General features: G+C 33.9%; 48 protein-coding genes and 1 pseudogene (1 of these 49 running past the window's edge). 27 read left to right on the top strand and 22 right to left on the bottom strand.

All coding sequences use genetic code 11. The features are described 5' to 3' along the window. Positions 1-385 precede the first annotated feature (385 nt). Positions 386-2554 (top strand): annotated as a pseudogene (locus tag GQ594_RS08430) (Tex family protein); the annotation flags it as partial. A 297-nt stretch (positions 2555-2851) separates the two neighbouring features. Further along, positions 2852-4396: a hypothetical protein gene (locus GQ594_RS08435; protein ID WP_160412129.1), complete on the top strand. Its 1545-nt coding sequence runs from the start codon at positions 2852-2854 to the stop codon at positions 4394-4396. 304 nt (positions 4397-4700) lie between these two features. On the opposite strand, the gene GQ594_RS08440 is transcribed toward GQ594_RS08435, so the two are convergent. The 10 genes from GQ594_RS08440 to GQ594_RS08485 form a co-directional block, all read right to left on the bottom strand. Next, complete coding sequence (locus tag GQ594_RS08440) at positions 4701-5567, bottom strand: YjjW family glycine radical enzyme activase (RefSeq protein ID WP_160400090.1); 867 nt, start codon at positions 5565-5567, stop codon at positions 4701-4703. Next, positions 5542-7089, bottom strand: coding sequence for a YjjI family glycine radical enzyme (locus GQ594_RS08445; protein WP_202112531.1), 1548 nt, complete (start codon positions 7087-7089; stop codon positions 5542-5544). Before GQ594_RS08445 ends, GQ594_RS08440 begins: the two co-directional genes overlap by 26 nt. Before the next feature lie 14 nt (positions 7090-7103). Next, positions 7104-8789, bottom strand: a complete 1686-nt coding sequence (gene ushA, locus GQ594_RS08450) for a bifunctional UDP-sugar hydrolase/5'-nucleotidase UshA (RefSeq protein WP_160412126.1) — start codon at positions 8787-8789, stop codon at positions 7104-7106. A gap of 30 nt (positions 8790-8819) precedes the next feature. Continuing rightward, entirely contained in the window at positions 8820-10121 is a 1302-nt protein-coding gene (locus GQ594_RS08455) for a pyrimidine-nucleoside phosphorylase (RefSeq protein ID WP_160412125.1), read from the bottom strand. A gap of 147 nt (positions 10122-10268) precedes the next feature. Continuing rightward, on the bottom strand, positions 10269-10664 hold the full coding sequence (locus GQ594_RS08460) for a cytidine deaminase (RefSeq protein WP_160400087.1): 396 nt from the start codon (positions 10662-10664) through the stop codon (positions 10269-10271). Between the two features lie 27 nt (positions 10665-10691). Next, positions 10692-12650, bottom strand: a complete 1959-nt coding sequence (locus GQ594_RS08465) for a bifunctional 2',3'-cyclic-nucleotide 2'-phosphodiesterase/3'-nucleotidase (protein WP_160412123.1) — start codon at positions 12648-12650, stop codon at positions 10692-10694. Positions 12651-12679: 29 nt separating this feature from the next. Then, complete coding sequence (gene add / locus GQ594_RS08470) at positions 12680-13852, bottom strand: adenosine deaminase (RefSeq protein WP_160412120.1); 1173 nt, start codon at positions 13850-13852, stop codon at positions 12680-12682. 295 nt (positions 13853-14147) lie between these two features. Then, the gene (locus tag GQ594_RS08475; RefSeq protein ID WP_160400084.1) at positions 14148-15419 is read right to left on the bottom strand and encodes a nucleoside permease; all 1272 of its coding nucleotides are present in this window, start codon (positions 15417-15419) and stop codon (positions 14148-14150) included. Between the two features lie 120 nt (positions 15420-15539). Further along, on the bottom strand, positions 15540-16256 hold the full coding sequence (gene deoD / locus GQ594_RS08480) for a purine-nucleoside phosphorylase (RefSeq protein ID WP_160400083.1): 717 nt from the start codon (positions 16254-16256) through the stop codon (positions 15540-15542). A 42-nt stretch (positions 16257-16298) separates the two neighbouring features. Beyond that, positions 16299-17531 (bottom strand): phosphopentomutase, encoded by a 1233-nt coding sequence (locus GQ594_RS08485; RefSeq protein ID WP_160412118.1) that lies wholly within the window; start codon positions 17529-17531, stop codon positions 16299-16301. A gap of 439 nt (positions 17532-17970) precedes the next feature. On the opposite strand from GQ594_RS08485, the gene murB reads away from it, so the two are divergent. Genes murB through birA form a run of 3 tightly spaced genes read left to right on the top strand, consistent with a single transcriptional unit; the run spans position 17971 to position 21111 of the window. Continuing rightward, the gene (gene murB / locus GQ594_RS08490; protein WP_160412116.1) at positions 17971-18981 is read left to right on the top strand and encodes a UDP-N-acetylmuramate dehydrogenase; all 1011 of its coding nucleotides are present in this window, start codon (positions 17971-17973) and stop codon (positions 18979-18981) included. A 59-nt stretch (positions 18982-19040) separates the two neighbouring features. After that, positions 19041-20183, top strand: a complete 1143-nt coding sequence (locus tag GQ594_RS08495) for an MFS transporter (RefSeq protein ID WP_160412114.1) — start codon at positions 19041-19043, stop codon at positions 20181-20183. After that, on the top strand, positions 20158-21111 hold the full coding sequence (gene birA, locus GQ594_RS08500; RefSeq protein WP_160400079.1) for a bifunctional biotin--[acetyl-CoA-carboxylase] ligase/biotin operon repressor BirA: 954 nt from the start codon (positions 20158-20160) through the stop codon (positions 21109-21111). Before GQ594_RS08495 ends, birA begins: the two co-directional genes overlap by 26 nt. A gap of 52 nt (positions 21112-21163) precedes the next feature. Here the strand turns inward: birA and GQ594_RS08505 are convergent, their stop codons facing one another. Together GQ594_RS08505 and GQ594_RS08510 are read right to left on the bottom strand one after the other, a co-directional pair. Further along, positions 21164-23506 (bottom strand): zinc/cadmium/mercury/lead-transporting ATPase, encoded by a 2343-nt coding sequence (locus GQ594_RS08505; RefSeq protein ID WP_160412112.1) that lies wholly within the window; start codon positions 23504-23506, stop codon positions 21164-21166. A gap of 262 nt (positions 23507-23768) precedes the next feature. After that, entirely contained in the window at positions 23769-24674 is a 906-nt protein-coding gene (locus GQ594_RS08510; protein WP_237398341.1) for a substrate-binding domain-containing protein, read from the bottom strand. Positions 24675-25081: 407 nt separating this feature from the next. Here GQ594_RS08510 and GQ594_RS08515 point away from each other — a divergent pair, with 407 nt between their 5' ends. The 4 genes from GQ594_RS08515 to dnaB all read left to right on the top strand — a co-directional run bounded on the left by GQ594_RS08515 (position 25082) and on the right by dnaB (position 29596). After that, complete coding sequence (locus tag GQ594_RS08515; protein ID WP_160412110.1) at positions 25082-26092, top strand: hypothetical protein; 1011 nt, start codon at positions 25082-25084, stop codon at positions 26090-26092. Positions 26093-26295: 203 nt separating this feature from the next. Beyond that, complete coding sequence (locus GQ594_RS08520) at positions 26296-27315, top strand: aspartate-semialdehyde dehydrogenase (protein ID WP_160412109.1); 1020 nt, start codon at positions 26296-26298, stop codon at positions 27313-27315. After that, positions 27302-28093, top strand: coding sequence for a tRNA pseudouridine(38-40) synthase TruA (truA, locus tag GQ594_RS08525; protein WP_160400075.1), 792 nt, complete (start codon positions 27302-27304; stop codon positions 28091-28093). The genes GQ594_RS08520 and truA overlap by 14 nt, the downstream gene beginning before the upstream one ends. A 78-nt stretch (positions 28094-28171) precedes the next feature. After that, on the top strand, positions 28172-29596 hold the full coding sequence (dnaB, locus tag GQ594_RS08530; RefSeq protein WP_160400074.1) for a replicative DNA helicase: 1425 nt from the start codon (positions 28172-28174) through the stop codon (positions 29594-29596). Between the two features lie 60 nt (positions 29597-29656). On the opposite strand, the gene GQ594_RS08535 is transcribed toward dnaB, so the two are convergent. From GQ594_RS08535 to GQ594_RS08550, 4 genes are read right to left on the bottom strand one after another with little or no spacing between them, the layout of a single operon-like run. Then, on the bottom strand, positions 29657-30505 hold the full coding sequence (locus tag GQ594_RS08535; protein ID WP_160412107.1) for a metal ABC transporter permease: 849 nt from the start codon (positions 30503-30505) through the stop codon (positions 29657-29659). Further along, positions 30502-31368, bottom strand: coding sequence for a metal ABC transporter permease (locus GQ594_RS08540; protein WP_160400072.1), 867 nt, complete (start codon positions 31366-31368; stop codon positions 30502-30504). The genes GQ594_RS08535 and GQ594_RS08540 overlap by 4 nt, the downstream gene beginning before the upstream one ends. Then, positions 31369-32265: a manganese/iron ABC transporter ATP-binding protein gene (locus GQ594_RS08545; RefSeq protein ID WP_160400071.1), complete on the bottom strand. Its 897-nt coding sequence runs from the start codon at positions 32263-32265 to the stop codon at positions 31369-31371. It abuts the gene before it with no gap. After that, on the bottom strand, positions 32265-33185 hold the full coding sequence (locus GQ594_RS08550; protein WP_202112530.1) for a metal ABC transporter substrate-binding protein: 921 nt from the start codon (positions 33183-33185) through the stop codon (positions 32265-32267). Before GQ594_RS08550 ends, GQ594_RS08545 begins: the two co-directional genes overlap by 1 nt. Positions 33186-33600: 415 nt before the next feature. Between GQ594_RS08550 and GQ594_RS08555 the strand changes: the two genes are divergently transcribed. After that, the gene (locus GQ594_RS08555) at positions 33601-34527 is read left to right on the top strand and encodes an L-lactate dehydrogenase (protein ID WP_160412106.1); all 927 of its coding nucleotides are present in this window, start codon (positions 33601-33603) and stop codon (positions 34525-34527) included. 126 nt (positions 34528-34653) lie between these two features. Here the strand turns inward: GQ594_RS08555 and GQ594_RS08560 are convergent, their stop codons facing one another. Continuing rightward, on the bottom strand, positions 34654-35523 hold the full coding sequence (locus GQ594_RS08560) for a hypothetical protein (protein WP_160412105.1): 870 nt from the start codon (positions 35521-35523) through the stop codon (positions 34654-34656). Between the two features lie 596 nt (positions 35524-36119). Here GQ594_RS08560 and GQ594_RS08565 point away from each other — a divergent pair. From GQ594_RS08565 to ggt, 7 genes are all read left to right on the top strand, one after another. Next, entirely contained in the window at positions 36120-37556 is a 1437-nt protein-coding gene (locus GQ594_RS08565) for a 6-phospho-beta-glucosidase (protein WP_160412104.1), read from the top strand. Positions 37557-37586: 30 nt separating this feature from the next. Next, positions 37587-37904, top strand: a complete 318-nt coding sequence (locus GQ594_RS08570) for a PTS cellobiose transporter subunit IIB (RefSeq protein WP_160412103.1) — start codon at positions 37587-37589, stop codon at positions 37902-37904. 158 nt (positions 37905-38062) lie between these two features. Continuing rightward, positions 38063-40078, top strand: coding sequence for a BglG family transcription antiterminator (locus GQ594_RS08575; protein ID WP_202112529.1), 2016 nt, complete (start codon positions 38063-38065; stop codon positions 40076-40078). A gap of 14 nt (positions 40079-40092) precedes the next feature. Then, the gene (locus tag GQ594_RS08580; RefSeq protein WP_160412136.1) at positions 40093-40431 is read left to right on the top strand and encodes a PTS cellobiose transporter subunit IIA; all 339 of its coding nucleotides are present in this window, start codon (positions 40093-40095) and stop codon (positions 40429-40431) included. A gap of 15 nt (positions 40432-40446) precedes the next feature. Beyond that, positions 40447-40932 (top strand): hypothetical protein, encoded by a 486-nt coding sequence (locus GQ594_RS08585; RefSeq protein ID WP_160412102.1) that lies wholly within the window; start codon positions 40447-40449, stop codon positions 40930-40932. A gap of 14 nt (positions 40933-40946) precedes the next feature. After that, entirely contained in the window at positions 40947-42296 is a 1350-nt protein-coding gene (gene celB, locus GQ594_RS08590) for a PTS cellobiose transporter subunit IIC (protein WP_160412101.1), read from the top strand. A 266-nt stretch (positions 42297-42562) separates the two neighbouring features. Then, positions 42563-44266, top strand: coding sequence for a gamma-glutamyltransferase (ggt, locus tag GQ594_RS08595; protein ID WP_160412100.1), 1704 nt, complete (start codon positions 42563-42565; stop codon positions 44264-44266). A 303-nt stretch (positions 44267-44569) separates the two neighbouring features. Here ggt and GQ594_RS08600 read toward each other — a convergent pair whose 3' ends face one another. Continuing rightward, the gene (locus GQ594_RS08600; RefSeq protein WP_160412099.1) at positions 44570-45559 is read right to left on the bottom strand and encodes an alpha/beta hydrolase family protein; all 990 of its coding nucleotides are present in this window, start codon (positions 45557-45559) and stop codon (positions 44570-44572) included. Positions 45560-45749: 190 nt separating this feature from the next. Between GQ594_RS08600 and GQ594_RS08605 the strand changes: the two genes are divergently transcribed. Beyond that, the gene (locus GQ594_RS08605) at positions 45750-45977 is read left to right on the top strand and encodes a ChaB family protein (protein WP_160412098.1); all 228 of its coding nucleotides are present in this window, start codon (positions 45750-45752) and stop codon (positions 45975-45977) included. Between the two features lie 109 nt (positions 45978-46086). Next, positions 46087-46371, top strand: coding sequence for a YciI family protein (locus GQ594_RS08610; RefSeq protein ID WP_160412097.1), 285 nt, complete (start codon positions 46087-46089; stop codon positions 46369-46371). Positions 46372-46598: 227 nt separating this feature from the next. On the opposite strand, the gene rplI is transcribed toward GQ594_RS08610, so the two are convergent. Genes rplI through rpsF form a run of 4 tightly spaced genes read right to left on the bottom strand, consistent with a single transcriptional unit; the run spans position 46599 to position 47978 of the window. Beyond that, entirely contained in the window at positions 46599-47048 is a 450-nt protein-coding gene (gene rplI, locus GQ594_RS08615; protein ID WP_160400066.1) for a 50S ribosomal protein L9, read from the bottom strand. A 22-nt stretch (positions 47049-47070) separates the two neighbouring features. Beyond that, positions 47071-47298: a 30S ribosomal protein S18 gene (gene rpsR / locus GQ594_RS08620; protein WP_025314965.1), complete on the bottom strand. Its 228-nt coding sequence runs from the start codon at positions 47296-47298 to the stop codon at positions 47071-47073. Between the two features lie 4 nt (positions 47299-47302). After that, positions 47303-47611: a primosomal replication protein N gene (priB, locus tag GQ594_RS08625; protein ID WP_160400065.1), complete on the bottom strand. Its 309-nt coding sequence runs from the start codon at positions 47609-47611 to the stop codon at positions 47303-47305. After that, complete coding sequence (gene rpsF / locus GQ594_RS08630) at positions 47595-47978, bottom strand: 30S ribosomal protein S6 (protein WP_160400064.1); 384 nt, start codon at positions 47976-47978, stop codon at positions 47595-47597. Before rpsF ends, priB begins: the two co-directional genes overlap by 17 nt. Before the next feature lie 386 nt (positions 47979-48364). Between rpsF and GQ594_RS08635 the strand changes: the two genes are divergently transcribed. The 8 genes from GQ594_RS08635 to GQ594_RS08670 form a co-directional block, all read left to right on the top strand. Beyond that, positions 48365-48712, top strand: a complete 348-nt coding sequence (locus tag GQ594_RS08635; RefSeq protein WP_065626141.1) for an HIT domain-containing protein — start codon at positions 48365-48367, stop codon at positions 48710-48712. A gap of 7 nt (positions 48713-48719) precedes the next feature. Beyond that, a complete protein-coding gene (locus GQ594_RS08640; protein WP_160412096.1) occupies positions 48720-49370 on the top strand; it encodes a hypothetical protein in 651 nt (216 codons plus the stop codon). Next, positions 49370-50413, top strand: coding sequence for a beta-N-acetylhexosaminidase (gene nagZ, locus GQ594_RS08645; RefSeq protein WP_160412095.1), 1044 nt, complete (start codon positions 49370-49372; stop codon positions 50411-50413). The genes GQ594_RS08640 and nagZ overlap by 1 nt, the downstream gene beginning before the upstream one ends. Then, positions 50394-51635 carry a sigma 54-interacting transcriptional regulator gene (locus GQ594_RS08650; RefSeq protein ID WP_202112603.1) on the top strand — a complete coding sequence of 414 codons (1242 nt, stop codon included), beginning with the start codon at positions 50394-50396 and terminating at the stop codon, positions 51633-51635. Before nagZ ends, GQ594_RS08650 begins: the two co-directional genes overlap by 20 nt. Before the next feature lie 201 nt (positions 51636-51836). Then, positions 51837-53930 carry an HAD-IA family hydrolase gene (locus tag GQ594_RS08655; protein ID WP_160412093.1) on the top strand — a complete coding sequence of 698 codons (2094 nt, stop codon included), beginning with the start codon at positions 51837-51839 and terminating at the stop codon, positions 53928-53930. A 6-nt stretch (positions 53931-53936) separates the two neighbouring features. Further along, entirely contained in the window at positions 53937-54983 is a 1047-nt protein-coding gene (locus GQ594_RS08660) for a glycosyltransferase family 2 protein (protein WP_160412092.1), read from the top strand. A 23-nt stretch (positions 54984-55006) separates the two neighbouring features. Continuing rightward, on the top strand, positions 55007-55864 hold the full coding sequence (locus GQ594_RS08665; RefSeq protein WP_160412091.1) for a polysaccharide pyruvyl transferase family protein: 858 nt from the start codon (positions 55007-55009) through the stop codon (positions 55862-55864). A gap of 171 nt (positions 55865-56035) precedes the next feature. Beyond that, positions 56036-57671, top strand: the 5' portion of a protein-coding gene (locus GQ594_RS08670; RefSeq protein WP_160412090.1) for a rhamnan synthesis F family protein. The gene runs 1148 nt beyond the window's last position; only the first 1636 of its 2784 coding nucleotides appear in the window; the start codon lies at positions 56036-56038; its stop codon lies off the right edge, out of view.

Consider the following 57671-nt stretch of genomic DNA (forward strand, 5'->3'; position numbering starts at 1 on the left):
GTCGTTGCCAACTATACATTGATCCAATACCATCTCTAAGGTAAAGTTGGTAAATATTATTAAAGAATTTAAACCGTTCAGTAATATAGTCTTCATCACTGGAATCATTTGGTTCAAATTAAAACACTAAAATGCTCAGTATAATTTTCTACGAGAGTTGTGTACTAAAAATGGGGTATTTACATATACTCATTACAGTCGTTTCTCAAATTACTTTAAACAACGTGGGGAATTTTTGCATTTTATTTAATATCATTTTAATCAACAAATATCACTACAAAAAATAGTGATATTTTTTTAGGTAGGTATTCAAAGGTTCGGAATTGCAACAGAAACAAAGATGGGTATATAATCACTACTTTGCTTAAAAGTTGTTAAAAACACCATGATAAACAATCAAATTAGCCATATTATAGCTGGTGAGCTTACTGTAAAACCCGAACAAGTGTTAGCTGCCATTCAATTATTAGACGAAGGTAGCACAGTTCCCTTTATTGCTCGTTATCGAAAAGAGGTAACAGGAGGGCTTGATGATACTCAATTACGAACACTTGATAGTCGATTGAGTTATTTACGTGAACTTGAAGATCGTAAGCAAACCATTTTAAAATCAATAGAAGAACAAGGCAAATTAACGCCTGAATTAAGTAAAAGTATTGCCTCAACGCTTAGTAAAACAGAACTTGAAGATTTATATTTACCGTATAAACCCAAACGCCGTACTCGAGGCCAAATTGCAATTGAAGCAGGTCTTGAAGCTCTTGCTGATGATTTATGGCAAAATCCTTCATTAAATCCAGAAAACGAAGCAGAAAAATATTTTAATACAGATAAAGGTATTACCGATACTAAATCTGCCTTGGATGGGGCTCGTTATATTTTGATGGAACGATTTGCTGAAGAGGCTAACTTATTAGCAAAAGTACGTCATTATCTTTGGAATAATGCTCATTTGGTTTCTCGAGTAGTCAGTGGAAAGGAAGATGAGGGTGTAAAATTTCGAGACTATTTTTCTCAAAGTGAACTTATTTCAAAAGTACCTTCACACCGAGCATTGGCTATGTTCCGTGGGAGAAACGAGGGTTTTTTACAACTTTCCTTAAATGCTGATCCGCAATTTGAAGAAGCACCAAAAGAGAGTTATTGTGAACAAATTATCACTGAGTATTTAGGTGTTCATTTTAATGATCAACCAGCAGATAAATGGCGAAAAGCAGTGATTAATTGGACGTGGCGCATAAAAATTTTAATGCACATGGAAACCGAGCTGATGACGACGCTTCGAGAACAAGCCGAAGAAGAAGCAATTAATGTTTTTGCTGCCAACTTGCATGATATGTTAATGGCCGCACCAGCAGGTATGAAAGTCACCATGGGTATGGATCCGGGGTTAAGAACTGGAGTAAAAATAGCGGTTGTTGATGCAACAGGTAAATTAGTTGCGACTGAAACTATCTATCCGCATACGGGGCAAGCTGATAAAGCGGCAATGGTTATTGCTGCGCTTTGTATTAAATATCAAGTTGAATTGGTGGCAATTGGTAATGGTACGGCTTCGCGCGAGACAGAACGTTTTTATTTGGACGTTCAAAAAAAATACCCAGAAGTGAAAGCGCAAAAAGTGATTGTCAGTGAAGCTGGCGCTTCGGTTTATTCCGCATCAGAACTAGCCGCACAAGAGTTTCCTGATCTTGATGTATCTATTCGTGGTGCTGTTTCTATTGCACGTCGTTTACAAGATCCATTAGCTGAACTTGTTAAAATTGATCCTAAATCTATTGGAGTAGGTCAATATCAGCATGATGTAAGCCAAACTCAGTTAGCTAAAAAACTTGATGCCGTGGTTGAAGACGGTGTCAATGCGGTTGGTGTAAATTTAAATACTGCCTCAATGATGTTACTCGCACGTATTGCTGGTCTAAATAAAGTTATTGCGCAAAATATTATTGATTGGCGTAATGAAAATGGACAATTTACGGATCGCAAACAACTATTAAAAGTTTCGCGTCTTGGGCCTAAAGCATTTGAACAATGTGCAGGTTTTTTAAGAATTATGGATGGTAAAAATCCACTTGATGCCTCTGCAGTTCACCCAGAAGCTTATCCTATTGTTGAGCGTATTTTAGAGAAAAATGGAAAATCTTTAAAAGACATTTTAGGTGATAGCAATTATTTAAAATCACTTAAAGCAATTGATTATGTGGATGAAAACTTTGGTGTGCCAACAGTAACTGATATTATTAAAGAACTTGATAAACCAGGACGAGATCCAAGACCTGAATTTAAAACTGCTCAGTTTGCTGATGATATTGAAACTATGGAAGATTTAAAACTCGGCATGATTATGGAAGGTTCTGTTACCAATGTGACCAATTTTGGTGCCTTTGTTGATATTGGTGTTCATCAAGATGGTTTAGTGCATATTTCGGCCTTATCAGATAAGTTTGTTGATGATCCAAGAACAGTAGTAAAAGCGGGGGATATTGTTAAAGTTAAAGTGGTAGAGGTTGATATTCCTCGTAAACGTATTGCGTTAACCATGCGTCTTGATGATCCTGCGTCATTGACTAAGCAAGATGCTAATCGCATTTCAAAAAAACATACTCAGGCCAACAAACAAAATAATTATAATTCATTGCCGAATAACAGTGCGATGGGAAATGCGTTTGCTGCTGCATTAAAGAAAACTAAATAAAAATATTTACAAATTATGGGACAGTTGTCCCTATTTTGTATTCAGTGCGTTGAAATATGGTCATTTTTATATTGGATATCATCAATGTGCTTTTTAGCTATTTTTTATTAAGTTATAAAATAAAATTAAATTAATAGAAAGGGAATATCAAAAACAATGAAAAAATATTTTAATGTTGTTTGGTTGGCATTAATTGTTATCCTCTCAGGATGTGATAAAAACCAAGTAAAATTAACGGAAGAAGTTAAATCTGAATTGGAAGATCAAGACAAACCGATTTGTTTTTATTTAGGTAAAGTAACATTTCCTTATCTTAAAAAAGATCTTAGCTATCCTGCAAATGAACGAGCAGAGGTTTGGGTAAATAATGAATTAAATCGACGGTTAGAGATTTTTTCAAATTTAGGTTTACTAGAGCGTTCATCAGATGCTAACAATCAAACAACCACCTATCAATTAGCTAAATTAAACAGCGATACTATATTTAAAAAAGGTAGTTTTTGTTTTGGGCAAGTGAGTTTAGATCATCTTTTTGTTGACAATTATAGAAATAGTGTAAACCCTTTTGCAACGGTAACTTATACTATTGAGCAAATTCCTTCTTGGGTTAATAATGATATCTTCAAACAATATTTTTATTCTCGTGAATTAGATAAAAATAAACAAAGTTATTACTATAGTTATCCTAGTTTAATTGATGGGCAATTTCCTAACCAAATATCGTCCACAATTAAGTTAGCTAAATTGGAGAATGGTGAATTGATTTTTGATAACGAAGATTCGATAAAGCATTCATATTTTAATAGTAAAAAAGATGATAACTGGGATCGTGAGCATTTCACTTATGCATATTATGATACGGCAAAAGCAACCGAAATCAGATATGATTTTGTTAAGTATAATCAAATGAATAATGATTGGGGGATAGAGCCAGATTCTGTATTATTTTCAAAAGAAAAACCAAAACCATCAGTAAATTTAGCTCGTTCAACTAACTTAGTTGTAATGTATTACTATTTTGATCATGCGCTTACTCAAAATCGTATTAAGTCGGCAAAAGGATATATAAAAGATAAGTTATTAGCTCAGTACTCAAAATTGCTTAGTGAAAAAAACGATTTTGCTTTTGAAATGAATTTTGATGAAAATGGGGTAGTTTCTTATTTCGTTGATAAAATTGAAAGTTATAATTATAAACAGAAACGTATTATTTCATCTTCTGACGATATGAAAACAGAACGAACGAGTTGGAAATTTTATGATTATTTTACCATGTCTTTACCTAGCCAAGATCAAAACTATCTCAATCCGTTTGCAACCGATGATTATGAAAAAACAGATATATTTGATATTTTCCAAGCAGACTATAACACAAAATTTGTTCAAACAGGGGTTGATTTAGATGAACTTCATTCAGTTTTCGTTGACTATGATGATGAAGACAAAATACTATTTTTTGATAATAATATGACATTTCAATACAATGATAAAAACCAGTTGATTTCAAGGGTGATTGATAATGAAACTTATACTATGGAGTATAATAAAGAAGGTCAATTAATCAAAATGAAAAAATATACTGGTAATAAAAATAAAGCGAGTCTTGAATGTCAATTTTTTAAACACAACCAAAAAGGTGATTGGACAATCAAAGAATGTGATGATGGTAAGATAACAACTCGAACTATTGAATATTATTAATAGCTTTTATAATAATCCTATTTTATTTCTTGTGTATTTACTCGTTAAAGGTGATGGTTTAGACCGTCACCAAATTCGATAATAAGCCAACTTATTGTTAGTTATCACAAATATTACTGCGTTGGTGATTTATCGATTGGCTATATTTTTGTCATATAGAAAAGAAACCGCTTTCTTATTATCGAGAAATAGAAAACCTTGGTATCATTTTGTATAGTCTTTTTGTCGATATGCATTTACTTTTTTAGTGAATGGATTAATTCAAAAACTAAAAATCGATAAAATTTTTACAGTGGTAAAAAAATCACAAATAAACACTAGGTAATACAATCTTTTGTAGATTATATTGTTTTAATTGTTTTGCAAACTGCTCTACTTGTTGTTTACTGGCAGATGGCCATGTTTTAGCAATGCCATGTACACCATGATTATGAAAGGCGTTAATTCGAATTCGAATATTGGGATCTATATCAATTAAGAATTCAGCAATATTTTTTGCATTATCTTGTAGATCGGTTTGTTTTGGAATAATTAAAAATCTTATTTCATATAATTTATTGATTTTGGCAAGATATTTAATCGTTTCTTTTACTCGTAGATTGTCTCGTCCTGTTAGCTGTTTATGTACATTATTATCCCAAGCTTTAAGATCAATCATTGCTCCATCCATCGTGCTTGTTACTTTTTGCCATCCTGTCTGTTTTAAGTAACCATTACTATCAATAAAGCAAGTAAGGTGATTTAAATCGTTGGCTTGTTTTATTGCTCTAAACAGATTCTCAATAAAAGGGAGTTGTATAGTGGCCTCTCCTCCACTAAAAGTTATACCGTTTAAAAATGGCAGATATTTTCGGATAATTTTTAATATATCTTCAACACTGTATTTATAAGTCATTGGTGTTGAGTTATAACCGCAAGTATTAATACAAGTATCACATTGTTGGCAAACCGAAGTTTGCCATATGACGCGATGATTGTTAAAACTTAATGCCTTATGTGGACAAGCATTAATACAATCGCCACAATCCTTACATAATGATATTGTGTAAGGATTGTGGCAGTTTAAGCAACGAAAATTGCATCCCTGTAAAAATATTACAAGTCGATTGCCTGGTCCATCAACACAAGAAAAGGGTAATATCTTGTTAACGATTGCCCATGACTTGTTCATGACTGATTACTCTTGGCTTTCGACATAAATAACTATTGTTTTTAACGTCATCAGCAGCTTCTGCTCCTAAAAACGTTGTGTTAATTCGTGATCCTTCTTGTTTATACTTTTTGATGTCGGATAATCTAACCATATAACCCGTTACTCGAACAAGATCATTGCCACTGATATTGGCGGTAAATTCACGAAAACCCAATTTAAAAGCTGCTTTACAAATTTGCAGTAATGCTGATGGGTTATTTTTGATGGTTTCATCGATAGTTAAAATATCACTAATGCCCGATGTGTAGTAATGATGATGTTTAAATAGCGCCATAATATGGGTAACTGGATCGGGTTCATGACCGTAAGGAATTCTTAGACCAGGGGTTATGCCTATATCGGTACTGATTCCTGATTGTGAATGTAACATAGCCTTTCCTTTCCAAGCATTTTCTATTGTGTGGTTGTCAATAAATTTGGCAATGAGTTGGGTAATGGTTAATGCCAGTTCATTGGCTTGTTCGTCAAAACCATAACGCCCTGCTAAATTTGCTTTTTCTTGCAGGATATTGACCGCTTCAGCCATACCAAAAATACCAAACATAGGTGCAAATCGGTTGGGATCAATTAATCCTTCTTGAACTAAAAAACTGCTATTAAAAAAATTGGATTGATTATAAAGAAAATTCGATCTTGCTTGAATAAGATTAAGCTGTAACTGACAATAGTAAGGTAAGGTATTTGTCAAAAAATCCTCACTATTTTTACTGCGTAATGCCACTTCTTTTAAGTTGATTCGTGAAAGCGTGCTTCCTCCGCCTGCAACTGGCAGTGAATTATAGCAACTTACAACACCGTATCCTTTGCTATCAAAATCTTTTTGGACCATATTATTGTTTGCAATATGAGGTTTGCTTGTTTCACAGATATTTTCAATTGCCACTAATAATAATGATTCTGGGGTAATCTCTTTATCATAGATAAAGGTTAAATTAGGTGCAACTTGTTTTAGTTCTCTATCTATACGTAAAATTACCCGACAGATAATATTATCTGTTGGTCCAATGTTTGCATGCATAAATGCATCAGGTAAATTACGATCGAGCATGATCCAAAAACGCTTTAATCGCTGATAAATTTCATCTTCAGTAAGCTTACCAACGTAAGGAAGTAAAATTTGATCTAAGCATCCTAAATAAACAGGCATACCAGTTACTGAAGGAACGTGATGATAGATGATGATAAGCAAATTTAATGCATCATCAAATGTTTCAGCTGGATTAAGTTCTAACCACTTCGACCCTTGTTTTAAAAATTTCACATAATCAGGTAAAACATAACGAGGTTTATAAGGCGCGTGACCTTCGTACATATCACAGATAACGCGGTCATTTAAAGCTTGTTGTGTTTCTTCATCCAGATCTACATAAGGTAAATTATTTTCTGCTGCTAAGGCGAGTAAATTTGATTTTTGTTTAGGCGACAAATTAGGATCTGTCACAATATTATAACAACTTTGTTGAAATTCAGTCATGCTCATAATTATCTCAATATTTATTTCTCAATAATAAATTGTTTTGGTTCATAATCAGATGCATTAATTGGTGAATGTTTTTCAACATATTGTTTTACTACATCTGCATCGCGATAACCTGTATCAACGTAAGTCGGTGACGTATTGGTTATTGGGTAACCATCTCCACCAGCGGCTAAAAAGTCAAGCGTGGCAATGCGATAGTTTTTTTGTAAATCGATCGGTTGATTGTTAATTTTTACATTTTCAATATTGTCCTCATTTTTTGTTAGGCTAATATTTTTCAAATGCGTATATCCTCCTGAGCCTTGTTTTTTACTTAATGCCGCTTTCAGATAATCAATTAATTCATTGCCTGTTAATTCGAAATAAACCACACTGTTACCAAAAGGTTCCACTTTTAAAATATCGCGGTAAGTAATATTACCTTCAATTAAGGAGTCACGAATCATACCACCAGACATAATGCCAACATCTGCATTAGTTTTTTCAACAAAAGCACTAAGTAACAATTGTCCCATATTGCTTTGCTGGTATCTAACAACATCACGATTGCCTTCTAACCGACCTATCAACTCACCACTTTTGACTAATAACTGCTGTTTACCCAGTTCTTGATATGGTCTCAAATTTTCAAGTAAGGATTTATCTTGAGGAATTTCTTGCGTGTAATATTCAAGGCGTTTGGTGCTATTACCATTCTCCACCTCTTTTTTTAGATTAATAGGAATTAATTGGTAATTTTTTAATGTGATTTTGCCATTTAAAAAGACAAAATCAGCTCGTCCAACATATTTACCCCATTCGTGGGCTTGTACAATCCATGTGCCATTTTGTTGATCTGGTGCACAAGGTGTGCCTGGTACATATTCGGTAATACGTTTATTAGGGCTAGCCATACAGACAGGATTTTGGGAGTGTCCACCTACTATCATATCCAAATCGCCTGTGTGCAATTTTCTGGCTAATTCAACATCGCCCGGTGCCATCGAGCCATGTTCACCATTTTCATAATGTCCCATATGAGTGACAGCAATAATCATGTCTGGGTGTTCATTGTCTTTTAATTGTTTAATTATTTTCTGTGCTTCAGGTAAAGTTTGTCGAAATTCGACGCCTTCTGTATTTTTGGGGGAAGCTAGAAAAATGGTATCATCAGTAGTCAAACCAAACACTGCAACTTTAATACCATTTAAATTAAACATTTTATAAGCATCAAATACACGTTTATCAGTTCCCTTGAAATAAGTATTTGCTGATAAAAAAGGAAATGTTGCCCATTTTTGTTGCTCACGAATAATTGTCAAAGGGTGATCAAACTCATGGTTACCCACAGCCATAGCATCGTAACCAACAGCATTCATACCAATAAAATCAGGTTTGGCTTGCTGTACATCAGATTCAGGGACCCCCGTATTAATATCACCACCTGAAAGTAGCAATAATTTGCCACCTTCTGCTGTAACTTGTTTTCGAATTTCATCCACTACAGTTTTTTGGGCAGCAAGTCCATATTCACCAATATCGTTTTGCCAAAAACGACCATGATGGTCGTTGGTATGTAAAATAGTAAATTGATAAGATTTGTCTTTTTCCCAAGTTGGAGTAGGGGTGTTTTTTGTGGTAACATCGGCCATGCAAGGGGCTGAGAATAGCCCCATACAAACAAGTAATGATAGTTTTTTATTAAATTGAAACGGATACATTGTATCTCCTAACTTACTATATAATAACTACTATTCTGTAATAACTTTGTAAATAAGTTGTGGTTCTTTTGCACTATCACTAATAGTAATATTGTCGTAAAGTTTTTGTTTGATCGCATCAATCTTATCGGTACTAGCATGGATCGTTAACAAAGCTTCGCCTTCGGCTACTTTATCACCTACTTTTTTATGTAACACGATTCCTACAGCAGGATCGATAATATCCTCTTTAGTTGCACGGCCTGCACCTAATTGCATAGCAGCAATACCAATTTGATCGGCAATGATTCTTGAAACATAACCTGATTTAAGTGCAGGTAAAGCAATTTGATAAGGTGCACTAGCTAATTTTTCAGGGTGATCAACAACTGAGCTATCCCCACCTTGTGCTTCAATAAGTATTTTGAACTTCTCAATGGCTTTGCCATTTTTAATAACTTCTTGAAGTTTTGCTCTGGCTTCTTCTAATGTTTTGGCTTTATTAGCAAGCACAACCATTTGGCTACCTAACGTTAAAACTAATTCAGTTAAATCAGCAGGGCCATGACCTTTTAAAGTATCAATGGCTTCTTTTATTTCAAGTGCATTACCAATTGCATAACCAAGCGGTTGTGACATATCAGATATAATAGCCATGGTTCGACGACCAATTTGGTTACCGATATTGACCATTTCGTGAGCTAACTTTTCGGAATCGGCCATATCTTTCATTAGTGCACCATCACCTGTTTTGACATCAAGTACAATAGCATCGGCGCCTGCTGCTAACTTTTTGCTCATAATTGAGCTTGCAATAAGAGGAATAGAGTTAACTGTTCCTGTGACATCACGTAAAGAATATAACTTTTTATCAGCGGGAGTTAAATTGCCTGATTGACCGATAACAGCAAGACCTTTATGATTAACTTGATCGATAAAATCTTGTTTACTTAATTCAATTTTAAATCCTGGAATTGATTCAAATTTATCGGTAGTACCACCTGTATGACCTAAACCACGTCCAGACATTTTGGCAACAGGAACATCTAATGCGGCAACAAGCGGTGCAAGTACGAGTGTTGTGGTATCACCAACGCCTCCAGTTGAATGTTTATCAACTTTAATTCCTTGGATTGAAGATAGATCAACGGTATCGCCTGAATACATCATTGCACTAGTTAAATCAGCACACTCTTTTGATGTCATACCTTTATAGTAAATTGCCATTAATAACGCACTAACTTGGTAATCGGGGATAGCGCCATGAGTATAGTTGGTGATAAAAAATTGGATTTCTTCGGTAGTTAGAGGATGTCCATCACGTTTTTTTTCAATAATATCTACAAATCTCATTATTTTTCTCTTTTAAATCAATTAATTATTTTTTGTTTACTTATACAAATGAGCATGTTTAGTTTTTGTCGAAAATAATCGACTTAAAACAGCACTAAAATAAGTATAATGTTACATTATTTAACAACTTTGTTTCAAAAAACGAAATTACTCCAAATCACTTGGTGAAAAAGACCAAGGTAATAATTCCCCTACCGTTGTTTCTTGAACTTTACCATTCATATTCGTTAAAATAACTGGCATATCTTTAGCACAAAACTCACTAATCACTTGACGACAAGCGCCACAAGGTGAGATAGGGCCTTGAGTATCTCCAATTACCACTAATTTTTTAAATTTCCTTTTACCTTCAGATACCGCTTTAAAAATAGCCGTACGCTCCGCACAGTTGGCTAATCCATAAGAGGCATTTTCAATGTTGCAACCTAAAATGGCTTCGTCATCTTCGGTGATAAGTACAGCTCCAACCTGAAATTTAGAATAGGGTACATAAGCCTTAGCTCGGGCTGTTTTGGCTAATTCAATTAGTTTTTCAATTTTCATATTAATAATCCTTCTGTCTTAATCACATTATTTTGTGGGTGTTTGTAGATTGATACGGTAAACACCAAACCCTAAGTTGTCTTGTTCTATAAATTTTATTGGGTAGAGTGAATTATTTTGAATATAGTTTTTTGCATCATCATTAAGGGAGGATTCAAAGCGAATATCCAAATCTTTATTACTAGTAATCGGAGCAATTCGCCAATTATTATCGACAGTAACATCTACTGTGCCGTTTTTTTGGGTCATATTGGTGATATAAGCTGAAAGAATCACTCTTAAATCATCTGGTGAATTGAATTTAACATTTTTTTCACCTGTCCCAGGAAATATGCCACTATAAGCGCGATAGTTATTGGTAGCAATTAAAAATGTTTGATTAGGGTTAATCGGTTTTTGTTGATAAGTTAGATTGTTAATTCTTTCTGATGTTGGATTAATTAGCTGACAATTTGCATCATAACGAGGTGGTTTAGTAATATCTATTTGATAATTCACCCCATCAATTGTATCAAAATTATAAGTTCTAAACTGTTCCCAGTTGATCAGGTATTGTGGGTTTGATGTATTAACATCAATTTGATTATATACTCCTGCCGAACATTCAAGCCACTCTTTTACGTCTGCACCAGTAATTTTTAATGTTGATAGTAAATTAGGATAAAGGTAAATATCCGCTGCATTTCTAAAGGTTAAATCCCCTTTTTTTACATCAACAAAAGCATTTGGATCATTTTTTCTTCCACCAGCTTTAAACGGTGCAATGGCTGATAAAATAGGTAATCCATCTAGATCGGGATCGCCTTGAACAAATTGTTTAACATAATCGATCTGCGCATCGCTAATAATTTGTAAGGCTGAGCTATCTTCGACCAAAGCTAAATAACTAGTAATATCAGTTGAAACTTTGCCTATTGGTTTGCTAACAAATTCACGCGTACCTTGATGGTCTTGATTTAAAATATTGACGATATTTTGATCGGTATCAACTAATGCTTTTTTATTTTTTATATCATAAATAGGGCGAGCTTCAGATTTTCCTGAAACCACTTGCCAATTTGCTTGTTCACCTTCAAGAACTAAGTCAACTACTCCTAAGTGGCTTCCCCATTGTCCTGGCATGACAGCCGGAACGTGATTAATGTTACCGGTTTTTATATCTGTATTTGGTAGTGATTTGAACTCCTCGCTTGGAAACACTCCATGGGCGTGGCCAAACATAATTGCATTAATACCTTCAACTTGACTTAAGTAATAAACTGAATTTTCAGCTAGTGCTTTATAAGGCTCAGAAGAAACACCTGAATGAGGAATGGCAATAATGATATTAGCGCCTTGTTTTTTCATTTCTGGAACCAAGCGCTTGGCTGTTTCGGTAATGTCTTTAACCACAACTTTACCATCAAGATTAAGTTTGTCCCATTGCATAATTTGTGGTGGCACAAAGCCAATGTAGCCAATCTTAATGGTTTGCTTGTTACCATTTCTATCTACAACGGGGGTATCAATAATAATATATTGCTTAAAGAACGGTTTATTGGTTTTTGCATCATAGACATTTGCATTAATATAAGGGAATTTAGCTCCAGCAAGGCTTTTTTGTAGGAATTCCAAACCAAAATTAAATTCGTGATTACCAATATTACCTACAACATAATTAAGCGTGTTCATTGCTTTATATACAGGATGAATATCACCATCATTAAGGCCTTTATTTACTGTATAATCAGCCATTGGACTACCTTGAATCAGATCGCCATTATCAACAAGAACACTATTTTTTATTTCACTTCGTGCTTGATGAATCAAATTAGCTGTTTTGACTAATCCAAAGGTCTCGATAGATTGATCTTTAAAATAGTCGTAGTTCATCATATTACCATGTAGGTCGGTTGTTTCGATAATCCTTAAATCAACCGTTGCTGCACTGGATGTGCCAGAAATGAATAGGGCTAAAAAGGTTAAAGATAACTTAGTTTTTTTCATACAAATCTCCTATTATTCTGACAACTAAATTAATTAATGGTCATGGCTAGTAATAATTTTTGATATTCTAAAAAGCGTTCGATAATTGCTGGATGATATCTTTTATCATTGATACACTTTTCTAACAATTGCTTATCATCAGATGTAAAACAAGCAAGAATTTTTTTAATTAATTGGGTTTTAATTGAATTTTCAATAAATGCAGCGTGAATACCGCACAGTGTAATATCAAGTAATTCTAATCGCGAAAATGCAAATATAGATTGAGCGATGTTATACTCTTTTTCTATATCGGTACCAAAAATCCCTGCATCATCCGTATTTAATGTAATGCGAACACCTTGGTCATAAAGCTGCCTGATGGGATGCTGATAAATATCACCATGTAGCTCATTAACTAAAATTCGATTGCTTGTTAAGGCAATTTCGAGGGTGATTTTTTTATTAATCAGTTCACCAATAAGTGTTTTGTCTTCAATAGCACGAATGCCGTGTCCAATTCTATTTGCGCCATGCTTAATGGCTTGAATAATACTTTGGGCTGAATCTATTTCGCCAGCGTGATACGATTTTTTTAGATTAAGCTCGGTAGCCAATTCATGAGCATCTTTAAAATCATCAAAATGACCTGCTTTTTCATTACCAGCGATATTGAAACCAGTAATAAATGGGTGAGGATTATTTTTAATGAATCGCAAAGTATCGTAAACCACGTTCGCACCAAGATGCCTAACACCGATTACATGATATCGTACGGTAATATCATATTGCTTACGAACGTCAATAATTGCCTTATCCATTTGCTTTAGTGTTTGGTGAAATCGATCTTGATTCCAAACAACATGTCCATCGTGGGATTGCGTTGCACAGATATGAAAAGGGGATATAAACAGCTCGCAATAAATTAACCCTTGTTTAGCATTTCTATTAAGAAAATCGTAAGTAATTAAATAGTAATCCTCTGGATTTTTTAGAAAGCTAGAAACAGTATCATATGTTTTGATAAATTCTTCAAACTTAGATTCGTCGTATGAATATCTACCATTTTTATACTCATTGGTATCATATTGATCGGGTTGGTAACATAAAGTTTTAGGGAATGGAATATTATTTTTTTGGGCTAATTTGTGAGCCATTATTGGGGTTATGCTTCCTTCAATGTGCTCATGTAATATGACTTTGGGTATTATTTGGTTGTTCATTTGATATTTAATTTCTTTAAATGAGCTAAATATGCTCTAGTAACAATGGCATAAAAAATTGATCAAAAAGATCAAAATAGTATACGCACATTGTGAATTATAGTTTCAGCTAGTCTACCTTGATAAGCTATCTTTCTGCTATTTATTTTGCATTATTTATTTATTTTTTGTGCGACAAATCATACTTTTTTAACTTTAACAATAAAGTTGGCTTGTTGATAACCAAAAAGGCAACAACCGATATTGTTGCCTTTATATTAGTAGTGTAAAATTCAACCTACCACACAATAATTGATTAATTAATGATTTGAGTGGCTTTTTCGTTAGTATTAATGTTTTCGTTAGAATTTTCGTTTTTAAATATCAACGCAAATACGACGGCTAAAATCAAAGAATAGCTAGCAAAAATAAGCCAAACGCTTTGCCAATCAATAACATCATTATTAGTATAATGATCGACAACAAAACCACTAATTACCGAACCTAAATAAGCACCAATCCCATTAGTCATCATCATAAATAGACCTTGGGCACTATTACGAATACTAGGGGAAACCGTTTTATCAACATACATGGAACCAGAAATATTATAAAAATCAAAGGCACATCCATAAACAATCATGGATAAAAGTAATAGCACAAAACCAAATGGTGATGGGTTACCATAAGCAAACAAGCCAAAACGAGCAACCCAAGCTAGCATACTAATTAACATCACATATTTAATGCCAAGGCGTTTCATAAAGAATGGAACGAATAGAATAAATACCACTTCTGAAATTTGAGAAATTGACAACAATACTGATGGATATTGAACAGCGAAGCTATTTGCATATTCAGGAATATCTTCAAATGAGCGAATAAAAGGATTACCAAAAGTATTAGTGATTTGTAAAATACCGCCAAGTAATATTGCAAATACGAAAAAGATAGCCATTTTGGGTTGTTTAAACAAAACAAACGCATCTAACCCCAAAGAAGTTATAAGTGATTTTTTTTCTGATTTTCCTTGAGAAGTTGAAATAAATGGTAAAGTAAGGGTATATAGGCTAAGTAAAATAGAACTTAATCCTGCAATATACAGTTGCATACTACTTAATTCTAATTTTAAAAAGCTCACTAGCCACATAGCAACGATAAAGCCAATTGTGCCAAATATTCTTATGCTTGGAAATTGTGTAATGACATCTAAACCTTGAGATTCCAAGCAAGAGTAAGAGATAGAGTTGGAAATTGCAATGGTTGGCATAAAGGCTAAACAGTGAATTAGCATAATAATGAACATCATAAAAGGTGATGTTATTGAAGCTGCTATAAATAGTGTAGCAGCACCGATCAAATGACAAATCATATATAAGCGGTTAGCAGGTATCCATCTATCTGCTACGACACCGAGTAAACCAGGCATAAATAGCGATGCTATCCCCATGGTTCCATATATAGAACCGACAGCAGTACCGCTAAATTTTAGGGTCTCCATCATATAAGAACCGAGGGTAATAAGCCAACTTCCCCATATAAAAAATTGTAGAAAAAATATAACTCTAAGTTTTTCCGTAGTGTTCATTTTGTTCCCTTATTAAACAAGATATTTATAACCTACTACACATAAATATAAATAAAAAGTCGTATTACTATCAATATTGATAAGTTAAAAAAAATGGCAGTGATTCTGCCATTTTTAATTTTAGTTTTGATTTAATAAAACAGATTCCAACGCAACAGTAATCATATCTTTAAAGCCTAGCTGGCGCTCTTGTGCTGACATGGCTTCGCCTTTGCGAATATGGTCTGAAACTGTACAAATAGCCAATGCTTTTGCGCCGTATTCTGCGGCAACGCCATAAATGCCAGCAGCTTCCATTTCAACACCTAAAATATTGTATTTTTCCATCACATCAAACATATCAAGTTCAACACTATAAAAAAGGTCGGCAGAAAAGAGATTACCCACTTTAACATTTACACCTAATTTTTTAGCTGCATTAACAGCATTACAAGTTAGCTCAAAATCAGCGATAGCCGCAAAATCATGATCTTTAAAACGTAAACGATTGACTTTTGAATCGGTACAAGCACCCATTCCCACAATGATATCACCCACGTTAACGTTAGGGCTTATAGCGCCACATGAACCAACACGGATAATGTTTTCAACGCCATAAAATTTAATTAGTTCGGTTGCATAAATAGAGCAAGATGGAATGCCCATACCATGCCCCATAACTGAAATTTTTTGTCCTTTGTAATAACCGGTAAAACCTAACATAGATCTTACATTAGTGACTTCTTGTGCATTTTCTAAAAACGTTTCTGCAATAAATTTTGCTCGTAGAGGATCGCCGGGCATTAAAACGGTTTTTGCAAAAGCATTATCAATGGCATTAATATGCGGGGTAGACATTAACTTCTCCTGATATTTGTTACTAAATTGGCATGACTTAAATTATTTCTTTTTTATAAACGATTTACCGTAATCCATTGGCGATAAATCAAAATAGTCAGCAACACTTTGCCCAATATCGGCAAATGTTTCACGATGGCCTAAAGAGCCCACTGGCACACTGTTACCATAAACGATGACAGGAATATGTTCACGAGTATGATCAGTACCAGTCCAAGTAGGATCGCAACCATGATCGGCACTAATAATTAGCAGATCCTCGGGCTGAATTAGTGCTAACATTTCAGGTAGGCGACTATCAAAATATTCTAATGCAGCGGCATAACCACAAACATCACGACGGTGACCATAAGAAGAGTCAAAGTCAACAAAATTGGTAAATACAATAGTATTATCTTTAGCTTGTTTTATTTCTTCAAGTGATGCATCGAAAAGTGCTTCAAGACCCGTTGCTTTAACTTTTTTAGTGATCCCAACTTGAGCATAAATATCGGCAATTTTACCGATTGATACTACTGTGCCGTGTTTTTCATCAACTAACTTTTTAATCACTGTTGGAGCAGGTGGTTCAACGGCAAGGTCATGACGATTACCCGTACGTACAAATTCGCCTGCTTTTTTACCGATAAATGGTCTAGCAATAACACGTCCAATATTGTAATTACCTTTATTTAGCTCATCACGAGCAATTTCGCAAATTTCATAAAGTCTATCTAAGCCAAAAGTTTCTTCATGGCAGGCAATTTGGAATACCGAATCAGCAGACGTGTAAAAAATAGGTTTATTAGAAGCCATATGCTCTTCACCTAGTTCATCAAGGATAATGGTACCAGATGAATGACAATTACCAAGATAACCAGGGAGTTTTGCGCGGGTAACAATTTTATCTAAAAGATCTTGAGGAAAGCTATTTGTAGTATTAGTAAAATACCCCCAGTCAAAAAGTACTGGTACACCTGCAATTTCCCAGTGTCCTGAAGGTGTATCTTTACCAGAAGATATTTCGCTAGCATAACCATATGAGCCAATAATTTTACCTTCAGTTTGCATGCCTTTAGGATAATTACCCGATGATTCATACGCTGCTTCGATTAAGCCTAATTGACCTAAATTTGGTAATTTTAATGGTCCACTGCGTCCTTGTTCAGCCTTACCTAATGCACAAGCTTCGGCAATATGTCCCAAAGTGTTAGCCCCTTCATCGCCATATTTTTTGGCATCTTCAGCACCACCGATCCCAAAAGAATCTAGGATCATAATAAAAACTCTTTTCATAATATCCTCTAATTGATAGACAACACTTAACTTGAGCACAATAAATATAATCAATTACAGCCAATCAAATATTGACAACTATCTTGGTGCTAACAGTAATTCATAAAAAATTGCTCAGCTAGTGGTTATATATGATAACAAAAAACAAAAAAGATTTAAGCATTGCTTTTATCAAATAGTCGAATATTTGTTAAATAATGCAATTAACTTGCGCCAAGTTATACTTTTTATAAAAAAATAACATCGTTTTAGCAAAACGAAGGCAATAACAAATTGATAAAAAATTCAAATGCATTTACAACTAAATAAATCATCAAATAACATTAGCCATGTGATAATATAGAAAGCAAATACAGTAGATTCCAAACCATAAAAATAACAAAGAAAATCGATTTGCATTTGGTATCTACTTCCACAAAAATAAAGGTAGTGATTATTGATGAAACAAAAAATTCCTAATACATTTGGTTTAAGTGTTTTTGCTCAAAATGTTATTACTGTTACGACTGTCGAACAATTACAACAAGTCTGGCAAGATAACATCCCAAATTTACCCATTATGATTATTGGCGAAGGCAGTAACACTCTATTTACATGTGATTTTGATGGTATTGTTATTGTTAATCGAATCAAAGGTATAACCATTGCCGAAACCGCCCAAGAATGGCATTTAAGAGTCGGCGCAGGTGAAATTTGGCATGATGTCGTATCACAAACAATCGAACAAAATATATCAGGGCTTGAAAACCTTGCTTTAATTCCTGGTTGTGTAGGTTCTGCCCCTATTCAAAATATTGGTGCTTATGGGGTTGAATTTCAAAAAGTAGCCGATTATGTGGAACTGCTTGAATTTGCTACAGGAAACATTATTACTGTCACAGATGGTCAATATGGTTACCGTGAAAGTATCTTTAAAAAAGCGTATTTACAAGGTTATGCCGTTGTCAATGTGGGCATTAAATTACCCAAACAATGGCAGCCTGTTTTAACTTATGGTGAATTACGAAACTTTGATCCACAAACAATCACCGCAAAAATGGTTTTTGATAAAGTGTGTGAAATCCGCCGTAGCAAGTTACCCGATCCTAAAGTACTTGGTAATGGTGGTAGCTTTTTTAAAAATCCTGTGGTCGATAAAATTGTTGCTGATAAGCTACTTGAAATTTACCCAACTATGCCAATATATCCACAAGCTAACGGAAAAACAAAATTAGCCGCAGGTTGGCTTATTGATCAGTGTGGCTTGAAAGGCTATCAAATAGGCGGAGCTGCAGTACATCAACAACAAGCGTTGGTATTAGTCAACAAAAAACAAGCAACTGCGCACGATGTCGTTGAATTGGCTCGTTATATTAAAAAATGTGTGGCACAGAAGTTCTTGGTGAATTTATCACCAGAAATCCGATTTATCGGCAACAAGGGCGAAATTGACGCAGACAGTTATTTATAATTAGCACTAAATTATAATTGCCCGCAAATTATAGCTCATAAATTATATGCGATAACATTATGAAACATTCGTACTCATTTCCTATTCTATTAACGAGTTTACTCTTTGTGACTATCTCGTTGTCGGCACTAAATACACAAGTACCATTATGGTTAGTGCGTAATGAGTTTTCGCTAGGGCAAATTGGGCTTGTAGGATCAAGTTATTTTACAGGTAACTTAATTGGTACTATTTTTGCCAATTGGTTTATTAATAAATTCAATGCGCGTCACACGTATACCTATAGTTGTATTATTTTTGCAATTGCAACAATCGGACTAGGTTTTTCAATGAATTTTTATAGTTGGATAATGTGGCGGTTTTTTATTGGTATTGCTTGTGCTGTAACGTGGGTGGTTATTGAAAGTTGTATATTGCTAACAGGTCCTGTGCGTACGCGTGGAAAAATGCTTGCAGTGTATCTGACCACTTACTATTTAGGCACGGTTTTAGGGCAGGCTTTATTGCAGTATTTTCCACAAGATGTATTGTATTTTGGGTTAGTTATCGCGCTACTGATGGGGCTAGCGATTTTATTTATTTTGCTCACCCATTATAAATTACCTAAAAGGAAAAAAAGCAGCTTTAACATTATGCCAATGATATTGAATAAGCCTTCTCGACTAGGCTTAACTGGTTGTGTGATTGCTGGTATGTTAATTGGATCATTATATTCACTTTTACCTGCTTATTATTCACATTTAGGTTATAGTGATATTCAAGTTGCAAATTGGATGATATTACTGATTTTATCGGGCGTCATTGCACAAATGCCTGCCAATTGGTGTGCAGATAAATTTGGACGGCAACGTGTATTATTAATTGAATCGTTACTGATGTTAATTGCATGTATTATGCTAATATTCAATTGGTTTGATGCATTAGCAATTATCTTATTAGGCGCAACCATTTACACTATTTACCCAATATCTATGGCTTGGGCTTGTTCTTGCGTTAAAAAACAAGATATCGTTGCCATGAATCAAGCTATGTTATTAACCAATACTTTAGGTAGTTTGATTGCGCCAGCGGTGATCGCCTTTATTATGGATAAAATGAATAATGCTTATTTATTTGTCAGCTTTGCTATAATCTCGTTATACTTCATTATGCTGTTAATTAAAAAAAGAGGAATGGATGCGCAACCACAACAACCCACTTAAATTAATTGAAATACTTGCAGATGGCAAATATCATTCGGGGGAAGAATTAGCGGTAATATTTGGCATAACACGTGCAGGCATCAATAAATACATTAAACAACTGCGTGAGTGGGGACTAGAGATAACATCTGTACAAGGTAAAGGTTATTGCTTGTCAGCTCCGCTTGATTTGTTAAGCAAAAACAAAATTGATCTACACTACCAATCCGATAGCCATTGTGAAATCTTACCGATTATCGACTCCACCAACCAATATCTAATGGATCGAATTGGTCAATTAACATCGGGCGATTGTTGTGTTGCTGAATTTCAATCAAAAGCAAGAGGGCGAAGAGGGCGAAAATGGTTTTCACCTTTTGGCACTAATCTATACTTTTCTATGTATTGGAAATTAGAACAAGGTGTGGCTGCGGCAATGGGACTAAGCTTAGTGGTGGGTATTGTGCTTGCTGACACGTTGCGTGCATTATCAGCTCAAGACATTAAAGTTAAATGGCCAAATGACCTTTATCTTAACGACCAAAAGTTAGCAGGTATATTAGTTGAACTTGCGGGTAAGACTGGCGATTGTGCTCATGTTGTGATCGGTATTGGTGTTAATCTAGTCATGACTAATCCTGATACCAACATCGTTAATCAAAAATGGGCTAATTTAGGCAAAGTTGATCGCAATTTGCTAGTTGCTCAAGTAGCCAAAACTTTGAAAAACAAATTAATCGACTTTGAACAACATGGTTTAGAACCATTTATTAACGATTGGCATAGACTCGATAACTTTGTCAATCGACCAGTAAAACTTATTATTGGTGACAAAACCATTCGTGGCACTGCAAAAGGCATTAACGAGCAAGGCGCACTAATGCTAGAACAAAATAGCAAAATTAACGCCTACATCGGAGGTGAAATATCCTTAAGAATTGATGATTAGTCACTTCACAACCTATTGCGCACAGTTTAAATGAAATAGGTTAATCGCTATTTTATTCACCTTTATTTTTAAATTTTAAAACACGAAGAGCATTTGCTGTTACAATCGCGGTTGCGCCAGAGTCAGCTAATACAGCTAGCCACAGTCCAGTGAAGCCTAACAAACTGGTCACTAAAAATACTAATTTAATTCCTAAAGCAATGGTAATATTTTGTTTAATATTACGATATGCAAAGCGCATTAAACGAATTAATTTAGGCAAACTTAACAGGCTATTTTGGGTTAGTGCGGCATCAGCTGTTTCAAGTGCAACATCAGTACCACTACCCATAGCAATACCTACGCTTGCGGCTTTCATAGCAGGAGAATCATTAATTCCATCGCCCACCATAGCAATAGCCGTTGTATTACGGATTTTTTCAATTTCTGCTAATTTATCTGTTGGTAACAGTTGGGATCGATAATCAATGTTGAGCTGCTTTGCAACCTGCTTTGCTGCACGTTCATTATCCCCAGTAAGCATCAAGGTTTTTAAACCTAATTGATGTAATTGATTAATTGCTGTTATTGCATCTGCGCGGAGCACATCTTGTAAAGCGATAATGCCCAATAAATTTTGGTCTGTTACTGCTACAATGACGGTTTTTCCTGCGGTTTCTAGCTGATTAACTATTTTTATTTGTTCATCGGTTAGTGCCATAGACACAGTCGATATTTTATTGGGTGATACAATATAAAAAATTTGCTGATTTATTTCACCTTGTATTCCAACGCCTGCAATTGTTTTACGATTATTGGCTTCCACAAATGGAATTTGGTTTTGCTTAACATACTCAACAATAGCTTTAGCCAGAGGGTGATGCGAACCACTTTCTATTGCTGCAACAATGGCAAGTAACGCTTCTGTTGAGTTTGCATTTTGATTAATAACATCGGTAATTTGTGGTTTGCCTTCAGTTAACGTACCAGTCTTATCAAACGCAACCAATTTCACTGAACCAATATGCTCTAACGCTGCGCCACCCTTAATTAATATCCCTTGCTTTGCCGCATTAGACAAGGCCGAGGTTATCACCGCAGGGGTTGATATCACTAGTGCACAAGGGCAACCAATTAATAACAATGTCAAACCACGATAAAACCAAGTATACCAATCTGCATTAAATAACACTGGTGGCACAACTATCACCAATAGTGCAAGCAAGGCAATTGCGGGTGTATAATAACGGCTAAACTTATCAATAAAGCGCTCAATAGGTGCTTTGCGCTCTTCGGCGTCTTCAATTAGCTGTAAAATACGATCAACGGCATTTTGTCCAACATCAGATACAACTTTAAGTTCAATGGTATTATCAACCACCAACGACCCGGCCAGAATTTTATCACCTGAAAGGTAATTTACAGGAATCGACTCGCCTGTTAAAGCGCTTTCGTCAATATTGGCTTGCTCGCTTATTAAAATCACATCAGCTGGCAAACGCCCTCCTGACGAAATTTCAATAATATCACCCGGTTTCAAATTATGGCTAGCAATGGTTTTTCGTTCGCCATCAATAATTATTACAGTTTCTTCAGGCATTAGCTTGGCAAGCGACGAGATTCCCTGTCTAGCTTTACTTGTTGCCACACCTTCTAGCATTTCGCCAATCATAAATAAAAATATAACCATGGTCGCTTCTTCGGCTGCACCAATAAATAAAGCGCCAATAGCCGAAATACTCATTAACGACTCGATAGCAAAAGGAGTGCCACTACGAGCTAAAATTAACGCCTCTTTTAGAATTGGAATCAATCCAATAATGGCTGTTACTATAAAAGCATATTCGCCAGCTGTTTTATTAAACAATAAAAGAAGGTAACTCACCACAATCAAGCCACCTAATACCGCTAAAGGAATAAGCGCCTTTTTATCGAAGCCGTGAGAATGCTCATGGTGGTGAGTATGTTCGGGAGTAGATTCAAAAATAGGGGTATAGCCTAATTCGGTGACTTTATCTTCAATCAATTTAATGGTTTTTTCATTTTTTTGCGGAACAAAAACCGCTAATTTTTGGGTAGAAAAGATAATTTTAGTTTGGCAAATATTCGGCAACGTTTTTAGTCCGTTTTCAATTTTTTGTGCACAGTGCGCACAATCCATGCCTTTTATTTTCCATATTAATTTAGTTTGTGAGCTTTGCCTGTCTGGATCATCGGGGGAATCGTCACACTGATTTTTTTTTGCTGTTGTATGGCAATCATCTGTATGGCAATCACCACCACAGCTAGGGATTGAGTCTTGATGACAATTTAGATCATGAGATAAATGTGCATGATTATGCGCCATATTTTTACAGTCACAATGACAACTTTCATGATGATGATTATGCTGTATAAATTTGTTATTATATAACATAACATTACCTCGATTTGGGGATGATTTTGATTGTACGCTAAAAAAAGGGAAAAGGAATCATTTTGTTTTAAATACATTAGATTTTTTCAAGAGCGTGAATTCCGAGGTAGTGGTTTTCCATGTTTGTTATCAGTAAGCCTTTCAGATTATTATTCTTGGTACATATATAGATACTAATTTACTTTTTATTTGCAAAAATCGTTCAGGAAAGGTATTGATTTTATTGAAGTTTTTATTTTGTCAAAATAAATCATTTCTATAATTAATAAAATATCGATTCTGCCTCTATAATTTTACAGCGCTTAGTAGGCTTTGTCGTACTTTTAATTAGCTCACATAGTAAAGTTGCTGATTTTTGCCCCATTTCAAACAACGGTTTATTTATTTTACTTAAATTATCTAGCTGATTATATTTAAGTTCTTTGGAAGCGCTAAAATATGATATTGTAAGCGGTTTTGTGAGTTTTGATTGGCTTTCATTGGCTTGGTGAACGGCACCTAAAACCATGTTATCAGGCGATTGGTTGTGGTCTTTATAATTATTTTTATCTAAACAATTTAAGCTAAAATTATCAGTACAAATAATCGCTGAAGGTGATTTAGTGCTGTTTATGAGTTTTTTTACCGCAGATCTGGCATGTTGATAGGTAAAGCAGCCATGAATAATATATTGAGGTTCAATAATAATATTAGCGCGCAATAAAGCTTGTTTATAGCCTTGTAACAAAAGCGTAGAACTAGTTAATTTTTCATTATTGAGCAAAATGGCAATTTTGGTATGTGACTTATCAATCAAATATTTTGTTATTTGGTATCCAATAAGTAAATGATCAAAGTGAACACAAATAAAATCCAGTGAAAAGTGATTAACTAAGACAATGGTTGGTAATGTCGTTTTATAAGTAACTAGCGTTTTTAAGTAAGGTGCATCATTAATAATAATGATGCCATCAAATGCATGTTGAGCAACATAACGAATAATATGATGGATATCAGTTTTATTATGATAAGGAAACTGCAAATAAAATATTTGAAACTGTTCTTCTTTTAAAACTTGCTCTAATCCTGCATTGATTAAGCTTTTTGAATAAAGTTGATTGTCGATAATTAATATTTTGCCACTATTATGTATGGGTTTATAGGGTTTGAAATTTTTTGACGTATCCATATTTAATTCCTCAATTGCTTGATAAACACATAACTGTATTTGAGGTGAGGTTAAATGTGGTTTTTTTAGCACTCTAGAAACCGAAGCGATAGAGGTATTCGCTTTTTGAGCAATTGTTGATAGGGTGATTTTTGTCATAATAATAAATAAAGTTAACTAAAATGACTTATCACTTTACTGATATTGATTTTTTTTGTAAGGGATCAAATTTTATTTTGTCGATCTGTGTTCCAAAATCTTTTTCAAAGATATTGAAATCAGTTTAGACGAAAGTGATTTATCAGAAAGATAAAGATACTAGAATAAAAAACTTGATTATTAAGAAATCAGGTAAAAAGTTGTGTTATTATTAATAAAAAAGATAAAATTGAGTTATTCAGAGATAAGGAAGTAAAAAGGAATCTTATATGATAAAAAAACGTTTACTTAGTACAATTTTATTTGCATTTAGTTATTGTGCTTATGGTCAATTACTTGATATTAATCCTAAATATCGTGGAGATCCTTTTTTTATTAATGTTAATATGCACCAATTGAAGCAAGATTGTGCAAAAAATGAAGATGAATATAATCAACTCAATAAACAGGACAAGTTAAAGTATGATAATCGTTGCCCTTTAAATAATTTGAAATTTGATTTTAAAAAGTTAGATAAATTAATCGATGATGATCCTGTTGTCTATAATGGTAATGACTTTCAATTAAAATTGAGTATTAGCCCAGTTAATCCTAAGAAAAAAAATGAGGAAGACCAGCCTAATTCTGGGCGAGATATTACGTTATCTTTAATTAGCAAAAATCAGGTAATAGATAAACTTCTTTTAGCCAATAACTCTTTTTCTAATAATCCTACTCTTTGGAATGGTTATCAACATTACTATCTTGCCCCAAGTGGGGATATTTACACACTATTGTCGATAAAATCAGAACCCGTTGAGGATGAGTCTGGGACTTTTCCTACATTATGGAAGCATTACAATATTGACGTTAGCAATATGAAATTTGTGCTTAAAGAGATGTTAATTGAAATGCCAGAAGCAACTTATCAAATTATTTATCCTAACCAATTTAATACTAATCTTCATAAAGGTGCTGTCGAATATGGTTTAACATTAGAAGAGTCAATAGCACTTTTTAATCAATCATCTAAGAATGGAACTTCTGATTATAGCCTTGATTTTAGAGTCTATAATTATTATCAAGATCAGCTAAAAGATAAAATAAAATTGCTTGATAACAAAAAACAACAAAAAGATTCATTTTCAGCATTAAAACAAAGTATGGATAAAACGTGTTTAAGTACACCTGATCCAATTCATGAAAGCGATATCGAACCTTATTTAGATAAGGTGCTTACTTGCTTAATTGAGCAGCATCGACAAGCAATAAAACACGCCGAAGATGAGTTAGGTAATTAGATGTTAATATAATAAGTGAATAAACTATAATTAAAAAAACTTGTATCAAAAAAGCCATCTTGAAGGTGGCTTATCATTTTTCATGATTATACTAACTGTTAGATAATATCTATTCATCCAATGCTATCGTCATTACTTTTTCCGCTATCTTTGACAATATAGTGATATAATTACCGCTAAATTTTTTATTTGGGTTGATAAATATGTCTGCATGGAATATTGCTATTGTTGGGGCGACAGGACAAGTGGGTTCTGCGCTAGTTGAACTACTACAACAACGTGGTTTACAAGATAATAATCTAAAAATTGAAAATCTCTATCTAGTTGGTAGTGATAATAGTGCTGGCGAGATTGTTCGCTTTTCTGGCAAGAATTTAACCGTGATTGATAGTGCGCAAATGGACTGGAGCGAGTGCCATTTTGCCTTTTTTGTAGCGGGTGCAAAAACTAGTGAAAAATATGCACAAGTTGCTGCAGAGGCAGGTTGTGTGGTGATTGATGCAAGTGGTTATTTTGCCGAGCAGGATCATATTCCACTTGTAGTCCCTAAAGTTAATAATAGTGTATTAACAGAATACCGTAACGAAAACATCATCGCTGTTGCCAGTGCCACTGTGTGCCAATTATTGCGCTGTGTTGCATCGTTGACTGATATGGCGTTATTAACTAATTTACATGTAACTAGTTTTATTCCAGCATCATTGTATGGTAAGTCTGGCGTTGATGAACTTGCCGGGCAAAGTGCTCGTTTATTAAATGGTATGCCAGTTGATAATCAACTGTTTGATAAACAATTAGCCTTTAACTTATTGCCTATATCTCACGAACAGGATGATGCGATATTAGGTGAAAAATCACAAGTGAACCAAATCCGTAAAATATTGAGTAATTATGAACTTCCTGTTTCTATTGAGTCAGTGATTGTGCCCGTGTTTTATGGTGTATCACAAGCCATTAATGTATCAAGTAGTTTACCAATTGAATTGGATATGGCTCGTTTTGGCGAATTTGGTGTTGAAGTCCAAGGTGATAATTTGCCAACGCCAGTGACCGAAGTGAGCACCGAATCAGAAAGCCAACTAACCATTAAATTGGCTAATTTACGACACAGTTATGGTCATTATGAACAAATTCAATTTTGGTCAGTAGCGGATAATATCCGTTATTTAGGCGCATTAATGCTAATTGAAACGCTTGAGATCCTCATTAATGACTATATATAAAATTGCCCTCGGTGTTGAATATGATGGCAGTGCTTATTTTGGTTGGCAACGGCAGCAGTCGGTCGATTCTATTCAAGAAAGGCTAGAATCGGCACTATCGATTATTGCCAATTCACCCATAACTGTATTTTGTGCAGGAAGAACAGATGCTGGCGTGCATGCAACAGGGCAAGTTATCCATTTTGAAACTCAAGCCGTGCGATCAGCTAGTGCTTGGACAATGGGCGTGAATTCGCATTTACCCGATAATATTGCTGTGCGTTGGTCGCAAAACGTAGATGATAGCTTTCACGCTCGGTTTAGTGCCACAGCTCGACGTTACCGTTATGTGATTTATAATCATCGCTATCGGCCAGCCATTTTAGCCAAAGGGGTATCGCATTATTATTTACCGTTGAATGAGAACTTAATGCACCAAGCAGCGCAGTATCTGTTAGGCGAAAATGATTTTTCATCTTTTCGAGCATCACAGTGTCAATCATTAACACCGTGGCGCAATATTCACCATATTGAAGTTTGGCGGCAGGGCGAATATATTATTGTCGACATTAAAGCTAACGCATTTGTGCACCATATGGTACGCAATATTGTAGGCAGCTTACTTGAGGTTGGTGCGGGTAATCAGCGCCCTGAATGGATCGATGAGCTGTTACAAGCTAAAGATAGAACACAAGCGGCAGCAACGGCAAAACCCGAAGGATTATATTTAGTTCAGGTCGACTATCCTGCTGAATTCCAAATACCAACGCAAGCATTAGGTCCGCTATTTCTAAAATAAATTATAAATTCAGTTGTAAAACGGAACATAGAATAGATAAAACATTTAAAATTGAATCAAATTAAAAAGATAAATGTCATGAATAGTAACGAAAAAAGCGCAAGTAAAGATTCAAGAAACCAAGAAGCGAAAAAATCAAAATTACATAATATCAAGCTTCCACCTCATTCAATCGAAGCTGAACAAGCAGTACTTGGTAGCTTGATGCTTGATAATCAACGTTGGGATGCGGTATCAGAAATGATCACCGAGCGGGATTTTTATTCACGTCACCATCAATTGATTTTTTCTGAAATGCATACTTTGGTTAGCAAAGGAACTCCAATTGACTTAATTACTCTTTCTGAAAGCCTTGAAAGTAAAGATATTTTGGCCGATGTAGGGGGATTTGCCTATTTGGCGGAGTTGTCTAAAAATACGCCAAGTGCAATTAATGTTGTTGCTTATAGTGATATTATTCGCCAACAAGCAATTTTGCGTGAATTAATCAGTGCGTCAAATGATATTGCCGATAACTGTTATACCACTGAAGGGCGTGATAGTACCGAAATTTTAGACTTTGCGGAAAGCAAAATTTTCCAAATAGCTGAAAGCCGAACAAAGCAAGGTGAAGGCCCGAAAAGCATTACCGAAGTGTTAGAGGCAACCGTGGCTAAGATTGAAGAACTCTTTCAACGTCCACATGATGGTGTGACTGGGGTTTCAACTGGTTATGTGGATTTAGATAAAAAAACAGCTGGTTTACAGCGTTCCGATTTAATTATTATCGCTGCAAGACCATCAATGGGTAAAACCACATTCGCAATGAATTTATGTGAAAATGCTGCACTAGAGCAAGAAAAGCCAGTGCTAATATTCAGTTTAGAAATGCCATCAGAACAAATTATGATGCGTATGTTGGCCTCACTTTCACGAGTTGATCAAACCCGAATTCGAACAGGGCAACTACAAGACGATGATTGGGCAAGAATTTCAAGCACTATGGGGTTATTGCTTGAAAAGAAAAACATTTATATTGATGATTCATCGGGTTTGACGCCAATGGAATTACGCTCAAGAGCCAGACGTATTTATCGTGAGCATAAAGGTTTAAGCATGATAATGGTGGATTACTTGCAACTTATGCGTGTGCCAAATATCTCTGAAAACAGAACATTAGAAATTGCTGAAATATCACGCTCATTAAAAGCCTTGGCAAAAGAGTTACAAGTTCCTGTCGTTGCGCTATCACAACTTAACCGTAGCTTAGAGCAACGGGCTGACAAAAGACCTGTTAACTCAGACTTGCGTGAATCAGGATCGATTGAGCAAGATGCCGATGTGATCATGTTTATCTATCGTGACGAAGTTTATAACGAGGCGTCAGAACATAAGGGTATTGCCGAAATTATTTTAGGCAAACAACGAAACGGTCCAATAGGTAAAGTTAGATTAAAATTCCAAGGACAGTTTTCACGCTTTGATAATTATGCTGATGCCAGTAAATATTTAGATGATGAATAACGATAAAAATCGTACACGGCAATGCTTAGCCTATTTTTGTTACAATGATTTAAACATTACTTAAATCGCTGCTTTAACAGCGATTTTTTTATTATCAATAAATTGATAAATTTGAGCTAGTAAAAATAAAATTGCTTGTAAAATAACAATACTTGCACTGGTTGATGCATCAACATAATAGCTTATTAGCGTACCTAATACGGTTGAAAATGCCGAAACCAATACTGCTATGATTAACATACGCTCAAACCGCTTAGTTAACGAAAAAGCAATGATACCGGGAGCGATTAACATCGCTATCACTAAAATCATCCCAGCTGTTTTTAATGAACCAACAATAGTTAAAGCTAGCACACTTAATAACCCGTAATGCAACAGCTTGACTGGCAAACCAACCACTTTGGCTTGTACGGGATCGAAGCAGTACAGCATTAAATCACGGCGTTTAATAATAACTAAGATCGACACAATTGTGGCAATAAGGATAATTTGTTTAAGCTCGTCATAACTTGTTCCAAGCACACTACCAAATAAAATATGATTTAAATGTTGTGATGTATCTACCTTTGAAAACAGCACCAAACCAAACGCAAACATTCCCGAAAATACAATGCCCATGACAGTATCTTCTTTAACTCGACTGTTTTCTTTAATATACCCCGTTGCCACTGAGCAAAATAATCCCGAAGCAAATGCGCCAATAATGATGGGGATTCCTGCTAAATACGCCAACACGATCCCTGGCAAAACGGCGTGTGAAATCGCATCGCCCATTAACGACCAGCCTTTTAGCACCAAAAAACAAGAAAGCAAAGCACAAACAATACCTGTGGCTAACGCGGCTAAAATTGCGCGTTGAATAAGGGGTAGGGTAAGTGGGTAATAAATAAACTCCCAAAATTCGGTCATACTTTTCCCCCTTTATTTAATCGGCTTTGACGTATTTTAAGGCGATTTGAAATAAGCCCTTGTTGTGGGGCAAATAAAAATGCGGCGATAAATATCAGTGTTTGCAAGCTCACAATAACGCCACCTGTTTCGCCATTTAAATAATAGCTAATCCACGCCCCTACAGCACTGCTTACGGCACCAATTGCAACTGAAATCATCAACAACCGTGAAAATTGATTTGTCAATAAATAAGCCGTTGCCCCGGGAGTGATAACCATCGCAATAACTAAAATAGCCCCCACTGTTTGCAGTGCCGCAACGGTACAGGCGCTTAAAATGGTAAAAAATAGAATTTTTAGTTTTAGTGGTTGTAAACCAATGGATCTGGCATGGGTTTCATCAAAAAAAACAACTAATAAATCCTTCCAAAAAAAGAAAAGTAATATAAATGACACTAAAATAATGATTTGCACTTGCCACATATCGCTATCGTCAATGCCAAGAATATTACCAAAAATAATTGTTTGCACATTAACCGAGGTTGGATTGAGGGAAATGATCAACAAACCGATAGCAAAAAAAGTTGAAAAAATAAAACCAATAATCGCATCCGCTTTTAACCGTGTAAAAGCACGCACTAAGGTAATGGCAAGTGCTGCGAGCAATCCAGTAAAAAAAGCCCCAACCGAATAAGGCAACCCCAAGGCATAAGCACCAGCAACCCCCGGCACCACTGAATGCGAAAGCGCATCGCCCATTAACGACCAGCCTTTTAACATCAAAAAAGCCGACAAAAAAGCACAAGCCGCACCAACAAGACTACTTACCCAAATTGCTTTGAACATAAAATCATAGGTGAATGGTTCAAGTAATAGTTCCATTTATTTTGGCCTTTTTTGTTCGTTTTCAACATGGTTAACCAACAAATCTTGATGAGGAGAATCATGTTTACCTTCACCGTAAAAAATGGCAGCACGTTCATCATCGGTTAAGATCGATACTTTTCGGGGATCTTCATCTTCATGTAATTTATCGCCCGATAGGCTAAGATAACGCAATGCACCACCAAAAGTAGTCATTAAATTTTGTGGTGTAAAGGTAGTTTCAGTTGGACCAAATGCCAACACCGTTTGATTAATTAACACCACCTGATCGCAAAATTCAGGCACACTACCTAAGTTATGGGTTGACACCAAAATCAAATGACCTTCAGCACGCAGATTTTTCAAAAGATCAATAATGGCATTTTCGGTTTTAACATCTACACCGGTAAAAGGCTCATCTAATAACAGCACATTACCTTGCTGAGCTAAAGCTCGGGCTAAAAATACACGTTTTTTTTGTCCACCAGAAAGCTCGCCAATTTGGCGATGCTTAAAATCAAGCATATTGACACGTTCAAGCGCAATATCGACTTGCTTTTTATCTTCTTTACTTGCAATACGTAAAAAAGACATATGCCCATATCGCCCCATCATCACCACATCCGATACAAGAACAGGAAAATCCCAATCGACATCTTCCGTCTGTGGTACATAAGCGATAATATTTTGCTTTAAAGCCTGATTAACAGACATATCATTAAACGTCACTCGACCGCGGGTTGGTTTAACCATTCCCATAATGCTTTTGAATAAAGTCGATTTACCACTACCATTTACTCCAACTAAAGCACAAATAGTGCCACCATTTAAGTGGAAGCTAGCATCATGAATTGCGGTGTGACCATTATTATAAGTCACGGTGATGTCATTAACATTCAAGCAAATTTGAGTCATTATTCTTCGAATCCTTTAGCTATGGTTTCAACCGTTACTTTTAATAGATCAATATACGTTGGCACAGGCCCATCTTTTGTTGAAAGCGAATCAACATATAAAACACCACCATATTTTGCACCCGTTTCATTGCTTACTTGTTTAGCGGGTTTGCTTGAAATGGTACTTTCACTAAAAATCACCGGAATGTGATTTTTATTAACTAAATCAATTAAATGCCTAACTTGCTGAGGTGTACCTTGCTGCTCGGCATTGATAGGCCATAGATAAGCTTCTTTCAAATTATAGTCACGGGCCAAATAACTAAAAGCCCCCTCACTGGTCACAAGCCAACGCTTTTCATCAGGGATTTTGGCTAACCGCTCACGTAACGGGGTATCAAGTGCTTTAATTTTGGCAATATAATCAGCCGCATTTTTATTATAAATCCCGGTATTTTGGGGATCATATTTAACCAATGCTGCACGGATATTTTCGACATAAACTAACGCCAAAGTTGGTGACATCCAAGCATGTGGATTAGGGTTACCTTTATAACTACCTTCTTGGATCTGCATTGGCTCAATACCGTCTGTTACCACAACAGATGGTACATCTTTGACATCTTCAAAAAAACGTTTAAACCAAAGTTCTAAATTAAGCCCATTCCATAACACCAAATCGGCTGAAAGCACTTTAGTAATATCTTGTGGAGTGGGATCGTATTCATGAATTTCAGCGCCAACTTTGGTAATTGACTCAACCACAGCGGCATCGCCAGCGACATTTTGTGCAATATCTTGAATTATAGTGAAAGTGGTAACCACTTTGAATTTTTTATCTGCTGCGTGGGCGCATTCGGACTGGCCAGTCAAAATAATTAACGAAGTTAAAATAACCTTTAATAACGTTTTGCGGTTTTTAAAAAAATTGAACTTCATTAGCGACTCCTTGCACATAATCAAATAATAAAATTCAGTGATAGCCATTAACAAATAGAGTAATTAACCAATCAAGAAAATAACGTCTTATTTAATTAGTGATAATAGTGAAACAGCATTACTATAAACAATAGCAATAAATATTAATGAGAATTATTATCATTTAAATAAGTAAAGTCAAATATTTCCTAAAATTTATTGTTTATTGCTTCATTATTAGTATGACTATAACTTAATTCATTGTATATAAAACTAAATTAAATAGTAGATAGTTCCGTCTATTTAACCAATAGTTATCACAAAACAGATAATTATCAGGATCGCGATAACGCCCCTTTATTCACTATAACTAAAGGTATATTATTGATCTAACCTTTACCGTTCTAACTATTTGTTAAATTAAGCGAGGCTTAACATGAAATTGCGAAAAGTGATGATTATTGGCGTGGGTAATGTGGGATCAACAACGGCTTACACATTGGTAAATCGAGGTATTTGTGAAGAAATAGCACTCGTTGATCTTAATAAAGAATTAGCCTATGGCCATGCGCAAGATTTATTAGATGCTGCGGCCTATCGACAAAACATGGTCAAAGTTAGCCTGCGTGAATCAACGGATTGTTCAGACATTGACATAGCCATTATCACCGTCACATCAGGCATTGCCCAAAAAAGTCGAGCCGAAGAACTTGCTGGTACATCTAAAATTATCGCAAGTATCGTGCCTAACATGATGAAAAGCGGATTTAAAGGCATCTTCTTAATTGCCACCAACCCTTGTGACGCGATTACTTATCAAGTTTGGAAACTATCAGGGTTACCACGCCATCGCGTAATTGGCACAGGGGTATGGCTTGATACCGTACGATTACGCCGATTATTAGGGCAACAAATGGATATTGGTCCACAAAGTATTGACGCTTTTATTGTGGGTGAACATGGTGATTCACAATTCCCTGTTTGGTCGCATTCATCGGTTTATGGCATTAATCTTAATGATTTAGAAAAAAACAAAATCGATTTTGAACAAATTGGCACTCAAGCTCGAAAAATGGGCTTTGAAATAGCTAACCGTAAACACTGTACCGAATACGGTATTGCCAGTACCATTACCGAAATCTGCCAACACATATTCACTAATAGCCACCGTGCCTTAGCGCTTAGTTGTATTTTAGACGGCGAATATGGCTATAAAAATGTTGCGATTGGTGTTCCTGCAATTTTAGATCAACATGGTATTAAAAAAGTGATCAAACTCGACTTTACCGAAAATGAAAAGCAACTCTTTGACAAAAGCATCCATATTGTTAAAGGCTATATTGATCATATCAAATTACCGTAGCACAAGTTATTTCACTATTGCTTGATTAGCGAGCTATTAATATTATCAATTCGTGGCATTGTTCCTATTCACAGCGTGCCACGAAAAAATTAGGCTTTGTTAAAGCTTCATTTTGGGATATAACGGCTAATCGTCTAAAATGATTTTAAGTTGGTTTTTAAGTTGATGATATTCAGCATCACTTAAAAAATAGTAACGAGTATCTCTAATATGACTGGCGATCTTTTTATATGTATTAAGATGCTCAGATACAGGATAGCAAGCAATATAATCATTAAAAGTGGCAACATCAGCAATGTCAGCAAACTGCTTTTTATCGATGCTATTTAAATAGCCTTTAAGATCAAGTATTTGGCAATTAGGCTTATGTTCCTTTCGCCAAAATTGATTGTTTTTAAACTGGTAAGTTAAATTAACATTCGTTTTATAGTCATAATGGTTATCTTTGACATCAATAAAATATCCGAGTTCATAATCGGCTTTGACATGCACATAAAATAGATTATTAAGCACTAAAGACGAATAAAAGAACAAATGATCTTCATGTCCTGTTTTTGCTGATAAGATAAGTTCATCTAAATATTTTCCATTTTCATCAAAAGCATTAAGTACCATTAAATCTTCCTTAATGCCTTCGCCTTCACTATCAAAGGTCAGGCTATAGAGCACAAATCGAATATTATCGATTTCAAAACGACCAATAGAGGTAAGATCTTTTAATGTAAAATAACGTTGTTCTTTATCTAGGGGATTATCATAATATCGATAATCATTGTCCTCAAAATGAAAAAATTTGCTATCTACAAATTTACCTTTAGGTAGCGAATGCGTATCAAACGGTATGGTCAACATAGGTAAACTTTGGTAAAAGTCATCAAAATTGGCAAAATGCTCTCTAGATTTATATTGAGATGATGAACTTTGAGGATCCGCTAAAGAATAATTAGCACAAAACAAACTAAATAACATCGTTAAAAATAACACTAAATTCTTCATAATATACTGTCTTATTCAATCAACTTATTTATTATTATATAGTTTTTTCTGTTCGGCAAGAATGATAGTGCAGACTGTCGATTTGTAAAAATAATCAAATAAAAACTTCAATAAAATCAATATCTTTCCTGACGGTTTTTTTAGGGTGATTGACTGGGGATTTATTCTTTATTTTTTTAACTTTAAATTAAACTTAAATAGTTAGATAACTTTAAATAAGCAAAAAATCGTTAGAAAAACCATTGATTTCATTTGGTTTTTTTTTGAAATAAGAATAAAAAAACAAGTGCTAGTAATAATGAAAGAAGATACGTTTTATATTTAACATTGCTCAATATGAGATTATTGAGTTCGTGCATCGAAATATGTCGAGGAATTTGAAAAATTTATTTAATTTCCATCGTTTATTTTTGTGATATTCATTGCATTTCGGTAAATATTACAAAAGGCTGTACATTTTACTCATATTAATTAATAACCTTTCCCAAAAAATATATTTAAATTTTTCCTGATCAATACGGAAAAAGTTGGTTAGTAATTCTATTTTTTTCCTTTTATACTAAATTTGAATTATTAATAAACACAGGTACTTAATTATGAATAATAGAGGTTTACCAAATGATTTTTTATGGGGAGGCGCTGTTGCTGCTCATCAATTAGAAGGGGCTTGGCAAGTCGGTGGTAAAGGTGTGAGTGTTGCTGATGTAATGACGGTGGGCTCACCCAAAAGTTATCGTAAGATTACCGAAGGTATCGTTGCGGAAGAATATTATCCTAATCATGAGGCTATAGATTTTTATCATCACTATAAAGATGACATTAAGTTATTCGCCGAAATGGGCTTTAAATGTTTCCGTACTTCTATTGCTTGGACTCGTATTTTTCCCAATGGTGATGAACTTGCGCCAAATGAAGAAGGGTTAAAGTTTTATGATGATCTTTTTGATGAGTGCTTAAAATACAATATTGAACCAGTCGTCACCCTTTCTCATTTTGAATTACCTTATTATTTAGTTACCCAGTATGGTGGTTTTCGGAATCGTAAACTAATTGACTTTTTTGTTCGCTTTGCAGAAGTTTGCTTTGATCGTTATAAAAATAAAGTCAAATATTGGATGACATTTAACGAAATTAATAATCAAGCTAATTTTAATGAAGATTTTGCGCCTTTTACTAATTCAGGTATTTACTATAAAACAGGTGATAATCGCGAAGAGATTATGTATCAAGCTGCTCATTATGAATTAGTTGCTAGTGCTAAAGCGGTACAAATTGGCCATGCAATTAATCCTGATTTTAAAATTGGTTGTATGATTGCAATGGTGCCAATCTATCCCGAAACCTGTAAACCAGGCGATATTTTAATGGCACAAAAAGTTATGGAGCGTAAATACTTCTTTGCTGATGTGCATGTGCATGGCGAGTATCCAAACCACATTAAAAAATATTGGCAACGTAAAGATTTTAAACTTGATATCACCAATCAAGATCTTGAGGTTTTGAAAAACGGTGCAGTTGATTACATTGGCTTTAGCTATTACATGTCTAATGCAATTAGGAAAAAAGAAGGTAATGATAGCTATGAATATAACGAAAAAACTGATTTAGTTGGTAATCAATATGTCAAAAAATCAGATTGGGGTTGGCAAATCGATCCTGAGGGACTTCGTTATACACTTAATTGGTTAACAGACATGTATCATTTACCGCTTTTTATTGTTGAAAATGGTTTTGGTGCTTACGATAAAGTCGAAGTTGATGGTAGTGTTCACGATGCTTACCGTATTGATTATCTACGGGAACATATTAAACAAATGAAGCTTGCTGTTGAAGAAGATGGTGTTGATTTAATGGGTTATACCCCTTGGGGTTGTATCGATCTGGTTTCGGCAGGTACAGGGGAAATGGAAAAACGTTATGGCTTTATTTATGTCGATAAAGATAATAAAGGTAACGGAACATTAAAGCGTAGCCGAAAAGATTCATTTATTTGGTTTAAACAGGTTATTGCATCAAACGGTGATGTTTTATAAAGGAATAATGATTGTATTGAGGAAAAGTTCATGAAGAAAACATTAATTATTTGTGCTGCAGGGATGTCATCATCATTGATGGCAAAAAAAGTAACAGAATATTTTGCTAGCAAAGATAAAGCTATTTCGGTCGATGCCGTATCAGCAACGGAAGGTAGCAATATGATTAAAAGTAGTGATTTTTCACTTTTTTTAATTAGCCCGCAAACGATGATGATGCTTGATAAATTTAAAATGTTGGGAGAAGAAGTGGGTAAACCTGTCGTGAGTATCCCTTTTCAAGCTTATATTCCTATTCAATCAGGTATTGAACAACTAGCTAAGCTAATAGAGGATAATATCAAGTAATTAAAATTGATATTTATTTTAGGGATATGATTTGGGCGTTGTGGATAGATTATCTAAAATAGCAGCGCCTTATTATCTTACTTGGGTGTACTTATGTAATAGATAAAAGTATTCACTATATTATTAATAATATGGTTTTGGTTGGTAGGCGGGTATGGATGATAGTGATTAAAAACAAACAGCGTGACCTTATCAGTTTATTGATTCGTTCTAAAGATCTATTCAAAAGCAGTGCGTTGCTAGCAACTGAGTTATCATTATCAGATCGTACTGTTCGCACTTATCTTAATGATTTGAAGTTTTTAATTGAAAGTCATGGTGGAGCTATTATCAGTAAACAAGGTCATGGCTATAAATTAGAGATTAAAGATAGAACAACTTTCAACTTATTTTTAATTGAGCATCATTTATTGGATCGCAATGTAGAACAAGCAAATTGTCGAGAAGCATGTCAAAGAAAACACCATATTCTTAATTTATTATTATTAGAAAGCCAAAAAATTGATATAGAGGCATTATCTGAACAATTATTTATTAGTTCTTCTCAGCTAAATAAAGATATTTTAGAAATCAAACATCAACTCCAAGCTTACGGTCTTACTATTAAAAAAAGTCAATCCCTGATGTACGTAGAAGGAGAGGAGAAAGCAAAACGACATTTCATTTTAAGTTATTTTTTTCATGAGGAATCAATTAATTTTCTGCAAAATCTAACTTATTTAAACAAGTTCAATGATGTAATTGGTTTAGATACCTTAACTATTATTATTTTAGATGAGTGTCGTGAGGCAAAAATAAAACTATCTGATGTAATGATGCAAAATATTGTACTACATCTGTCATTAAGTATTAAACGTTTACAATCTGGGCTTTCTATTCAACATCTTGATATGCCACAATCGACTAAAAACACATTGGAATATCAGGTTGCTAAGAAAATTATCAATAGAGTAGAAAAGGTAATTGGTTTTTGTTTTCCCAAACAAGAACAAATGTATTTAACTTTACATTTGATTAGTAAATCAAATTTTATCCAAAATGACTTTAACTCCGAGTTATCTTTATCTTTGACTAATTTATTGTTTGAGATACAGCAAGAAACGGGATATTTATTTTTAAGCGATGAGCAATTGAAAAACGGAATTATTCAACATTTAAAACCAATGATTGTCCGTTTAGAACAAAATATTAAATTAAAAAATCCATTGCTTGATGAAATTAAAACGAACTCTCCAGAATTGTTTGAGCTAGTTAAAAAATACCTTAACCAAATCCCTGAACTTAAAAAATTTACTATTTCTGATGATGAATGGGGTTATTTGACTTTGCACTTTTTGGCTTCGATTGAAAAACTAAAAAATGAACAAAAAGCCAAAGTACTAATTATTTGTGCAACTGGACTTGGCAGTGCTCAACTACTAAAAAATAGAGTTGAATGTGAATTTAATGAAAGAATCAAAATCGTTGCAACACAAGGATATTATGAAATTGAATCTCAAATATTAGACAAGGTCGATTTTATTATATCGTCAGTTGATCTATCGTCAAAAGTGTTTAAAGTTCCCGTTTTTCATGTCTCGGTTTTCTTTACTGAAAATGATATACAAAAAATTCGTCGTCATCTTTCGTCATCTATTATGCTTAGTTCAGTACACAAAGATCCAATATCAACATTTAAATCATCAAGCACTTTGGAGCATTTTAGTGATGTTGGTCAAATGGTAGATGATTTATCCGCTGATTATTTTTACTGTTGCAAATACCCTCAAAGTAAAGAACAAGTGTTAGATTGTTTACTTGAGCTTTTAGCACTAAATGAAGATAACGATTATAAGCAAAAGATGATAGAGCAAATGGAAAACCGTATGCTGTTAGGCGATATTTTCTTTAGCCCAACTATCGTAGTACCACATCCAGCAATACCTATTGGGAAATTGTCTAAAATTGGCATTGCAATTATTCCAGATGGATTATTTTGGGATCACAATTATTCAAAAATACACTTTATCTTCATGATTTCGCCTTCTATTTATCAAAATCCAACTTTATCGATGATGACAAAGGCTATTGTCAAATTGATTGATGATTTAAAAATGCAATCAAAACTATTAAGAGCAAAAAACTTTGACCAATTTAAACAACTTTTTATCCAACTTATTGAAAAAGGAGTATAGCAATGAATGAGGAAATGAGCTCAGAGGATATTCAACTTATCGCTTTTAATATTATTTTATATAGCGGTAATGCTAAAACCAAAATCCACGATGCTTTTAAGGCAATGAGAAAAGCTGATTTTATTACTGCAAATCAGCTTCTTGAAGAAGCAAATGAACAAATCTTACAAGCACACCACTCACAAACGCAATTACTACAAAATTATGCTAATGGCACCAAAATCACGATGGAAATTATTATGGTACATGCACAAGATCACTTAATGACAACCATGAGTTTTCGAGAAATGGCGATTGAAATGTTACACCTATATGAAAAGCATCATGAGCTAGAAATAAAACTAAAGAGTTAAATAAGGAGTAGCATAATGACAGAAAAGTTAACAATGCATAAAAAAATCAGCTTAACTAATCTCTATTTTAATCGATTTTTAATGATTCGCTATACCACCGCATTTTTTTTATTTTTGAATCTTTATTGGGCAACCTTTTTAATGGGGTCATTGTCAATGGTAGCTATTTTGCCGCTTGTTCTTTTTGTTTTAGGCATACTTACCACTTGGGAACAAATTAAACTTTATCGAAATCATTGCAATAAATTGCCTTATGCACGGTTATTTTATCGTGTTTTAGCGGTAGTTTTTATAGCATTAATGATCACACTTTATACGCCTTTATATCAGCTTTTTTATCCATTTTTAAAACAGACACAAGATGTATTAAATGTGTTGTTGGTATTACTAACGGTGAGTTTAATTATAACGCTTTTAATGCTTAAAAAGTTAAATAATATTCAACATAATCGAGATCAGCATTTTAAAAGAATCCAAGCTTATGAAGAATTTATTAATTAAATGAGGATATCAAAATGAATACAGGATTTGTTATTTTACAAAAATATCTGATGACGCCTATGGCGAAAATATCGCAATTTAAAATTGTTCGAGCCGTAATGGCTGCGGGCATGGCATCTGTACCTTTTTCTATTGTTGGTTCCATGTTTTTGGTATTCAACACGTTACCAATGACATTTACTGGATTAGAAGGTTTTTTTGAAAATACTTTTTTTAGAGTTAGCGATCTTTATATGATTGCCAATACTGCAACAATTGGTATTTTAGCCCTTTATTTTAACTTTGTTGTTGGTTATGAACTAACTAAAATCGAAGCAGAAGAAACAGGTCTTAAAGTGAATGCACTTAATGGTGCGATGTTATCGGTCTTTGCCTTTTTTATGACTTTGCCAGAATTAGTTATGCAAAATGGAGTGATTACTTTACTTAATGATGAAACTAATTTAGTTTTTAATGGATTACGTTTAAAACCATTTGTCTTTAGGTTGGGGACATCCGGTATATTTATTGCAATAGTTATGGCTATTGTGGCGACTCATCTCTATTTTTTATGCGTGAGGCGAAACTGGGTTGTAAAAATGCCAGAAACCGTGCCATTAGGTGTTTCACGATCGTTTACCGCACTAATTCCAACTTTTGTAATTGCTTTTTTTGTAATTATTCTTAATGGTATTTTCATTTATTTTGGCACGGATATTTTTAATATTATTGCCGTGCCATTTGCCTTTGTGACCAACCTTACAAAAAGTTGGTTAGGTATTATGGTTATTCTATTTTTAATCCATGCGCTATGGGTAGTTGGGATCCATGGTGCAAGTATTATTGGGGCTTTTATCACCCCAATTATGTTAACTAATATGACTGAAAATACGGTTGGAGCACATATTCCTTTTGCAGGTGAGTTTAATAATTCACTTGTGATTTTAGGTGGTTCAGGTTCCACCTTGTTAATGACATTTTTTATTGCTTTTTGCGCTAAATCTAGTCAGCTAAAAATTTTAGGGCGAGCTTCTGCTGTGCCAGCAATATTTAATATTAACGAACCAGTTATTTTTGGTATGCCGATTGTGTACAATCCTTATTTAGCACTTCCTTTTTTCTTAGCACCCATGGTGTGTGGTACGTTAGGTTATTTTGCTATCAATACTGGTTTTATTCATCCTATCATCGCATTAATTCCATGGCCATCTCCAATGGGATTAGGTGCTTTTATTAGTACTGGTGGTGATTACAAAGCTATTTTTGTTGCTATCTTGTCGGCGATTTTAGCACTTGTGATTTATCTTCCTTTTGTAAAACTCTATGACAATAAACTTTATAAAGAAGAGCAAGGTAAATCGGAAGGGAAAATAGAAACAGCTTAGTTTTATAATGATTTATATAAGAGCGTATATACTTTAATCAAGTTAATTACGCTCTTTTTTATTTTTAACTTCAAACAAAAATAAACGGCACGTTAGGTCATACATATTCTAATTTAATTTTGTATAAATTTTGATCATGACTTTGGTTTTTTATGTTATAGTGAGAATTCCCCCTTTCAACCAAGTACTGCATTATATTATTCATAGTTTGATGTATTTTTATTCTGCGTAATAAGGTTAAATAATATTTCTATTAGGAGGTAAAAATGCCCTACACTAAACATAACTTGATTAAGTCTTTATTTTTTATTGTTTTTATTTTAATAAATCAACAAGTTCTTGCTGACGAAAACATAAAACAAAAATTAGAAGCTGGCGCAGTGGCTTCGCCCGATTATTATGGTGCAATGGCTGCACAGGAAATATTAAAAAAGGGGGGCAATGCGGCTGATGCAGCAGTTGCTACTGCTTTTGCGCTTGCTGTGACTTATCCTGAAGCGGGTAATATTGGTGGTGGCGGTTTTATGACTCTTTGGATGGATGGACAGCCTTATTTTATTGATTATAGAGAGGTTGCACCCGCTCAAGCTAATAAAGATATGTATCTTGATGAGCATAAAGATGTGATCCCTAATTTAAGTTTATATTCTCACAAAGCATCAGGCGTTCCAGGAACTGTTGCAGGTATGTGGGCTGTACATCAACGTTTTGGTAAATTATCTTGGAAAGATGTCATGGCACCAGCTATTCATTTTGCCAATGAAGGATTTACTGTAGATAAACAACTTATTAAACGTTATCAAGAAACATTAGAGGTGGCACCTGCTAATGGTCACTTTAAGCAATATTTTGGTTCTATGCAAGCAGGAAAGCTATTTAAACAACCTGAACTTGGCAAAGTATTAGAGCGTATTGCAAATCAAGGTAGTGATGGTTTTTATAAAGGTGAAACAGCTAAGTTAGTAGCCCAACAAATGAAAGAAAATGATGGACTAATTAGCGAAAATGATCTGGCAAATTATCAAGCTAAATGGCGTACACCTTTAGTTGCTAATTGGCAAAATATGAAGGTTGTTACTGCACCACCACCAAGTTCTGGCGGTGTTGGTTTGATTCAACTATTATTAATGAAACAAGACCTTGCTAAAGATTTTAAAAATGTAAAAGTAAATTCAGCACAATATATTCACTTATTGGCCGAAATCGAAAAACGTGTTTTTGCTGATCGCGCTGAATATATGGGAGATCCTGATTTTATTACTGTTCCTGTAGAGAAATTAATTGATCCTAATTATGTTGAAGAAAGAGCGAAACAAGTTAATCCAAAAGCGATTTCTGTTACTGAACAAGTTAAACCTGGTTTAGATAATGATCGTGAAAAATTACAGACAACCCATTTTTCGATTATCGATAAATGGGGTAATGCGGTATCAAATACTTACACACTCAATGGTTGGTTTGGCTCTGCAGTTGTCGTAAAAGGAACAGGTATTATACTAAATAATGAAATGGATGATTTCAGTAGTAAACCTGGTGTGGCGAATCAATTTGGCGTGGTTGGTAAAGATGCCAATGCGATAGAGCCTAATAAACGTCCGTTATCTTCAATGACGCCGAGTATTTTTATTAAAAATAACGATGTAGCGATGGTTATTGGTACACCGGGTGGCTCAAGAATTTTTACATCAATATTCCAAGTTGTCACCAATGTTTTTGATAATCATATGTCATTAAAAGCAGCAATCGATGCTCCTCGGTATCATCATCAACTATTGCCAGCTAATCTAATTTTTATTGAACGCTTTCAAAATAAAGTGCCCGAAGAGTTAAAAGACAAACTTAAACAGATGGGTTATCATTTTAAACAGCAAGATTTTAGTGGTGATATTCAAGCTATAAAAATTACTGATAATAAACTCGAAGCTGTATCGGATATTCGAGGTAGAGGTAAATCAATTATTGTAAAATAGATAATAAAAACCCGTCATAATGACGGGTTTTTTGTGTTTGTTGTTTGATGATTATTCAGGAATAATATCAACAATAACCTTAGCAAATTGGGTTAAACAAGTATCGGTATAATAGTTATTATTTCAATATTTAGATACCAAGGCTTAGCCTATATTGGCAAAACAATCAGCCTAGATAAGTGTGTTGAGGAGGAAAACAAAATAGTCGAATGGAAAATGAAAAGACATTTTGTTGTTAATTTAAATAAATAAGATAAATCCAGACTAGCATGTATTATAGCTAGTCTGTTTAGGTTATTTAACTTAAAGTGAATCTTCTATCTTTTTAATGTCTTCTTGCGTAAAAGTAATGTTTGTCTTTTCACTAGTATCGTTAATTATCTTTTGACTAATTAACTCGGTGATTGGGTAGATAATAGTAAAATGATCGCCACCTTTAATCATATTTGAGTAAAAAGGAATATTTTTATCTTTTGCCATAGACGATAGAATATTGAAGTCTGTGCTGTAATATTTTTCACCTTCAAAGTAAAAAGTAGGTGTTTTGATTGATTCAATAAAAAAGCCGAGTGATCTAAGTTTAAATTCTTCGGCGTTAGTTGTATCAAAAGGCAAGAATGACATATCAGCGTTACCCCACCATTTTTTGACATCACTTACACCACCCAAAGAAAAGATAGCCCTAAATCCTGTTAAAAGTTCGCTAGTTAATAAAACGCGAGTACCACCAGTGCTATGCCCTGCTAGGTAAATTCTATTAGCATCAACATAAGGTTGGGCTGCTAAAAATTGACGAGCTTTTTCTAAATCATCAATTTCGCCAAAAAACATCTCGTCTTGTCCAGGATTACCACTTTCACCTCTAAAGCTTGGTAACATTAGAATTAATCCAGCTTTTCGAAAGGCACTACCAGTTTGATCGTTTGTTTTTGGTGCAGGAGACCAAAAATCATCACCTCCCTGTCCACCAAATCCGCCACTAATCCAAATCACGGCAGGATGTTTTTTTCCATCTTTAGGATCTGGTGTTAAATACGCTGACATATCACCATCTTTTGCTGGATAATAGACTAATGAAAAAATATCTTTAGGTGGAATAGGTGGTTTTTCATTATAATCCTTTGGATTGACAATTTTAGTTTTAAAGTTAGTTCTTGCTTCTTGCAAACTAACTCTGCTTTGATGTATTGCGTTTGATTTTTCAAATGAATTATTAGCGAGTATTGATAATGGAAATAGAGCTATAGCAATAACAGCAGTACGAATAATTGTGCGTGTGTTTTTTTTAATCATTTCTTTCCTTAAATCTTTAATTTTAATGAAAAATATCTTATAAAATAAGACAGTATATTTTAGGCATTTTTAGTTCTTTAGCAATAAATAGATATAGGTATGGTAATGAAGTAAGTAAAATATTGTTACTTTTCCTGTTATCATTTTAAATGTTTCACCTTCAAAACTAAATTATGAGGAGGAATATGATATGCCATATAAAAAACGTGAAGATTTACCTGATTCAGTGCGCCATGTTTTACCTGAACATGCGCAGGATATTTTTAAGGAAGCGTTTAATAGTGCGATTAAAGAATACCAAGATCCACGTAAACGGCGTGATAATAGCAATCCTGAAACAATTGTTTTTAAAGTGGCTTGGGCGGCTGTTGAAAAGGTTTACCACAAAGATGAAGAGGGTAAATGGGTGGCTAAATAGTTGAGTAGTAACCATAAATTGCTAATTATAAATAATGGATTTATAATCAATTTGATTAATAATTTGAGCTGTTTATAGGGCTGGTTTTGTATATTATGGAGATCTTATTATGTTCGTATTTACTCTCACCTATATTAAACCCATTAATGAAGTTGAAAAATATTTACAGCAGCATATTGCGTATTTTAAAGATTATTATCACTCAGGACATTTTATTGCATCAGGACGAAAAGTGCCTCGTACGGGTGGTGTGATTCTTTGTCGTGCTGAGAATAAAGAACAAGCACTTGCAATATTGCAAAAAGATCCATTCTATATTCAGCAAATTGCTAAGTATGATATTATTGAATTTGTACCGTCAAAACATGCCAAGGGTTTCGAGGCGTTTATTTAATAATCTTTGCTTGAAATATTTGAACTTCAGTATTCAATTTCGTATTGAAACCTCTTCTTTAATATTATAAAAATTGGCTGATTTAATAAATCCGCTGAATCCACAATTAGATGTGATCAATATTTAAATAAGCTAATTTTTATGAATCTAAAATAACAATTTTTTATATATTAACAATAAAAAAACCCGTCATGATGACGGGTTTTTTTGTATTTATTATTGGATGATTATTCAGGAATAATATCAACAATAACTTTAGCAAAAGCTTCGCTGTGTACTTGGAATAACACTTCGTGTTCACCAGTTGTACGTAATACACCATTTGGTAAGCGAACTTCGCTTTTTGATACTTGAATACCACGAGCTTTAACTGCATCAGCGATATCACGCGTACCGATTGAACCAAATAATTTACCTTCATCACCAGCTTTAGAAGTAATAGTTACTTTACCAAGTGCATTGATTTGAGCAACGCGTTCTTCAGCTGCTTTTAAAGTTTCAGCAAGTTTTGCTTCTAATTCAGCACGACGAGCTTCAAAAAATTCGATGTTCTTTTTAGTCGCTGCTACTGCTTTACCTTGTGGAATCAGAAAGTTACGCGCATAACCCGCTTTAACATTAACTTGATCACCTAAGCTGCCTAAATTAGCAACTTTGTCGAGTAAAATAATTTGCATTATATGTTCCCTCTGTTGCTAATTACTGATGGTTGTCAGTGTATGGTAATAATGCCAAGTAACGAGCGCGTTTGATTGCGCGAGCTAGTTGACGTTGGTATTTTGCGCTAGTACCTGTGATACGGCTTGGTACAATTTTACCACTTTCTGTGATATAGCTTTTTAATAAAGAAACATCTTTATAATCAATTTCTTTAACGCCTTCTGCAGTAAAACGGCAGAATTTGCGACGACGGAAATAACGTGCCATTTGGCTATTCTCCTAATAGTTTAATTTGGTCAGCATGTAAAACAAGTTGGCTTGTTTTGTTGCGTTTAGTGTGGGTGCTTATAAATCCACTAACTAAAACGTTGCTGCCTTTTTTTATGTAACTTAACTCATGTTGTCCACTGGCTATGACGGGCATGACGCACCATGCTTGCCTTGTGAGTTCTGCTTCAATTTGTTCAGAAACATGTTCTAAATAAAACTGGCAGTGCGATATCCCACTTGGACTGACTTTTCGTATCGGGGTTTTGACAACAATTCCCGATAACGTTAAACGATTATTCTTCGGAATCATCGTCCATGTTTGTTTCGTTAAAATCTTCATCAGAGCTACGACGCTCATCTTTCGCTTTTAACATTGGTGAAGTTTCAGTTACAGCATGTTTAGTACGCATAATTAAACTGCGAATTACCGCATCATTAAAACGGAAGTTATCTTCAAGTTCGTTAACCGCTTCTTGAGTTGCTTCAACATTCATTAACACATAATGTGCTTTGTGCAGTTTTTCGATAGGATAGGCTAATTGACGACGACCCCAATCTTCTAGTCGATGGATTTTGCCACCATCAGTGGTTAACGTACCAGTATAACGTTCAATCATACCCGGTACTTGTTCACTTTGATCTGGGTGAACCATAAATACTATTTCGTAATGACGCATTATCGCTCCCTACGGATTAATCAGCTTTCTGTCGGGGCAACCGCAACCCATTGAAAGCAAGGAACATGAAAATAGGCGGTTGAAATCGACGGGGCATTATATATCAAGTTATTGGATTTGACAATGAATATGTCAAGATTTTTGGTAAGACTGTGTCGCTTTTAGTTGATAGGAAGTATCTGTTTTTATAAATGTTTTTATGAAAACCTTTTTAAAAACTTCAATAAAATCAATACCTTTTCTGACCGATTTTTGTGGTTGTAAAAATGCGTTGTAAAATGTAACGATTTCTATACATTTTTGTTAGTAAAATATGATATGCTTTCGCGCAATGGAATTGGTATTAGTAGATGTTTGTATAACTATATATTAAGAGGAAAGGTTTGATGGCTCAAGAAACTATTTTTAGCAAAATTATTCGACAAGAAATTCCCGCTGATATTGTTTTTCAGGATGATAAGGTGACAGCATTTCGTGATATTTCTCCCCAAGCGCCGACTCATGTGTTGATTATTCCAAATAAACTGATTCCAACCGTTAATGATATTCAAGAAGAAGATGAAGCTATTCTTGGGCATATGATGGTGGTTGCTGCTAAAATCGCCAAGCAAGAAGGCATTGACGAAAGCGGTTATCGTTTAATTATGAATTGTAATAAAGATGCAGGGCAAGAGGTTTTCCATCTTCATATGCATTTATTAGGCGGTAAAAATTTAGGTCGATTAATAGGTTAATCATAATATGAAACAGATCAAGCGTATATTTGTTGTTAGCTCATTAGCTTTTTTGTTGGCGGGTTGTCATCTTCTTGGAAACTCTCAAAAAGCCGAAGTAAAACCGCCTGTTGATGTTAATCAACCTGATGATACAGGCGTGATTGAAACGCCACCGCAAATTGTTCGACAAACTGATTGGCATTCAATATTGTCGCCATTTATCAGTAAATTAGTGACCTCATCATCTTTAGACTCAGATAATAAATTGCTTTTAATTAGTGATATTCAAAACCGCAGTGGTGATTATTTGGCTAGTAATAAAATTGATGATGTATTGCATCAATTAATGCATAAACAAAACACGTTCACGGTAGTTGATCAACAAGCAATAAGCCAAGCTAAACAATCACTAGGTATTTCGGCTGATGACAAGCTTGTATCACGAGGTAAGATGATTGGTCTAGCTAAATCGATAAATGCAAATTATGTCCTCTTTACAACAATTTATAAAGTGCCAAGTGAAAGTACTGATGCCGATTTAGCTATGGAATTACTTTCAACAAAAAGTGGCGAAATCCTAACTAGAGTTGCGTCGAAAGATTTTCCAAAACCGTCTGATAGCAATAGTAATGCCAATAGTAATACACAATCAAAGCAAATCGGAGATAATCAATAATGGGGCCGTTGTTGATTGATGTTGATGGTTTAACATTGACCCAAGACGATAAAAAGCTGTTACAAAATCCATTGGTGGCAGGGGTAATTTTATTTAGTCGAAATTACCAAAACCCTACGCAACTAGCCGAATTAATTAAACAAATTAGATCAGCTAGCTCACAACGTTTGTTAATTTCGGTCGATCATGAGGGGGGGCGCGTTCAGCGATTTAGAGAGGGGTTTACGGCAATTCCTCCTGCGCAATCGTTTGCGGTATTTAATGATCTTGAACAAGCAAAGTCTTTGGCTTTTGATGCGGGTTGGGTTCTTGCTATGGAGCTAATTGCGTTTGATATTGATCTAAGCTATGCCCCTGTTGTAGATTTGGGACATGATTGTCTAGCCATTGGTACACGTTCATTTCATCAAGATGCTGATATTGCTTATCAAGTTGCTTCTGCCATGATTGATGGTATGCATGCTGCAGGGATGAAGACAACTGGCAAGCATTTTCCAGGGCATGGACATGTGATTGCCGATTCGCATAAAGAAACGCCTGTTGATCATCGTGAAAAATCGTTGATTGAGCACGATATGCAGATTTTTGCGAAGCTTATTGCTAATAAACAACTCGATGCGATTATGCCTGCTCATGTGATTTATCCTGCCTTTAATGATAAACCAGCGAGCGGTTCGTCATTTTGGCTTAAAACTGTGTTGCGCAATCAATTGCAGTTTGAGGGGGTGATCTTTTCAGATGATTTATCTATGGAAGGCGCTTCAGTAATGGGCAATCATGCTGAGCGAGCGCAGGCTGCGTTATCGGCTGGTTGTGATCTCCTTTTGACTTGTAATAATCGGCAGGGGACGATGGCTATTTTAGAGCAATTAATGGCGTTAGATAAGGTTAGTCCGCTAACATCAGATAAAGCAAAATGCTTATTAACCCGTACTAAAATCACTTATGCTGAATTAATAAAAAATCCTAAGTGGCAAAATCGCCGTGATAATTTAATCAAACTTAATGAGAAGTGGGCAAATTATGCAAGTAGCCATCATTGAAATTGATCATCATCAACATCTGATTGCGTGTAATGATACCGCTAAGGTGTTGTTGGGGCATAAGGCTTTGGTATTAAAACAACCTTTTGATTATCAATCGATTTTTAGTTTTGATCATACCGTTAATATTGATGAGCAAGATGATACGATTATTGTTTTAAATTCTCAGTATTTTTTATTGCAAAAGGTGATGGAATCATCCAAAACAGTATTTATTTTACAATCCATTGATTATTTAAAAAGACACTTATCAAAAATAACCGTGGCAGCTTGCCATGCTTTTGATATCTTTGCGACCCAAAGCGTGGTTATGCAAAAACTCATAGCACAAGCGAAAGTGTTTTCTATACAGCGAGAACCGTTATTAATATCTGGCGAAACAGGTACTGGTAAGGATTTATTGGCTAAAGCTTGTCATCAATATAGCCCCCGTGGTGATCAGACTTTTTTAGCCTTAAATTGTGCAGCCATGCCTGATGATGTCGTTGAAAGTGAGTTATACGGTCATGCAGCAGGCGCTTACCCTGGCGCAATTGAGAGCAAAAAAGGCTTTTTTGAACAAGCCAATGGTGGCTCAGTATTGCTTGATGGTATTGATGAGATGTCGTTTCAAATGCAAACTAAGTTATTGCGTTTTATCAACGATGGCTATTTTCGTCGTGTAGGGGATGATAACGAGGTTTATGTCGATGTTAGAATCATTTGCGCAACGAAAGTGGATTTAGCCGATTTGGTCGAACAAGGAAAATTTAGAAAAGATCTTTATTATAGACTAAATGTGTTGTCGCTTAATCTACCTTCTTTACAAGAACGCAAAGATGATATAGTTCAACTTACTAGTATTTTTGTGAATGAATTTGCCAATAAACAAGACATCACACCACCAATAGTTGACGATAATGCTATTGATTATTTGAAGCGTTATTCATGGCCGGGTAATGTAAGGCAACTTAAAAATATCCTTTATTCTACATTGGCACAATTGAAAACGCCTAAACTAACGGCTAAAGATATCGTATTACCAACTTCGATGCCATCGCAATTGTCTTGGACTAACGATATTGAAAATAAAACGTTAGATCAAATGACCAAACAATTTGAGAAAGAGGTTTTATTAAAACTCTACGACGAATATCCCAGCTCAAGAAAACTTGCCAAAAGATTAGGTGTATCGCATACGGCGATAGCGAATAAGTTACGGGATTATGGGATAGGGCGGTAATAAATTTATCTTTATCTATATTGTAACAAAAAGAAATATAACAAGTAATATGACATATACATTAATATGATTCTATTCAACTAAATTAACTTATATTTAACATATTTTAAAATATGTTTAAAATATGTTAAATAGTTGTTATACTGACGTAGAAGGGTAAGGTTTGAAAAATTATATGTGATTTAATTTAGGTAATTTAATGTGAAGACAGATATTATTAATTTATTAAGCTCTACTAGGAATTATTTTTTTCAAAATGCCAGAACATATGACAATATCTATATTGAAAGAGTTTTAAAGGATATTGAGTGCTATGAAGTGATTTCATTTGATATTTTTGACACTATTTTGACAAGGTTAGTCGAGTGTCCTATAGATGTTTTTTCGATTGTAGAGAAATATTTAATTGAAAAAGGTCATTCTTGTGTTGGCTTTGCCGTCGCTAGATTCGAATCGGAAAAAATTGCTAGAGATATTGCCTATCAACAAAATATAGAAGAGGTTACTTTAGACAATATTTATGAACAATTGAAGATAACTTATCCTGAGTATCGAGATGTTATAGAAGAAGCAAAGCAAACTGAAATAATGATCGAAATAAATTATTGTGTTCCATCTTTAGATAATCTATTTTTGATAAATAAAATTTTTGAAAAAAATAAAAAAATTATTTTAGTTTCTGATATGTATTTAGATGAAGAAACAATTAAAAAAATGTTAAGCAAAGTTGGGGTTTCATCTTTTGATAAATTATATTTATCAAGCAATTTATTAAAGACTAAAAATCACGGTACTATTTGGCAAAACGTCCTTGATGATTACGCCAATCAAAAAATCCTACATATTGGTGATAACTATTACTCAGATGTTGAGGTGCCTAAAAGAAATGGTATAGATACTATTTGGTATAATTCTCTCATAACAGAAAGAAGATTAGGTGGGCAATTGTCGACAGATATTATTCCTTTTTCTTTGATAAAAAAGATGATTTTATTAACAGATAAGGTAATATCTAAAGATTTCTGGTTTGTTTTCGGAATTTGTTGTGGTTCTTTTTTTATTTATAGCTTTCTTCAATGGTTGAATGATCATGTTAGAAAAAATAAAATTGAACATGTTTACTTTTGCTCTCGTGATGCACAAATTATTTACAATTTATGGAAAGAATTTAATTTTGATAAACTATGTGGTGTAACATCAAGTTATTTATATATTTCTAGACTTGTTCTTGGATATAGCCAGTGTTACATTGAATGTCAAAAACATAACAAACTTTCTGAGGCATCTTTAACTTTTCTTTCTAACCATAATATAGTTGAAGGGCAAACTAATAGAGGCGTTCTAACAAGATTAAAAATTAATATATCAGATATTGACGTAAATAATTTTGTTAATAAATTTGGTGATTTGGATAGCAAATTTAATTTTTCACTATTGGATGATTTTAAATTTTATCTTGGTCATGATTTACTTCCTTTACTACTGCCTCAATTTGAAGAACAATACAAAAATTCCTATCAATACTATGATCAAGAAGGTATATTTAGCTCTAAAAAAATAGCAATAGTTGATTTGGGCTGGTCTGGTACTTTACAGCAAGCTCTAACTCTGTTTAGAGAAAATCATGGTATTAAAGAAAAAATATCTGGGTTTTATTATGGATTACACAATGGTTTGGCTACTGGCCGAATATTTTACAACGGATTAATGAATGCTGCATTTTTTAGTGAATTCAATGATCCTAATAAAAGTTTCTTAATGAAAAATAGCATTAATATATTAGAGAATCTTCATGTAGCAGATCATGAGTCTGTTATCGGTTTCACTAAATCAATGGAAAAATATATTCCTATTTTCAAAGAAAAAAAAGATAATCTTAAAGAACAAGTAGTGAATTTAAATAGATTTTATAAGGGATTGCATTTAGTTATATCTAAATGGGTTAAAAATGAAGATGTTTTCGGAATTAATTCTGATTATATTGATGTAAATACGGCAAAAGGAGCTCTAGCTCAAGTCATTTGTTCTCCTACTAGTTTAGAAGTTAAAGAATTGGGAAATATATTACACGCTCCAGGATATGATCATGAGATTTATTTTCCTTTGATTTGGTCAAATGAAGAACCTTGGGATGAGAAAATATATCCTATGATTCACCGAGGAGGTTGGTTATGTGGTCAATTACTTTACTGGAAATATAATGGATATTATTCTGACAATGCTCATTTGTATCAAATCGTTAGTAACGAATTATCTAATTACCCGACAATTTTAAAAAACTTTATTTTAGGATAATATATAATGAATATATCAGAACAGTTATATCCATCTTACATTCGAGATTATGAAAATGTTGATTATATAAAACATGACGGATCTGTTGCTGTTATTATGCGAACCAAAGATAGGCCTATTTTATTAGCAAGGGCTTTAAAAAGTGTATTAGAACAAGAGTATCAGAATTGGCATTTGTATTTGATAAACGATGGTGGGGATAAAAAATCAGTAGAAGATTTAGTAAATATATATGCTTCTTCTTTTGATGGTAGATTAACTCTTTTACATAACGAAAAATCATTAGGTATGGAAGCTGCTTCAAATAAAGGATTTGAACTTGCTTCTGAGGAATTCATTGTCGTTCATGATGATGATGATTCATGGACTCCTCAATTTCTACAAAAAACAACTAATTTTTTAAAAGAAAATAAACATGCTGTAGCTGTCATTACAAATTGTATTGTAATACATGAAGAAATCACAAATAATTATGTTCAAGAAACCGCTAGATATGAATGGGGATATTGGCGTGATGATGTTGATATATCTGTCCTTTTGAAAGGAAATATAACTCCTCCAATTTGTTTGCTCATTAGAATGGATGTTGCTAAATCGATAGGGCCTTTTAATGCTGATTTACCAGTATTAGGTGATTGGGATTATAATTTGAGGCTATTTCGATGTGGTGAAATTTTAACATTAGATGAAAAACTTGCTTTTTATCACCATAGAGTTAATGCAACATCTATCTATGGAAATTCTGTACATGCTGGTGTTAATAAACATAAACTTTATGCAATCCGTTACAAAAATGCGTTGGTTAGAAAATCTTTTCAAGAATCGCAAGGAAATTATGGTTTATTACAAATTCTATTGCTTGAACAGGATAAAAATTTAAATGAGATTAGAGCATTAGCGCATCAATTAGGCAACTCAATTGAACATCTTAATCATCAATTGGTACTTTCTAATCAGGAAGTGAAAAAAATCTTGAATGAAAGAGTGACGATCTATAATAGGATCAGATTATTAATTAGAAAAATTCGACGTTGGAAAAAACGAAAAAGTTGAATAATATAAGGGTTGATAGTGTGATGAAAATTGATATGAGAGATTTTTTATCAAGTTATTCAGGTAAGAAAGTTTATTTTATTACTAACCCGGGGAATGCTGGTGACGCATTTATTACATATTCGACATACTGTTTATTTGATGAATTAAATATTTGTTATGAGATTATTGACCCTAATAATGATATTTCTATTTCTAATGAAATTCTATTTTTTAGTGGTGGAGGAAATTTAGTAGAAGGGAAGTATGATCATTTATATAAAAAATTAAAAAAATATTTAAATAATAATAAATGTATCATATTACCTCATACTATCTGGGGCTATAAAGATCTTGTTCAAGAAACGCATAGAAATTTAATTATAATCTGCCGAGAAAAGGTTAGTTATGAATTATGCATTTTAAATGGGGCTAATAAAAATAATCTGTTCCTATCTGATGATATGGCTTTTTATTTTCCACAAAATGAGTTATCACAGTTTGCTATTAAGGGTAGAGGACACGGGTATTGTTTGCGAACTGACGGGGAGTCATCTAAATTTGTTTATGTTAATGAGTTTAATAAAGACATTTCATTATCTTGGAATGGAGAGTTGTGGGGTAATTATTTGTTATCAAAATATGTAACATATAGTTTGGCTAGTTATTTATCACAATTTGATGTGATTGAAACAGACCGCTTACATATTTCTATTTTTGCAGCGATGTTGAATAAAAAAGTTATTATGTACCCTAATGATTATTACAAAAATAGAGCGGTATTTGAAAATAGTATTATACAAAAATATCAAAATGTAAATTTTGTTAATACCTCTACAGATTTATTACACTCTGACTATGTAATGGATTTATTAAAAAATGCTCATCTCATTACAGATTAATAATTAATATAATTATTATTAATTCTAAACTTTTAAATTTTGATATTAAATGAGTAATAAGTCAACAAAAATATGCTATTAGAGAAGATAAAAGATAAATCCAAAGTAAAAGTTAGATTATTTGGAGTTACAATTTACAAAAGGTTGATATTCATAAATAGACGAGAATTCTTGCATGGCTTTTTTGTTATAGAAAAAACAGATAAACGCAAAATATTTCGCTTATTAGGGGTTAGGATTGCTTCAAAGAAATTAAAAATAATAACAGCTCCCTCAACTAGAGAAAGAAAACTGTCAGAAAAAAGTGAATTAAGTAATAGATATGATGTTTTAAAAGATTCATTACCTATTACTATTGAAAATATCAGTAAAATAATTGAACTTGAAACTGTAAAAGTCATTAGTTTCGGTATTTTTGATAACCTATTAATTCGCCCAACTTTCGAACCGAAGGATGTATTACATCTGTTATTTCATAGAGTAAAGAAAAAGTATAATATTGATTTGTGTAATGCTAGATTATTAGCTATTGATGAATTTATTCATCAAAATGTTTCATTATCAGATATATATAATTTTGTTGCAAAAAAACTTTCTCTTGATGAAAAAACAAAGTTATTACTCCAACAAGAAGAATTAGACATTGAGAGCAAATTACTAACAGTTAGAAAAGATTTTATGTATTTATATGATATGGCGGTTAAAAATAATAAAAAAATCATAGCCATATCAGATACATACTTACCTGAGGATTTTTTGCTTTCAGTTTTACGTAAGAATGGCTTTTGTAAAATTGAAAAAATATATACACCAATTAGTTATAATAAGAAAAAAGATAATGGTGAATTATTCGGAGATGTAATTAGTAATGAGAATATTGAACCATCAGCTATTTTACATATAGGTGGTAATTATAATTCCGATTATTTGCAGCCAATTGGAAAAAATATCACTGCGATCTATTATCCTTACATAAAGGATATTTTAATATCAGAACAATCAATCTATAGAGAAATTCTATCTGAATATGCAAATTTTGATTTAGGTCAAAGGCTGCTAATTGGATTTAGTTTTAATAGAGTGTTCGCTGACTATTATCAAATGCCTAAAAAACCTAATGTTTTTTCTGATGTTAGTTATTTATCTAGATTGCTTTTATCTCCACTTATATTATATATGGCATTAAAAATTCTGCAAAATAATGAAATTCAAGATAATTATGAAAAAATTTATTTTGCTTCCAATAATGAATGTCTAATTGAATTTGCTTATAATTTTCTAAAAGATAACTTATTGAATAAAAAATTACCAATTCAACACTTGCTCATGTCAAAACAAATCTATCATATGCTCAAATATGAAGATTTTATAAGATTTATCGAAAGTCTTGATGATTGTGATAATGAATACTATAAATTTCGTAATATGCTTGAAGACGTTATTCTAGACAAGTCATTACTTGAAAAGTTACTTAATTTATTATCTGAAGAAGAGAGAGAGCTTTTATTTTTTGACAACAAAGAAAAATGCATTGATATTTTAAAACGTTTTAATTTAATTCTTAATCAATATCTAATTAAGTTGAAAAATAATTTAGTAGATTATCTTTCACAAGAAGTGAAAGATAATCTAGGAAAAAGAGGAATTGTTTTCAATTTAGAAAATGATGAATTATTATCAGGAGTATTAACAAATATTACTCATATTTTATTTGATCAAATCTATTCTTTTAATGGAAATAGTTATTTTCAAAAAAATAATGATAAAATCAGGTCATTTTGTATTTCACCAACTATAAGTGATTCAA

Origin of the sequence: Gilliamella sp. Pra-s52 (genome assembly GCF_009795805.1) — a bacterium.
In the GTDB taxonomy this organism is placed as follows: Bacteria; Pseudomonadota; Gammaproteobacteria; order Enterobacterales; family Orbaceae; genus Gilliamella.

Bases quoted from the DNA above. Each gene is read 5' to 3' on its own strand.
- GQ594_RS08435 (WP_160412129.1), top strand. From the start codon at position 2,852: ATGAAAAAATATTTTAATGTTGTTTGGTTGGCATTAATTGTTATCCTC.
- GQ594_RS08440 (WP_160400090.1), bottom strand. From the start codon at position 5,567: ATGAACAAGTCATGGGCAATCGTTAACAAGATATTACCCTTTTCTTGT.
- GQ594_RS08445 (WP_202112531.1), bottom strand. From the start codon at position 7,089: ATGAGCATGACTGAATTTCAACAAAGTTGTTATAATATTGTGACAGAT.
- ushA (WP_160412126.1), bottom strand. From the start codon at position 8,789: ATGTATCCGTTTCAATTTAATAAAAAACTATCATTACTTGTTTGTATG.
- GQ594_RS08455 (WP_160412125.1), bottom strand. From the start codon at position 10,121: ATGAGATTTGTAGATATTATTGAAAAAAAACGTGATGGACATCCTCTA.
- GQ594_RS08460 (WP_160400087.1), bottom strand. From the start codon at position 10,664: ATGAAAATTGAAAAACTAATTGAATTAGCCAAAACAGCCCGAGCTAAG.
- GQ594_RS08465 (WP_160412123.1), bottom strand. From the start codon at position 12,650: ATGAAAAAAACTAAGTTATCTTTAACCTTTTTAGCCCTATTCATTTCT.
- add (WP_160412120.1), bottom strand. From the start codon at position 13,852: ATGAACAACCAAATAATACCCAAAGTCATATTACATGAGCACATTGAA.
- GQ594_RS08475 (WP_160400084.1), bottom strand. From the start codon at position 15,419: ATGAACACTACGGAAAAACTTAGAGTTATATTTTTTCTACAATTTTTT.
- deoD (WP_160400083.1), bottom strand. From the start codon at position 16,256: ATGTCTACCCCGCATATTAATGCCATTGATAATGCTTTTGCAAAAACC.
- GQ594_RS08485 (WP_160412118.1), bottom strand. From the start codon at position 17,531: ATGAAAAGAGTTTTTATTATGATCCTAGATTCTTTTGGGATCGGTGGT.
- murB (WP_160412116.1), top strand. From the start codon at position 17,971: ATGAAACAAAAAATTCCTAATACATTTGGTTTAAGTGTTTTTGCTCAA.
- GQ594_RS08495 (WP_160412114.1), top strand. From the start codon at position 19,041: ATGAAACATTCGTACTCATTTCCTATTCTATTAACGAGTTTACTCTTT.
- birA (WP_160400079.1), top strand. From the start codon at position 20,158: ATGCGCAACCACAACAACCCACTTAAATTAATTGAAATACTTGCAGAT.
- GQ594_RS08505 (WP_160412112.1), bottom strand. From the start codon at position 23,506: ATGTTATATAATAACAAATTTATACAGCATAATCATCATCATGAAAGT.
- GQ594_RS08510 (WP_237398341.1), bottom strand. From the start codon at position 24,674: ATGGATACGTCAAAAAATTTCAAACCCTATAAACCCATACATAATAGT.
- GQ594_RS08515 (WP_160412110.1), top strand. From the start codon at position 25,082: ATGATAAAAAAACGTTTACTTAGTACAATTTTATTTGCATTTAGTTAT.
- GQ594_RS08520 (WP_160412109.1), top strand. From the start codon at position 26,296: ATGTCTGCATGGAATATTGCTATTGTTGGGGCGACAGGACAAGTGGGT.
- truA (WP_160400075.1), top strand. From the start codon at position 27,302: ATGACTATATATAAAATTGCCCTCGGTGTTGAATATGATGGCAGTGCT.
- dnaB (WP_160400074.1), top strand. From the start codon at position 28,172: ATGAATAGTAACGAAAAAAGCGCAAGTAAAGATTCAAGAAACCAAGAA.
- GQ594_RS08535 (WP_160412107.1), bottom strand. From the start codon at position 30,505: ATGACCGAATTTTGGGAGTTTATTTATTACCCACTTACCCTACCCCTT.
- GQ594_RS08540 (WP_160400072.1), bottom strand. From the start codon at position 31,368: ATGGAACTATTACTTGAACCATTCACCTATGATTTTATGTTCAAAGCA.
- GQ594_RS08545 (WP_160400071.1), bottom strand. From the start codon at position 32,265: ATGACTCAAATTTGCTTGAATGTTAATGACATCACCGTGACTTATAAT.
- GQ594_RS08550 (WP_202112530.1), bottom strand. From the start codon at position 33,185: ATGAAGTTCAATTTTTTTAAAAACCGCAAAACGTTATTAAAGGTTATT.
- GQ594_RS08555 (WP_160412106.1), top strand. From the start codon at position 33,601: ATGAAATTGCGAAAAGTGATGATTATTGGCGTGGGTAATGTGGGATCA.
- GQ594_RS08560 (WP_160412105.1), bottom strand. From the start codon at position 35,523: ATGAAGAATTTAGTGTTATTTTTAACGATGTTATTTAGTTTGTTTTGT.
- GQ594_RS08565 (WP_160412104.1), top strand. From the start codon at position 36,120: ATGAATAATAGAGGTTTACCAAATGATTTTTTATGGGGAGGCGCTGTT.
- GQ594_RS08570 (WP_160412103.1), top strand. From the start codon at position 37,587: ATGAAGAAAACATTAATTATTTGTGCTGCAGGGATGTCATCATCATTG.
- GQ594_RS08575 (WP_202112529.1), top strand. From the start codon at position 38,063: ATGATAGTGATTAAAAACAAACAGCGTGACCTTATCAGTTTATTGATT.
- GQ594_RS08580 (WP_160412136.1), top strand. From the start codon at position 40,093: ATGAGCTCAGAGGATATTCAACTTATCGCTTTTAATATTATTTTATAT.
- GQ594_RS08585 (WP_160412102.1), top strand. From the start codon at position 40,447: ATGACAGAAAAGTTAACAATGCATAAAAAAATCAGCTTAACTAATCTC.
- celB (WP_160412101.1), top strand. From the start codon at position 40,947: ATGAATACAGGATTTGTTATTTTACAAAAATATCTGATGACGCCTATG.
- ggt (WP_160412100.1), top strand. From the start codon at position 42,563: ATGCCCTACACTAAACATAACTTGATTAAGTCTTTATTTTTTATTGTT.
- GQ594_RS08600 (WP_160412099.1), bottom strand. From the start codon at position 45,559: ATGATTAAAAAAAACACACGCACAATTATTCGTACTGCTGTTATTGCT.
- GQ594_RS08605 (WP_160412098.1), top strand. From the start codon at position 45,750: ATGCCATATAAAAAACGTGAAGATTTACCTGATTCAGTGCGCCATGTT.
- GQ594_RS08610 (WP_160412097.1), top strand. From the start codon at position 46,087: ATGTTCGTATTTACTCTCACCTATATTAAACCCATTAATGAAGTTGAA.
- rplI (WP_160400066.1), bottom strand. From the start codon at position 47,048: ATGCAAATTATTTTACTCGACAAAGTTGCTAATTTAGGCAGCTTAGGT.
- rpsR (WP_025314965.1), bottom strand. From the start codon at position 47,298: ATGGCACGTTATTTCCGTCGTCGCAAATTCTGCCGTTTTACTGCAGAA.
- priB (WP_160400065.1), bottom strand. From the start codon at position 47,611: ATGATTCCGAAGAATAATCGTTTAACGTTATCGGGAATTGTTGTCAAA.
- rpsF (WP_160400064.1), bottom strand. From the start codon at position 47,978: ATGCGTCATTACGAAATAGTATTTATGGTTCACCCAGATCAAAGTGAA.
- GQ594_RS08635 (WP_065626141.1), top strand. From the start codon at position 48,365: ATGGCTCAAGAAACTATTTTTAGCAAAATTATTCGACAAGAAATTCCC.
- GQ594_RS08640 (WP_160412096.1), top strand. From the start codon at position 48,720: ATGAAACAGATCAAGCGTATATTTGTTGTTAGCTCATTAGCTTTTTTG.
- nagZ (WP_160412095.1), top strand. From the start codon at position 49,370: ATGGGGCCGTTGTTGATTGATGTTGATGGTTTAACATTGACCCAAGAC.
- GQ594_RS08650 (WP_202112603.1), top strand. From the start codon at position 50,394: ATGCAAGTAGCCATCATTGAAATTGATCATCATCAACATCTGATTGCG.
- GQ594_RS08660 (WP_160412092.1), top strand. From the start codon at position 53,937: ATGAATATATCAGAACAGTTATATCCATCTTACATTCGAGATTATGAA.
- GQ594_RS08665 (WP_160412091.1), top strand. From the start codon at position 55,007: ATGAAAATTGATATGAGAGATTTTTTATCAAGTTATTCAGGTAAGAAA.